The sequence below is a fragment of the Glaciecola sp. HTCC2999 genome, assembly GCF_000155775.1.
In the GTDB taxonomy this organism is placed as follows: Bacteria; Pseudomonadota; Gammaproteobacteria; order Enterobacterales; family Alteromonadaceae; genus Opacimonas.
On sequence record NZ_DS989810.1, the window covers coordinates 16370 to 74040 of the forward strand.

57 protein-coding genes, 4 tRNA genes and 3 pseudogenes (1 of these 64 cut by a window edge) are annotated in these 57671 nt (G+C 38.6%); 33 read left to right on the plus strand and 31 right to left on the minus strand.

Annotated elements, in window-relative coordinates; genetic code table 11:
* Positions 1–227, minus strand: a pseudogene (locus tag G2999_RS11440) (BAX inhibitor (BI)-1/YccA family protein); the annotation flags it as partial.
* 223 nt (positions 228–450) lie between these two features.
* On the opposite strand from G2999_RS11440, the gene G2999_RS00105 reads away from it, so the two are divergent.
* The 16 genes and pseudogenes from G2999_RS00105 (at position 451) to G2999_RS00185 (ending at position 15994) form a co-directional block, all read left to right on the plus strand.
* A tRNA-Ser gene (locus G2999_RS00105) sits at positions 451–542 on the plus strand.
* Positions 543–1028: 486 nt separating this feature from the next.
* Positions 1029–2100, plus strand: a pseudogene (locus G2999_RS12855) (IS3 family transposase).
* Positions 2101–2246: 146 nt separating this feature from the next.
* The gene (locus G2999_RS00125) at positions 2247–2627 is read left to right on the plus strand and encodes a hypothetical protein (RefSeq protein WP_010177506.1); all 381 of its coding nucleotides are present in this window, start codon (positions 2247–2249) and stop codon (positions 2625–2627) included.
* Positions 2628–2734: 107 nt separating this feature from the next.
* Positions 2735–3232, plus strand: coding sequence for a DUF411 domain-containing protein (locus G2999_RS00130; RefSeq protein ID WP_010177508.1), 498 nt, complete (start codon positions 2735–2737; stop codon positions 3230–3232).
* A complete protein-coding gene (locus G2999_RS00135) occupies positions 3232–4659 on the plus strand; it encodes a TolC family protein (RefSeq protein ID WP_010177511.1) in 1428 nt (475 codons plus the stop codon). Before G2999_RS00130 ends, G2999_RS00135 begins: the two co-directional genes overlap by 1 nt.
* Positions 4659–6416 (plus strand): efflux RND transporter periplasmic adaptor subunit, encoded by a 1758-nt coding sequence (locus G2999_RS00140; protein WP_010177512.1) that lies wholly within the window; start codon positions 4659–4661, stop codon positions 6414–6416. Before G2999_RS00135 ends, G2999_RS00140 begins: the two co-directional genes overlap by 1 nt.
* 15 nt (positions 6417–6431) lie before the next feature.
* A complete protein-coding gene (locus G2999_RS00145) occupies positions 6432–9596 on the plus strand; it encodes an efflux RND transporter permease subunit (RefSeq protein WP_010177514.1) in 3165 nt (1054 codons plus the stop codon).
* Complete coding sequence (locus G2999_RS00150; protein WP_010177516.1) at positions 9589–10296, plus strand: hypothetical protein; 708 nt, start codon at positions 9589–9591, stop codon at positions 10294–10296. Before G2999_RS00145 ends, G2999_RS00150 begins: the two co-directional genes overlap by 8 nt.
* A complete protein-coding gene (locus G2999_RS00155; RefSeq protein ID WP_010177518.1) occupies positions 10296–12128 on the plus strand; it encodes a 2Fe-2S iron-sulfur cluster-binding protein in 1833 nt (610 codons plus the stop codon). Before G2999_RS00150 ends, G2999_RS00155 begins: the two co-directional genes overlap by 1 nt.
* 24 nt (positions 12129–12152) lie before the next feature.
* Entirely contained in the window at positions 12153–12500 is a 348-nt protein-coding gene (locus tag G2999_RS00160) for a copper resistance CopC family protein (protein ID WP_010177520.1), read from the plus strand.
* Between the two features lie 18 nt (positions 12501–12518).
* Positions 12519–13406 (plus strand): copper resistance D family protein, encoded by an 888-nt coding sequence (locus G2999_RS00165; protein WP_010177522.1) that lies wholly within the window; start codon positions 12519–12521, stop codon positions 13404–13406.
* Positions 13407–13427: 21 nt separating this feature from the next.
* Positions 13428–13727, plus strand: a complete 300-nt coding sequence (locus G2999_RS13635; protein ID WP_010177524.1) for a hypothetical protein — start codon at positions 13428–13430, stop codon at positions 13725–13727.
* A gap of 66 nt (positions 13728–13793) precedes the next feature.
* Positions 13794–13973, plus strand: a pseudogene (locus G2999_RS13640) (integrase); the annotation flags it as partial.
* A 939-nt stretch (positions 13974–14912) separates the two neighbouring features.
* The gene (locus tag G2999_RS00175; protein ID WP_010177526.1) at positions 14913–15119 is read left to right on the plus strand and encodes a DUF2892 domain-containing protein; all 207 of its coding nucleotides are present in this window, start codon (positions 14913–14915) and stop codon (positions 15117–15119) included.
* Between the two features lie 66 nt (positions 15120–15185).
* Positions 15186–15467 (plus strand): PepSY domain-containing protein, encoded by a 282-nt coding sequence (locus G2999_RS00180; protein ID WP_010177528.1) that lies wholly within the window; start codon positions 15186–15188, stop codon positions 15465–15467.
* 2 nt (positions 15468–15469) lie between these two features.
* Positions 15470–15994: a cytochrome b/b6 domain-containing protein gene (locus G2999_RS00185; protein ID WP_010177531.1), complete on the plus strand. Its 525-nt coding sequence runs from the start codon at positions 15470–15472 to the stop codon at positions 15992–15994.
* Positions 15995–16019: 25 nt separating this feature from the next.
* Here G2999_RS00185 and G2999_RS00190 read toward each other — a convergent pair whose 3' ends face one another.
* A complete protein-coding gene (locus tag G2999_RS00190; protein ID WP_010177532.1) occupies positions 16020–16559 on the minus strand; it encodes a manganese efflux pump MntP family protein in 540 nt (179 codons plus the stop codon).
* Positions 16560–16619: 60 nt separating this feature from the next.
* Here G2999_RS00190 and G2999_RS00195 point away from each other — a divergent pair, with 60 nt between their 5' ends.
* Positions 16620–17009 carry an amidohydrolase family protein gene (locus tag G2999_RS00195; RefSeq protein WP_010177535.1) on the plus strand — a complete coding sequence of 130 codons (390 nt, stop codon included), beginning with the start codon at positions 16620–16622 and terminating at the stop codon, positions 17007–17009.
* Between the two features lie 281 nt (positions 17010–17290).
* Here the strand turns inward: G2999_RS00195 and G2999_RS00200 are convergent, their stop codons facing one another.
* The 6 genes from G2999_RS00200 to G2999_RS00230 all read right to left on the minus strand — a co-directional run bounded on the left by G2999_RS00200 (position 17291) and on the right by G2999_RS00230 (position 23696).
* Entirely contained in the window at positions 17291–20062 is a 2772-nt protein-coding gene (locus G2999_RS00200) for a hypothetical protein (protein WP_029257288.1), read from the minus strand.
* Between the two features lie 26 nt (positions 20063–20088).
* Positions 20089–20343 (minus strand): hypothetical protein, encoded by a 255-nt coding sequence (locus G2999_RS00205; RefSeq protein WP_010177538.1) that lies wholly within the window; start codon positions 20341–20343, stop codon positions 20089–20091.
* Positions 20344–20500: 157 nt separating this feature from the next.
* Positions 20501–20716, minus strand: a complete 216-nt coding sequence (locus G2999_RS00215; protein WP_010177542.1) for an AlpA family transcriptional regulator — start codon at positions 20714–20716, stop codon at positions 20501–20503.
* 184 nt (positions 20717–20900) lie between these two features.
* Positions 20901–21620 carry a hypothetical protein gene (locus tag G2999_RS00220; protein WP_010177544.1) on the minus strand — a complete coding sequence of 240 codons (720 nt, stop codon included), beginning with the start codon at positions 21618–21620 and terminating at the stop codon, positions 20901–20903.
* Positions 21607–22863, minus strand: coding sequence for an integrase arm-type DNA-binding domain-containing protein (locus G2999_RS00225; protein ID WP_010177546.1), 1257 nt, complete (start codon positions 22861–22863; stop codon positions 21607–21609). Before G2999_RS00225 ends, G2999_RS00220 begins: the two co-directional genes overlap by 14 nt.
* Positions 22864–23240: 377 nt before the next feature.
* Positions 23241–23696, minus strand: a complete 456-nt coding sequence (locus G2999_RS00230; RefSeq protein ID WP_010177548.1) for an Lrp/AsnC family transcriptional regulator — start codon at positions 23694–23696, stop codon at positions 23241–23243.
* Positions 23697–23865: 169 nt separating this feature from the next.
* Between G2999_RS00230 and G2999_RS00235 the strand changes: the two genes are divergently transcribed.
* On the plus strand, positions 23866–24411 hold the full coding sequence (locus G2999_RS00235) for a LysE family translocator (protein WP_010177549.1): 546 nt from the start codon (positions 23866–23868) through the stop codon (positions 24409–24411).
* A gap of 85 nt (positions 24412–24496) precedes the next feature.
* Here the strand turns inward: G2999_RS00235 and G2999_RS00240 are convergent, their stop codons facing one another.
* Positions 24497–25738 (minus strand): OmpP1/FadL family transporter, encoded by a 1242-nt coding sequence (locus G2999_RS00240; RefSeq protein WP_010177552.1) that lies wholly within the window; start codon positions 25736–25738, stop codon positions 24497–24499.
* Between the two features lie 435 nt (positions 25739–26173).
* Here G2999_RS00240 and uvrY point away from each other — a divergent pair, with 435 nt between their 5' ends.
* From uvrY to G2999_RS00295, 11 genes are all read left to right on the plus strand, one after another.
* Entirely contained in the window at positions 26174–26818 is a 645-nt protein-coding gene (gene uvrY / locus G2999_RS00245; RefSeq protein WP_010177553.1) for a UvrY/SirA/GacA family response regulator transcription factor, read from the plus strand.
* Between the two features lie 2 nt (positions 26819–26820).
* Entirely contained in the window at positions 26821–28650 is a 1830-nt protein-coding gene (gene uvrC / locus G2999_RS00250) for an excinuclease ABC subunit UvrC (RefSeq protein WP_010177555.1), read from the plus strand.
* A gap of 16 nt (positions 28651–28666) precedes the next feature.
* Positions 28667–29239 carry a CDP-diacylglycerol--glycerol-3-phosphate 3-phosphatidyltransferase gene (pgsA, locus tag G2999_RS00255; RefSeq protein ID WP_010177557.1) on the plus strand — a complete coding sequence of 191 codons (573 nt, stop codon included), beginning with the start codon at positions 28667–28669 and terminating at the stop codon, positions 29237–29239.
* A 160-nt stretch (positions 29240–29399) separates the two neighbouring features.
* Positions 29400–29475: transfer RNA gene (locus G2999_RS00260), tRNA-Gly, on the plus strand.
* Between the two features lie 37 nt (positions 29476–29512).
* A tRNA-Cys gene (locus tag G2999_RS00265) sits at positions 29513–29586 on the plus strand.
* Between the two features lie 32 nt (positions 29587–29618).
* A tRNA-Leu gene (locus tag G2999_RS00270) sits at positions 29619–29705 on the plus strand.
* Between the two features lie 135 nt (positions 29706–29840).
* A complete protein-coding gene (locus tag G2999_RS00275) occupies positions 29841–30695 on the plus strand; it encodes a sulfurtransferase (protein ID WP_010177558.1) in 855 nt (284 codons plus the stop codon).
* Positions 30695–31372: a LysE family translocator gene (locus G2999_RS00280; protein WP_010177559.1), complete on the plus strand. Its 678-nt coding sequence runs from the start codon at positions 30695–30697 to the stop codon at positions 31370–31372. Before G2999_RS00275 ends, G2999_RS00280 begins: the two co-directional genes overlap by 1 nt.
* A gap of 12 nt (positions 31373–31384) precedes the next feature.
* The gene (locus G2999_RS00285; protein WP_010177560.1) at positions 31385–32119 is read left to right on the plus strand and encodes a hypothetical protein; all 735 of its coding nucleotides are present in this window, start codon (positions 31385–31387) and stop codon (positions 32117–32119) included.
* The gene (locus G2999_RS12510; RefSeq protein ID WP_083781630.1) at positions 32097–33002 is read left to right on the plus strand and encodes a glucosaminidase domain-containing protein; all 906 of its coding nucleotides are present in this window, start codon (positions 32097–32099) and stop codon (positions 33000–33002) included. Before G2999_RS00285 ends, G2999_RS12510 begins: the two co-directional genes overlap by 23 nt.
* Positions 33003–33068: 66 nt before the next feature.
* Positions 33069–33767: a DUF2987 domain-containing protein gene (locus G2999_RS00295; RefSeq protein ID WP_010177562.1), complete on the plus strand. Its 699-nt coding sequence runs from the start codon at positions 33069–33071 to the stop codon at positions 33765–33767.
* 4 nt (positions 33768–33771) lie between these two features.
* On the opposite strand, the gene rssA is transcribed toward G2999_RS00295, so the two are convergent.
* The 12 genes from rssA to ccoN all read right to left on the minus strand — a co-directional run bounded on the left by rssA (position 33772) and on the right by ccoN (position 44467).
* Positions 33772–34674, minus strand: a complete 903-nt coding sequence (gene rssA, locus G2999_RS00300; RefSeq protein ID WP_010177563.1) for a patatin-like phospholipase RssA — start codon at positions 34672–34674, stop codon at positions 33772–33774.
* On the minus strand, positions 34674–35540 hold the full coding sequence (gene ttcA, locus G2999_RS00305; RefSeq protein ID WP_010177564.1) for a tRNA 2-thiocytidine(32) synthetase TtcA: 867 nt from the start codon (positions 35538–35540) through the stop codon (positions 34674–34676). The genes rssA and ttcA overlap by 1 nt, the downstream gene beginning before the upstream one ends.
* A 40-nt stretch (positions 35541–35580) precedes the next feature.
* Positions 35581–36504, minus strand: coding sequence for a universal stress protein UspE (gene uspE, locus G2999_RS00310; protein WP_010177565.1), 924 nt, complete (start codon positions 36502–36504; stop codon positions 35581–35583).
* 121 nt (positions 36505–36625) lie between these two features.
* Positions 36626–37357, minus strand: coding sequence for a fumarate/nitrate reduction transcriptional regulator Fnr (gene fnr / locus G2999_RS11460; protein WP_369769852.1), 732 nt, complete (start codon positions 37355–37357; stop codon positions 36626–36628).
* Positions 37358–37421: 64 nt separating this feature from the next.
* Entirely contained in the window at positions 37422–38081 is a 660-nt protein-coding gene (locus tag G2999_RS00320; protein ID WP_010177567.1) for a sulfite exporter TauE/SafE family protein, read from the minus strand.
* Positions 38081–38263, minus strand: a complete 183-nt coding sequence (gene ccoS / locus G2999_RS11465; RefSeq protein WP_010177568.1) for a cbb3-type cytochrome oxidase assembly protein CcoS — start codon at positions 38261–38263, stop codon at positions 38081–38083. The genes G2999_RS00320 and ccoS overlap by 1 nt, the downstream gene beginning before the upstream one ends.
* Positions 38260–40674, minus strand: a complete 2415-nt coding sequence (locus tag G2999_RS00330) for a heavy metal translocating P-type ATPase (protein ID WP_010177570.1) — start codon at positions 40672–40674, stop codon at positions 38260–38262. The genes ccoS and G2999_RS00330 overlap by 4 nt, the downstream gene beginning before the upstream one ends.
* Positions 40675–40692: 18 nt before the next feature.
* Positions 40693–41202, minus strand: a complete 510-nt coding sequence (locus G2999_RS00335) for a FixH family protein (RefSeq protein WP_010177573.1) — start codon at positions 41200–41202, stop codon at positions 40693–40695.
* An 80-nt stretch (positions 41203–41282) separates the two neighbouring features.
* Positions 41283–42245, minus strand: a complete 963-nt coding sequence (ccoP, locus tag G2999_RS00340) for a cytochrome-c oxidase, cbb3-type subunit III (RefSeq protein ID WP_010177575.1) — start codon at positions 42243–42245, stop codon at positions 41283–41285.
* Positions 42246–42247: 2 nt separating this feature from the next.
* Positions 42248–42418, minus strand: coding sequence for a cbb3-type cytochrome c oxidase subunit 3 (locus G2999_RS00345; protein WP_010177577.1), 171 nt, complete (start codon positions 42416–42418; stop codon positions 42248–42250).
* On the minus strand, positions 42418–43023 hold the full coding sequence (ccoO, locus tag G2999_RS00350; protein ID WP_010177579.1) for a cytochrome-c oxidase, cbb3-type subunit II: 606 nt from the start codon (positions 43021–43023) through the stop codon (positions 42418–42420). The genes G2999_RS00345 and ccoO overlap by 1 nt, the downstream gene beginning before the upstream one ends.
* Before the next feature lie 10 nt (positions 43024–43033).
* Positions 43034–44467, minus strand: coding sequence for a cytochrome-c oxidase, cbb3-type subunit I (gene ccoN / locus G2999_RS00355; RefSeq protein WP_010177581.1), 1434 nt, complete (start codon positions 44465–44467; stop codon positions 43034–43036).
* 216 nt (positions 44468–44683) lie between these two features.
* On the opposite strand from ccoN, the gene G2999_RS12515 reads away from it, so the two are divergent.
* The gene (locus tag G2999_RS12515) at positions 44684–45139 is read left to right on the plus strand and encodes a hypothetical protein (RefSeq protein WP_010177582.1); all 456 of its coding nucleotides are present in this window, start codon (positions 44684–44686) and stop codon (positions 45137–45139) included.
* 6 nt (positions 45140–45145) lie between these two features.
* On the opposite strand, the gene bfr (G2999_RS00365) is transcribed toward G2999_RS12515, so the two are convergent.
* The 10 genes from bfr (G2999_RS00365) to G2999_RS00410 form a co-directional block, all read right to left on the minus strand.
* Positions 45146–45613, minus strand: a complete 468-nt coding sequence (gene bfr / locus G2999_RS00365) for a bacterioferritin (protein ID WP_010177584.1) — start codon at positions 45611–45613, stop codon at positions 45146–45148.
* Positions 45614–45625: 12 nt separating this feature from the next.
* A complete protein-coding gene (bfr, locus tag G2999_RS00370) occupies positions 45626–46090 on the minus strand; it encodes a bacterioferritin (protein ID WP_010177585.1) in 465 nt (154 codons plus the stop codon).
* Between the two features lie 96 nt (positions 46091–46186).
* Positions 46187–47770 carry a cation:proton antiporter family protein gene (locus tag G2999_RS00375; RefSeq protein ID WP_010177588.1) on the minus strand — a complete coding sequence of 528 codons (1584 nt, stop codon included), beginning with the start codon at positions 47768–47770 and terminating at the stop codon, positions 46187–46189.
* 17 nt (positions 47771–47787) lie between these two features.
* On the minus strand, positions 47788–48741 hold the full coding sequence (locus G2999_RS11475) for an alpha/beta fold hydrolase (RefSeq protein ID WP_010177590.1): 954 nt from the start codon (positions 48739–48741) through the stop codon (positions 47788–47790).
* Between the two features lie 8 nt (positions 48742–48749).
* A complete protein-coding gene (locus G2999_RS00385; RefSeq protein ID WP_010177591.1) occupies positions 48750–49592 on the minus strand; it encodes an SDR family oxidoreductase in 843 nt (280 codons plus the stop codon).
* A gap of 16 nt (positions 49593–49608) precedes the next feature.
* Positions 49609–51075, minus strand: coding sequence for an NAD(P)/FAD-dependent oxidoreductase (locus G2999_RS00390; RefSeq protein WP_010177594.1), 1467 nt, complete (start codon positions 51073–51075; stop codon positions 49609–49611).
* Between the two features lie 146 nt (positions 51076–51221).
* The gene (locus G2999_RS00395; RefSeq protein WP_010177596.1) at positions 51222–51992 is read right to left on the minus strand and encodes an ABC transporter permease; all 771 of its coding nucleotides are present in this window, start codon (positions 51990–51992) and stop codon (positions 51222–51224) included.
* Complete coding sequence (locus G2999_RS00400) at positions 51992–52720, minus strand: ATP-binding cassette domain-containing protein (RefSeq protein ID WP_010177597.1); 729 nt, start codon at positions 52718–52720, stop codon at positions 51992–51994. Before G2999_RS00400 ends, G2999_RS00395 begins: the two co-directional genes overlap by 1 nt.
* A gap of 9 nt (positions 52721–52729) precedes the next feature.
* Entirely contained in the window at positions 52730–53740 is a 1011-nt protein-coding gene (locus G2999_RS00405; RefSeq protein ID WP_010177599.1) for a PQQ-dependent catabolism-associated beta-propeller protein, read from the minus strand.
* A 46-nt stretch (positions 53741–53786) separates the two neighbouring features.
* Positions 53787–54986: an ABC transporter substrate-binding protein gene (locus G2999_RS00410; RefSeq protein WP_010177601.1), complete on the minus strand. Its 1200-nt coding sequence runs from the start codon at positions 54984–54986 to the stop codon at positions 53787–53789.
* Positions 54987–55168: 182 nt separating this feature from the next.
* Here G2999_RS00410 and pedF point away from each other — a divergent pair, with 182 nt between their 5' ends.
* The 3 genes from pedF to G2999_RS00425 all read left to right on the plus strand — a co-directional run.
* Positions 55169–55597 (plus strand): cytochrome c-550 PedF, encoded by a 429-nt coding sequence (gene pedF, locus G2999_RS00415; RefSeq protein WP_010177603.1) that lies wholly within the window; start codon positions 55169–55171, stop codon positions 55595–55597.
* A gap of 4 nt (positions 55598–55601) precedes the next feature.
* On the plus strand, positions 55602–56486 hold the full coding sequence (locus G2999_RS00420; protein WP_010177605.1) for an ABC transporter substrate-binding protein: 885 nt from the start codon (positions 55602–55604) through the stop codon (positions 56484–56486).
* A 188-nt stretch (positions 56487–56674) separates the two neighbouring features.
* Positions 56675–57671, plus strand: partial view of a PQQ-dependent methanol/ethanol family dehydrogenase gene (locus tag G2999_RS00425; protein ID WP_010177606.1) — the 5' portion only. 791 nt of this gene lie beyond the right edge of the window; the window shows 997 of its 1788 coding nt (coding positions 1–997); it begins with the start codon at positions 56675–56677; its stop codon lies off the right edge, out of view.

A 57671-nucleotide genomic window follows, 5' to 3' on the forward strand; every position in this document is an offset into this window, starting at 1 on the left:
GCCTGAGATGAGTCAGCTTTTTTATGCACGACAAATAACGTAATAAATGCTGCTATTGTCATACCTAATGACATCATTGGGCTAATACCCACTGCCATAGCAACACCAGCACATAATGCACTGAATAAAAGTGTCATTGATAACAACATATAGGTATTACGTAATACCTTGTTGGTTTCAAGTACCGATGCTTGAGACGACTGAGCGTAAACGGTATCTCTGTTCATTGTTCCCTCCACAGGATTTGTCTTACAAAAATTAAAAAACTTTGTTCTATTGTATATGGCTATTGTTATAGGCGAAAGTTCAATTTTCAAGTTTCTGCGCCTATATAGTATATAAATATATCTATAATGTGGAAAAAATAAGCAACCGAACAAAAAAATGTAATTTATTTGCAGATAGGGGTTTACAAAGCGTCTGAAGGTCATTAATATGCGCGTCTCTTAAGGAGAGTTGGCAGAGTCCGGTTGAATGCACCTGACTTGAAATCAGACGAAGGGTCAAACCTTCCGGGGGTTCGAATCCCTCACTCTCCGCCATATTATTTAGATAAGCCTCTGTTATACAGGGGCTTTTTTATGTCTGTTATATATAAAGCCGTCAGTAAAGCCGTCATTTGTCTTCACTTTAAACAGAGTTTTAATACTTTTGGGTTTTCGATTGTGACAGTGTATTGGTATACCTCTTGGTGGCTCAGAGCTACTTCTCATCATGTAAAAAGGCCAAGCCGGTACTGTATAGAATTAACTTCATATATCTATAGGTGAATTGGCCCGTTTCGAATAACTTAACTTTAGATTTAGCTACAACGCCGAGCACATACAATATGAATTGTCTAACTCGTTGGTATTGATAAAGGGGAAGCGTCTGACTATAAAGAGTCGTATTTAGGTTTAGGACTTTATTTAGCAAAATTATATGTAGATTATCATCAACTAATGCAATGATGCTTGACCTTCTCCCCAAAAATAAAACCATGACTTTGATGAGATTTCCAATAAAATATATGCAATGGAGATCGAATCATGAAGAAGCGTTATACCGAAGAACAGATCATAAAAGTAATCAAACAGCATGAAGCTGGTGTGAAGGTTGAGGATATATGTCGTGACATGGGTATATCAACAGGCACTTTTTATAATTGGCGCAGTAAGTTCGCTGGATTAGAAGTTAATGAAGCCAAGCGACTCAAAGAGCTTGAGTCTGAAAATAGTAGGCTCAAAAAGCTACTTGCGGAGAAATTACTCGAAGTTTAAGCGATGAAGGATGTTGTTTCAAAAAAGTGGTAAAGCCTGCAGGTAGAAAGCGTATCGCTGTGTACTTAATACAGCAGCATAAATTGAGTGAACGACGCGCTTGTAGCTAGCACAGGTTAGTAGGACGGCATTTAGGCATCAACCCAAACTCCCATGCAAGACAGCCCTTAAGAAATAAATTGAAAGCATATGCACGCATACTCTTGCTATGGCTATTTGATGCTGCATGAGCTTAAAGAAAGATGGATTAGTCGTCAACAGTAAACGCACTTATCGGATTTATACCGAAGAAGCATTATAGGTACGCACCAAAAAGCGTAAAAAGCTGATAAGACCACGGCTTCCAATGGAAGTCCCAAACGAAGTAAAACAGCGTTGGTCGATGGATTTTGTCGCAGACCAACTTGCCAATGGGCGACGTTTTAGGGTCTTAAATGTCGTTGATGACTTTTCACGAGAGCTAATTGGTCAGCTAGTATCGGTATCCATAAACGGCAACATGGTTTCTCGCTTTTTAGACCAACTAATGGAAACAAGAAAACGTCCTAAATCTATTGTTTGTGACAATGGGACCGAATTTACCAGTAAAGCGATGTTCAATTGGTCAAGAGATAGTAAAGTTAAACTGGCATTTATTCAGCCTGGAAAACCTACTCAAAATGTGTTTGTTGAAAGCCTAAATGGCAAATTTAGAAACGAGTGTTTGAATCAACATTGGTTTAGGACATTAGAACACGCAAAATATGAAATTTAACAATGGCGAGTGCATTACAACCATGTTCGCCCACATAGTTCACTCAATTATTTATCGCCAAAAGAGTTCGTGGAGCAAGCAGCTTAATTAATAATTTCTCATCGAAGAAGTGGTCTTAATTAAGGGAGAAGGTCATACCGTTGAAAAATTTGACGATAATCAAATATTCATAAATATTTACTTAGTCAAAAATTTGCATTAGTATTAATAAAGTATTTTTGTAAGAGAATCTTATGTCTAAAGCATTTTCAAAAGTCTTAGTAATGACGCTTATGCTGGTTGCCTTTGTGGGGCAAGCATTTGCGTATTCTGCTATGTCTTGTGAAATGTTATCAGGTTCTCACGAATCACACATGAACATGGATCATTCCAAAATGAGTCATCATGAAGGAATGAATCATGGGGATATGAATAAAAGCAGTAATGGTCAATCAGAAGATTGTTGTGATGTTGAATGTGTTTGTCCTGCAAATGCTTGTTCATCTACTATAGTCCTAAATTCCAGTGTTAACTCGACAGATATTCAATTTTTGAGCGAATCTGTAGCTGTTCTACAATTTAATCAACCTCACTCAATTTCGACTTCCCTTTATCGTCCACCAATTTTTGCCTAATACAGGATTAGTGCGTCCAAATTTCGCACACATGTAATTAATTTTTCTGTTAGTCAATATAGCGTCATAGCGCTATAGATATTTTCCAGCAATGTCTGGGGGCAAAAATGATCAATAAGTATTTAAAAATAGCAGTTGTAATGTTGCTTTTACCTGCGTTTGCAAACGCAGGTGAACATAAACATGTACACAATAACGATGTAACACCTTTGGAGTTAATCGTTTATAAAACCCCTACTTGTGGGTGTTGTAAAAAATGGATAACTCATATTGAAGACAAAGGGATCGTTGCACATTCCAAAGATTTCCGAAACATCAGCAATATCAAAACTAAGTATGGGATCAAACCTAATTACCGTTCATGTCACACAGCGGTTAGTCGAAATGGCTTTGCCTTTGAAGGACATGTTCCCGCTAAATTTATTCAGCAGTTCTTGACAGAAGAACATCCAAATGCCATTGGGCTTTCAGTTCCAGCAATGCCAGTTGGCTCTCCCGGTATGGAAGTCGGTGACCGCTTTATGCCATACAACGTGTTAATTCTATTTAAAGATGAAACGAGTAAAGTCTATGCAAAAGTTAAGACATACGAGGAGCAATTCTAATGAAATTGAACGCTTCAAACCTTACTTCACTTTCAACTGCACTAATACTCAGCTTGTCTGTATTCTCAGCTCAAGCTGAGAAAGTAGTGTCGCTTGAACAAGCTATCACCTTAGCTCAGCAAAATGATCCTTGGCTTCATGGTAGCCGATTGAAACAAAGTGCAGTTGAAAATAGAAGTATTGCTTCAGGTACTTTACCTGACCCCAAAGTATCACTAGGGATAATGAATTTACCAACAGATACTTGGGACTTAGATCAGGAAGGAATGACTCAGCTAAAGGTTGGCGTCTATCAAATGTTTCCGAGAGGCGACAGTCTAGAGATCAAGCAAGACCAGTTACAAATTGAGTCCACGAAATTTCCACTGCTACGAGAGGATCGTAAAGCTAAGTTGAAAAGCCAAGTGTCACAACTTTGGTTAGATGCTTACTTAGCCCAGAAAACTATTAAATTGATTGAAGATGATTGGTCCCTCTTTGAGCAGATGGCGGAAGTGGCTAAAGCTAGCTATTCAAACGTTGTTGGTAAAACTAGACAGCAAGATGTTATTCGTGCTCAATTGGAAATAGTGCAGTTAGATAACAGATTAACTTCGCAAAAGCAGAAACTAGAAACGACAATCGCTCGCCTTAATGAGTGGCTTCATATTTACGATGCTGACCGATTGAATGAATCATTCAACTTTGACTCGCAACCACTAGAGTTTAGCGTCTCAAAAGAATTGCCTTCGATTCAATTGAATAATCCAACAGTCCTAAAAGCATCTAATTACTCAAGAAATCTATTGGCTCAAGCTCTTGCTAATCATCCAGCCATACTTGCAATTGATGTAAAACGCAAATCTTCAGAAAAAGGTGTTGAATTAGCTAAACAGCAATATGAGCCGCAATGGGTTGTTAATGCGAGCTATGCCTATCGTGACAATATGGCTTCTGGTGATAGCCGAGCTGATTTATTTTCTGTTGGGGTAACGTTTGATTTACCGTTGTTTACCGAGAACAGACAAGATAAGCAAGTTGCAGCTTCTATTGCAGATTCAGAGGCTGTTAAAACCGAGAAACTATTGCTGACAAAGCAAATGATCAGTGCGGTGGAAAAGGAGCTTAGACAGCTTAAGCGTTTATCTGATAGACAATCTATCTATCAAGAACAACTCCTTAAACAAACTCATGACCAAACGGAAGCGTCTTTGACGGCTTACACCAATGATGATGGCGATTTTGCCGAAGTTGTTCGAGCAAGAATTGCCGAATTAAATACCAGAATATCAGCTTTAAGAATTGATGTTGATGCACTTAAAACAGTTACTCGCATCAACTATTTCTTTGCGCATTCTCAATCTAAATCAAATGCTGAACATAAGCCATTGCACACTTCGCACAAAGCTAATCAGCACTTATCCAATAAGCAATTTGGAGAAAAATAATGTCAACGAATACGAAAACAATTATTGCCGTCATTATTGGGGCAGCACTAGGTGCAGGAGCATTGAGCTTATATCAAGGTGCAGGCTCAAACAGTGATACTGTTGAAGCTACATCAGCAGAGAAACAACCGCTGTATTGGGTTGCACCGATGGATTCTAATTACCGCCGGGACAAGCCCGGTAAGTCGCCTATGGGGATGGATTTAATTCCTGTGTATGAGGAAGGATCATCTGGTGATGACTTTGGCCCCGGAGCAGTAAAAATTGCGCCTCATGTAGTGAATAACCTTGGGGTTCGCACTGCACCTGTTGAACTGAAAAATATGCATACTGAAATCTCAACGGTAGGTTACGTTCAATATGATGAAGATAAGCTAATTCATATCCACCCACGGGTTGATGGCTGGATTGAAAAACTTTACATCAAAGCAGCAGGTAACCCTGTAGAGAAAGGGCAGCCTCTTTATAGACTATATTCTCCTCAGTTAGTTAACGCGCAAGAAGAACTGTTAATAGCGTTAAACCGCGATAATAGTTCCTTAATTTCAGCAGCCAAAGATCGCCTTAAAGCTTTACAGCTTTCTTCAGATTTCATTCAAAAGTTAGAAAAGACAAGAAAGGTTCAGCAAACAATTACCTTTTATTCACCACAAGCAGGTTTTGTCGATGGTTTGAAGGTTAGAGAAGGTTTTTATGTAAAGCCGGGAAACACCTTATTAAGCATTGGCCAGCTAGATCAAGTTTGGGTTGAAGCAGAAGTGTTTGAACGTGACGCAGCCTTAATTAAAAAAGGACTTCCTGTATCAATGACACTGGATTATTTACCCGGTGAGGACTGGGCTGGTGTCGTTGATTATGTTTATCCAACATTGAACAGTAAAACACGCACACTCCGAGTGAGATTGAAATTTGATAACACAGACTATCAATTAAAACCAAATATGTTTGCACAAGTCTCTATTCACGCTAATCAAGCTGATAGCACCATCCTCGTGCCTAAAGAAGCCGTTATTAGAACAGGTAAACAGGACAGAGTAGTACTTGCGTTAGGTGATGGGCAATTTAAATCTATTGAAGTGACTATTGGCCGGGTTGATATCGACAACATCGAAATATTAGACGGCTTAAATGAAGATGACGTTGTGGTGACATCTGCCCAATTTTTGATTGATTCTGAATCAAGTAAAAGCTCTGACTTTAAACGAATGACTCATGATGAAGTGCCTAACTCTGTTTGGATGCAAGGGGATGTTAATAGTGTTATGGCAGGGCACCGCATGGTTAATATTTCACATGGCCCTGCTGAAGCTTGGGATTGGCCTGAAATGGTTATGGATTTTACTGTGGCTGAAAAAGTCGATATTGACTCATTAAAGTCAGGTCAATCTCTGCACTTTGAAGTGAGCAAAACCGAAGGCGGTGGATATGAAATTACTGGAATTCATATTATGAGTGAGTCTGGTGATATGAGTGAAGAAGTATCTTTTGCAACAGTATCAGGTCTAATAAATTCTATTAATGTTGATACGCGTGTTCTAAATATTAGCCGAGGTCCAATAGATAAATGGGATAGACCTGCTGCGACGATGGATTTTATCGTCGCGGACAATATAGAAATAGTTGATTTCACTGTTGGTGATAACGTCATTTTCACCTTTGAGGTAAGAGATGACTTAGTTATCACTGACATTTCTCTTGAATCAGATGAACAACACGGCGAGGAAAATAAGCCGGTCGTTGATCACTCGAATCATTAAGTTGGGAGAAAAATAATGATTGAATCAATTATTAGATGGTCAATTGGCAATCGTTTCTTTGTATTGCTGGTTACCTTAATTATTGCGTTTGGTGGTTTGTATTCATTAAAAAAAACGCCAGTGGATGCACTCCCAGACCTTTCTGATGTGCAGGTGATAATTAAGACGAGCTATCCGGGACAGGCACCACAAGTAGTACAAGATCAAGTGACGTTTCCCCTTACTACAGCGATGTTGTCAGTACCGGGAGCGCAAACTGTTCGTGGCTACTCATTTTTTGGTGACTCTTATGTTTATATCATTTTTGATGACGATACTGATTTGTATTGGGCAAGAAGCCGGGTTCTAGAATACTTAAGCCAAGTAGCATCGAGCTTGCCTGATTCAGCTAAGCCGCAATTAGGGCCTGATGCAACAGGTGTGGGTTGGGTATACATCTACGCTTTAACAGATAAATCTGGAAACCATGATCTAAGCCAATTAAGAAGTATTCAAGATTGGTTTTTAAAGTATGAATTGCAAACTGTACCGGGCGTGTCTGAGGTTTCCGCCGTTGGCGGTATGGTTAAGCAATATCAAGTGCAAGTTGATCCCGACAAGCTCAGAGCTTATAACGTGCCGTTAAGTCATATCCAAATGGCACTTAAACGAGGCAATAAAGAAACGGGCGCATCTGTTGTGGAAATGGCGGAAGCTGAGTATATGGTTACTGCTACGGGGTATATTCAATCAGTTGGAGACATTGAGAAAATTCCACTTGGTATTAACGAACAAGGCACGCCATTGCGTATTGGTGATGTTGCTACCGTTAATTTAGGGCCTCAAATGCGCCGTGGTATCGCAGAGCTAAATGGTGAAGGAGAAGTTGTTGGTGGTGTTGTCGTTATGCGCTTTGGTGAAAACGCTCAACAAACCATAAACGGGTTAAAAGAAAAACTTGAATCGCTTAAATCTTCTCTACCAGAGGGGGTGGAGATTGTCCCTGTTTATGACAGATCGAAGTTAATAGTTCGTGCTGTTGATAATCTTTGGAGCAAGTTGCTTGAGGAGCTTGCAGTCGTTGCTATTGTTTGTGTTGCTTTCCTATTTCATCTTCGCTCATCAATTGTGGCAGTTGTTACTCTACCACTAGGCATTTTGGTGTCGTTCATCATCATGTATATGCAAGGCATCAATGCCAATATTATGTCTTTAGGCGGTATTGCGATTGCGATTGGTGCGATGACTGATGGTGCAATAGTGATGATTGAAAATATGCATAAGCATATGGAGAAAACACCACTTACAGATGAAAACCGCTGGCAAATCGTAGCCAAGGCTGCGAGTGAAGTAGGCCCTGCATTATTTTTTAGCTTACTGATTATTACAGTCTCATTCTTACCTGTATTTATCTTGGAAGCGCAAGAAGGAAGAATGTTCTCTCCGCTCGCTTATACAAAAACCTATGCAATGGCGGCATCAGCAGGCTTGGCGATCACATTGGTGCCTGTATTGATGGGCTACTTTATTCGAGGCAAAGTTGTTTCTGAAAAGAAAAACCCGATAAACCGATTATTGATTGCTATCTACTTGCCTGTTTTAAAACAAGTTATGAAGTTTCCAAAATCGACAATAGTAGCAGCAGTATTAGTGACTATCATTGGTTTTTGGCCTGTAGATAAAATTGGTAGTGAATTCATTCCGCCATTGGATGAAGGCGATCTCATGTATATGCCTACTACCTACCCCGGTATTTCAATTGGTAAAGCAAGGGAGTTATTGCAGCAAACAGACAAGCTTATTCGCACTGTGCCAGAAGTTGAAACAGTGTTTGGTAAAGTAGGAAGAGCTGAAACTGCAACCGATCCTGCACCTTTAACCATGATTGAAACATTTATTCAGTTGAAGCCTCAAGAAGAGTGGCGTGAGGGAGTTACAACAGAATCGTTAAAAGCTGAGTTTGATAAGTTGGTTAAGTTTCCGGGCTTAACCAATGCTTGGGTTATGCCAATCAAGACTCGAATCGACATGTTAGCTACAGGTATAAAAACACCTGTAGGCATTAAAGTTGCCGGACCAGAGCTTGATGTAATTCAGGAAATCGGCCAACAAATAGAGCAAGTTTTACCCGAAGTTGCAGGCACAGCGTCAGTTTATTCTGAGCGCGTTGCAGGTGGACGATATATTAAGGTTGATATTTCACGAGATAAGGCAAGTCGCTTTGGGTTAAATATCGAAGATGTCCAACAAGTGGTTTCTACTGCTATTGGCGGCATGAATGTGACGCAAACAGTAGAAGGTCAAGAGCGTTACCCTGTTAACTTACGCTATCCGCAAGACTATCGAGACTCTCCTGAGCAGCTATCACGATTACCTGTCGTAACACCTAATGGACAGCGTATTGCGTTAGGGGATGTCGCAGATATTCGAGTTGAGAACGGTCCGCCGGGGATTAAGAGTGAAAATGCTCGTTTAAATGGCTGGACGTTTATCGATATAGACGGTGTTGACGTAGGTACTTATGTTGAAAGTGCAAAAATACACTTGGCTAATAATCTAAAACTACCAGCAGGTTATTCAATTACTTGGGCTGGGCAATACGAATATATGGAAAGAGCGAAAGAAAAGCTCACCTATGTACTGCCATTGACACTCGCCATTATTGTTATTTTGCTTTACTTAAACTTCAGAGCATTTAGTGAAGTGGCTATCATTATTGTGACTTTGCCAATGGCAATGATTGGTGGCTTATGGTTAATGTATCTGGAAGGATTTAACTTCTCCGTTGCCGTTGGTGTGGGCTTTATTGCGCTGGCTGGTGTAGCGGTTGAGATAGGCGTGATAATGCTGGTCTATCTCAATCAGGCGCTTGCTGAGCTTAAGGAAAAAGCTGAAGAGCGAGCAGAACCTATCTCAGATGATCTATACCAAGATGCACTCTTACACGGTGCTGGTTTGCGTGTTCGTCCAGTAATGATGACGGTAGCCACAATCATTATCGGCTTAATGCCTATTTTATATGGTACAGGTACAGGCTCTGAAGTAATGAGTCGTATTGCTGCACCAATGGTAGGAGGCATGACAAGTGCTGTACTGCTCACTCTAATTGTATTACCTGCGATTTATTCAATCGTTAAAAAGCCTGAAGTAAATGCCTTTAACAAAGGGCTTTCTAACGCGGAGCTAAAAAATAATGCTTAGCAAAGTTAGAAAATATCACAAATGGCTTATGGCATTTGTCGGAATACAATTTCTGTTCTGGTCTATTACTGGCGTGTATATGGTGACTATGGATATTCACTATATACATGGAGAGTCATTAACTAAGAGTGAGGAAGTCAAAATAGATTTAGCAAGTGTGGATTATTCTATTGCAGAACTTGCTGTTGCTTATCCTGAAGCTAGCCAAGTCAGGCTTACCCAAAGCATGGGCAGACCTTTGTACTCTTTTATTAGTGGAGAACAAGGGAAAGTAGCAATTGATGCTGAAACTGGGGCTGTTCGTCCCCTTGTTGATGAAGCCAAAGCTAAAGAAATCGCACAATATCACTATGTAATGAATCATGACATTGACAGCATAAGGCTGATTAAGTCAGTGACAGATATGCCTGCTGAGTTGTCGCCAAGACACTTACCCGTTTGGAGAGTAACGTTTGACCAATTTGCCACACCAACATTTTATATAAGTAAACAAACAGGCGCTCTCGTTGCCAAGCGACATGATTACTGGCGGTTGTTTGATTGGATGTGGCGTTTTCACATTATGGATTACGATGATGGAGAAAACGTATCTAACTGGTTTTTGTTCTTAGTTGCAACTCTAGGTCTAATGAGCGCAATTACTGGCGCTGTATTGACTTATTATCGAGTGTTTTCTCCAAATAAAAAGGAAGTCATTTGATGCGACTATTCAAGTTAAATACATCAGTACACAAATGGCTTTCTTTATTTGTTGGTTTACAACTGCTTATTTGGTTGGGAACTGGCCTTTACTTCAACCTGATGGATCACAGCAAAGCCAGTGGTAATGAGCTTAGAGTTCATTCTCATCATGAAGGTAGCATTACAGGCTTTGACCTATTCCCTATTAAAGACATTATTAGTGAGGCTCCACAGGAAGTAAACCTTATATGGGTTTTACATCAGCCTTACTATCATTTGGTGTTCGATAAGGGCCAGCATAGCTACCAAGTACGCGACTCATTGCTATTTGATGCTGTAACAGGAAAGCTATTTAATCTGTCTGAAGAACAAGTACTAACTTTGGCAAAAAACTCTTACTCAGGACAGGGTAAGTTAACTACTCCAGTGTTATCTCAACCTCCGTTTTCTGATCACGTAAGGCAGCAAAATCCTATGTGGCAAGTTGCCGTTGAGGATGAGAACAATACAACTATTTATTTAGATAGTATTACAGGTCAAGTACTTCGCCATGCCAATGATGATTTCAGATTGAAAGATCTGATGATGAAGCTTCACTTTATGGACTATGGCAATTCTGGAGGATTTAACCATTGGTTGATCATTGCATTTGCTTTTGCAACGCTATTCCTTTCAATTACTGGTGTTACTTGGCTGATACAACAGTATCGAAGTGGTTTACTGAAGCTAGGTTGGGGCACTAACAGGCAAAAAGTGGCAGTGACGTTTTCCAATGAAAATACTATTACTGACATCTCAGCAGTTGGCAGCTCAACTGTATTAGAAGAACTAGCAAGTTCACATGTATACCTATCGTCAAGTTGTGGTGGCGGCGGAACATGTGGTAAATGCATGTTCTTAAGTTCAACTCAATTACCGATAACACTATCTGAACAGGAACATTTATCTCAGGAGCAGCTTAAGGAAGGCTATCGGCTTGGATGTCAGCATAGGTTCTCTGAAATTAGTTCGATTGAAGTTAATACTGATCGCAATATTGAAAATCATGAGCTGGTTGTTGTTGCGACTAATTTCATTACTCCTTTTATCAAGGAAGTGAAATTTAAGGTGAAATCAGGCAAACAATTGGCATTTAAAGCTGGTGCATATATGCAATTTGACGTGCCAGCAGGAATGAATAGTTTACGCCCTGAAAATATGCCTGAGAACTACGAAAAATACTGGGAAAGTTACTCTCATGGAAGGTTTTCTCATGACGGTGTAACTCGTCACTACTCATTAGTTAACTTTGACGAGGAATCAGATGAGTTAACGTTTAATATCCGCTGGCAAACTGCTAAGGATGGTTTTAGAGCAGGAATAGGTTCAAGTTATTTAGGTTCACTCCAAGTAGGTGAAACGATAACTGCAAAAGGCCCTTTTTCTGATTTTTATGCCACTTCAAATAAAAAAGTTAGTCGCGTGTTTATAGGTGCGGGTTCAGGACTTGCACCACTGAGGTCTATTATTTTTGAACAGTTGAAAAAGCATAAAGATAAAAGTGGTTTGACTCTTATCTATGGTGCGCGAACTGAAGATGACTTGCTATACCATAATGAATTGAAGTCACTGAGTGAGAAGCATAAAAACTTCTCTTATATTCCTACTCTTTCTAATCCTTCAGAACAATGGCAAGGGCATTCTGGCTATGTACAGCAAGTACTTCTACCGTATTTGAGTCAAAAAATGGCACTATTTCCGATTGAATTTTACTTGTGCGGCCCAGAAGCAATGATGAGTGAAGTGGAAAAAATAATTACAGATGCTGGGATTCCAAGTAATCAAATTTTCAAAGATAAATTTAGTCGTTAATCCATTAAATAAATAGAGGTATATATGAAAACATTAATTAAACTTTTAACCGTAATCAGCATTGTTTTTAGTAGTGCAGTGTTCGCGCATGTTCATCTTGAAAAAAGTGTGCCTGCTGATAATGCAATGTTAATGAAGAATCCAGAAGAGTTAAAGTTGGCATTTAGCAAAGAGGTTCGTGTAGTCAAAGTTACATTGAAAAATAAGCAAGGTAAAAAGATCAAATTTGGGTTCAAACCCACTAAAGAAACCAATACCGAATTTACGTGGAAACTACCGAAACTTGCACCTGCTAACTATGTGGTTGATGTTACTTTCTTAGGTAAAGATGGGCACAAAATGAAAGATAGCTTTGGCTTTATGGTTCATTAGTAAGGCTGTGTGATTGATATGGAAATGTATATCTGGAATACAGTCATTGTACTGTCAAAAATTGTATTTTACGTCGGCTTTGCCTGTATTGCCGGCTATACATTTTTCAGACAAATTTTTGAGCATAATGAATCTCATAGTAATGCTGTAATAGCGCATTTAACGTGGACAAGAACTTATATAGTTATGGCTTTGATCGTTAATATTACTTGGTTCTTTGCCAGTACTGGTGCAATGGCAGAAGAGGGAATTCAGGGGGCGATAGACGCTGATATATTGGCTATTATGTGGGACTCCTCTGTCGGCACTGGAGCTTTGCTTCGAGCGCTTGGGCTAGTTACCGCAATAATCGCTTTAGCTTTAAGGTTCAAACTCGCTGTGAACTCGTACTTAAAACAAAGCGCTTTAATGTTGAGTTTATTAATCCTTGCATACTCATTCACGTTACTGGGTCATATTTCTGAGTTAGGCACAATTGAAAAAGGCTTGCTTATTTTGCATGTGCTCGTTATGGCATGGTGGTTTGGGGCGTTATTGCCACTAAAACAGGCTTGCCATCAGCTAAGTTATGCAGAACTTCATTTGCTGATGGAAAGCTTTGGCAAACAAGCAAGTTTTGCATTGAGCTTATTGTTGGTAGCATGCCTCTGGCTCGTGATTCAATTGGTCGGAAGTCTTGATGCATTAATAAGCTCAAGTTACGGACAAACACTGTTGTTTAAATTGGCCCTTGTAGTGTCTATTTTGGCACTTGCTGCTAAACATAAACTAATACTCGTTCCACAACTTAAAAATAGTCAAGGCAGAGAGGCTTTATCTAAATCTATCTCGATAGAAATGGTAGTAGCTTTTGCCATTTTATCTGTAACGGCTGGGCTTACTAGTGTTGTTGGCCCTGCAAATTAAAACCTAAAAGAGAGAATGAAAATGAAAACAATAAATATATTACTCGTTTTATTAATGACGTTTAGTTTCGCAGCAAACGCTCATGGTGATAAGAACAAATGCAAAGGTTTGTTTAAAGGTATAGATACCCCTGCCGCAAAAGTTGTTTTGGCATTTCATCAAGCACTTGAAACTGGCAATCAAAAACAGGCTAGAGCGCAGTTAGTGGATGATGGTATTCCAGTGCATGATGCGATTTATAGTAGGGAAGTGATTGATTATAATGTCTTCGAAAAAACGGTTTTAAACACAACTGGCTTTGACGTTAAAATCGAGGGATAGCTCAGTAAGACATTCAAAGTATTCAGACAATCTGATATTCAATATGAAATATATTCGGCTCAATTCTTAATTACAACATGTCGAACACTGTTAGCAAAACTAGGTACCTCAAGCCATGTAGCTGAAAGATGCCTTAATCATAAGCTAAAGGGTGTTGAGGCTATTTATAATCAGCATGATTACTATAATGAGCGTAAAGAAGCACTTGCAAAGTTGGTCACTAAAATACAGCAGATGGATATATAATTTTTAGGATTATTGAATCTATTGGTAATGGGCCATAAACTCCCCTCCAGGTAAAAATTTACCGTTAACAGAATAAGTCATACAGAAAACTAGTCATATTTTGTCAAGGACCATTACTTGCTAATGCGTACATCACTAGTTTGTATACCCCCCGTATTGATCGTATTCGGCCATAAAGTGAACTAGGTGATAAGTACACCAACACGACCTAAAAACGTCTTACAGTGCCATACAGAACGATACAGCTACCGCGCTACGCTTGCTGGGTACCTTTGCTATGCACAATTATAAATTGCACATACAAAGTCACCTTTATAAAAGCATTATTATGCCTGGAATTTACAAGAACTAAATAAGTACATAAAACAAGGTCCGTTACATCGGTTATTTAAATACACCTCCATAATCGGGGGTTATTCTTTTGCTTCATCACTGCCTGCTTTTTTGGGAAAAGAATTACTATATTCTTGCAATAAATGACTCATAAAATGTACAAATTGTGAAAAAATGACAGCCCGCTTTCTGCGCCGTTCTTGTCCGATTAAGAACAGTCGCAAGTCATCCAAAAGCGGTAGTTAAGTGACAGAGTATTTCAGCTAATTCTGCGGCAAAAGTTGGAACTATTCGATGTGCAGCTGTGAACCTTGGGCTGATGTTCGTTTTTTCTAGGTTAAAACACCTAAATGAAAATCCGACAATTGGCTTTTTTAGCTTAAAATTATAAATATAGTGTTAAAAGCTGTTTGCGCCAGATGAATTAAAGAGCTAGATACAGCACATAGTTATGGCCTAGCTTGATGTTTCTGCACCAAAGCAACAATTTGATTTGCGTCAATTTAGAAACTAAAAATTCTGTATCGAAATTTACTCTGGCATATACTGTTATATACACAATAATAGTGAAGTATGTGTAATTCACTCCAACATTAAGGGTATCGTATGAAAACAAATGTAGGTAACATAGATAGGGCACTCCGTGCTCTTGCTGGTATTGCATTAATTGCTTGGGCAGTGCTAGGGGGACCTGTTTGGGCGTGGGTTGGAATTGTACCATTAGCTACTGCGCTATTTAAGTTTTGCCCCGCTTATTCTTTATTAGGAATACGGACTTGTGCAACCCCTACAAAATCAAACAATATTGAATAAATACAGTATGTATTTTATTTTTGTAAATTATCAATTTAAACAATTATCCAATTAAAGAGAGTAGATATGAAATCTAAAATGTATGTCGGAGGCATTTTTGTCGCTGCTTTATTAGGAGGTTGTGGAGTTGCTAACGAAACAACCGTTTGCACTAGCGCACCGCAGAGTGACTGGCTGAATCAAGATCAGTTTCAAGCTGGACTATTAACCGATGGATATCAGATACAAGAGTTTAAAGTAACAGAAGGAAATTGTTATGAAATATATGGGCAAAATGCGCAGGGCGATAAAATTGAAATTTACTTTAACCCCGTAGATGGCTCTATTGTCAAGGAAGAGAAACATTAAAGTTGAGTAAACAAGTTCGTGTTTGGGGGCGTTTTATAAGGATTATACATTGGTACCTTGTTTTAGCCTTTTTTCTAAATTATTTTGTTCTTGATGCTGGAAGCGACCCTCACCAAATATTAGGCTATGTTGCTTTATGTGCCGTGTTGGTGAGAATTATTTGGGGGATGATGAGCAAAAAGCAAGGAAGTTTTGCAACCGCATCTCTTAGCTTAAAAGCTTTTGCTTTGCACTTTACTCATCTTAAGAACAGAGAAGTGCCTATTAATGCTGGTCATAATCCAGTAGGTTGGATTATGATTTTGGCAACATGGACTCTTTTTATCGGGCTAGCAGCTACAGGCTTCATGCTAGAAGAAATCGATTACTTTTTTGGCAATTCTCTTGTCGAAGATATACATTCTATATTTTCAGATGTACTGTACGGGCTTGTTTTATTGCATGTAGCTGCTGTTTTTATTGTTGCATGGTGGGGCAGAGTTTCGTTGATTAGGCCAATGTTAACTGGTTGGCGCAACCGGAAGTGAATATCCTTAAGGATATTCACTACTGCTAGAAGATAAGAATTTTCAGACCTATTAATATCAGTACGATGCCGCCAAGTAATTCTGCTTTGCTCTCGAAATAATCTCCCGTTTTAGCTCCTACTATAACACCCATCCAACTTAAGAAAAATGTAGTGACACCGATGGTTAGGCAAGCAACAAAGGGATTTACATCGAAAAATTCTAATGTAAAACCAGCCGCCATAGCATCAATACTAGTCGCGATTGCTAGGACTAACATGACTTTATGGGTTATGCGAATAATATCCTCTTCGACCCCTTTGCTTAATACGTCATATATCATCTTTGAACCAATTAAGAAAAGTAGGGCAAATGCAATCCAAGGGGCAAATGTATCGACCCACACTAAAACAGTTTGTCCAGCCAAGTATCCGATTAAAGGCATAAAGCCCTGCGATATCCCAAAGTATAATCCAGCTCTAAACCCCAATGTTGATAGCCTACCGCTGTACTTGGTTCCTAAACCGATAGAAACAGCAAATGCGTCCATACTTAAAGCTAAAGCAAGTATAAAAAGCTCAATCATAAGCACGCTCACTAAAAACAAAGTTCAATTAAAAAATATCCAACATAAACGAATGGATAGATGGCAATAATAACAGCTTATTGGATAACAGGACTATTAATTACTAACGGTTTGAACAGATTATTTAAGGAGAAAAGGGATATTGAGGCTTATATCGTCGTATTGATTGGTCTTCGCTCAGATCTAGCATACAAATGGTTTCATCGACTGGATTATCCGCTACAAGATGCATTAGATATGGCGTCTTCCACGCCGTCTCAATTTTTAGGTATGCAACAAAGTAAAGGCCGCTTAAAAGAGGGTTTGGACGCAGATTTTGTGTGTTTAGACAATGAATTAAACGTCACGCATACAGTGTGTATGGGTACCTTTGCTATGCACAATTATAAATTGCACATGCAAACGCACCTTTATAAAAGCATTATTGTGCCTGGAATTTACAAGAACTAAATGAGTACATACAACAAGGTCCGTTACATCGATTATTTAAATACACCTGAGTACAGTTATGGTTTGTATTTTATTGAGAGTAGGGGGCTTGGTGGGCTAACCACTGCTCATCTATCAGTATAGGTAAATAACTTTTTTGATAACTCTAATACTGAAATAGCCCCACAAGCCCCCTAAATATGTTCAAAAAACTCTGTAGTGCTTGATATGACTGACTTTATAATAGTGGGGCTTGTAGATAAAGCCCAACAATAGCCCCACTATTCTGTGGGGCTTACCCTTCACAATCGATATTCCTTAACTTTAATTGGCAGTTTATCAATGTGAACATTGCTTTTGTGGTTATGTTTATCAAGTGTTAGCTGACTATTGTCAGTACATTCAACCCAATACGTATAAGAGCCACTCACCCGTTTCCCTCTTAGAACTAGCCCATCAATATTTCGGTCTAAAAACTGCCTGAGTAAGTTGCCAACATGTTGACTGGATTGCAGCCTATCCCTAGCTATGAAAGCAAAAATCGCGTCAGCAAGCTGTAAATCATCATGCAAATCATATAATAACTTAGTAGCCTTGAAGCTATTATTAGTTCCAAAGTGGTGAGATAGTGATTTTAGTAACGCTAATAACGCATCGTTATCACTATTTTCTTGTTGTTGCCTTATCGTCACATTTAGGATGTCAACTAACCCTGTTTTAGGGTGCTGCTGTCCAATAAAGGCCAGTGGCTGCCTTATCAGGTCATCCCACTCAGTGAATGATGTCATTCTTCCAGAGTTTGATGGTTTACCACAATGCTTCCAGTGATTAATAAGAGTTATCACACTACTTATAATCTCATATCGAGTCTCTAAAGCTAGCTCTCGTGGGTCAAAGTCAAATTGACGTTGCATGAGATTATTACTATTAGAAATCAACCTAGCTTTTATAACGCGACGATTCATATCACCTACAAATTGCATGTTATTACCCGTGAGCAAAAATAGTGTTTTATTCATGGTTTTGACCGTTTTGCTTTTGCCAAGTATCCTATCTTCGTAATACTCACTTGTTAAAGCTGCTGCAAACGAGGGTGAATCAAAAGGCTCAACAATATTATCAAAGTTGCATACTTTCTCGCCTTTTAAGAACAATGACATTAACCGTTTTCTAAATTCTTCATCATTATCACGTCTACCAGGGGCTATAGCTGAAGCACTTTTACCAGTTCCAATAATAGCAATGGTTTCTGCAAGCATCGTTTTGCCTGTCCCTTGCATCGGAGCGTCAATGCCAAAAGCAGGGCAGGTCGGTAAAACTTGGCGAAGAACAGCAGAAAATATAGCTGCCACTATAACTGTTTTGTCATCATTCTCTGCTAGTTCAAATGCACTAAATGGTGCATATAACCTATTAAAGTGGAACATAACTTCTTGCTCAGAAAGTTTATGAGCACTTATGGCAAAGTCATTGGAGTCAAACTCAGCTAAGAGTTTCATTTGACGATTGTAGCCAGGCTCAAGAAGCAACCTTAGTCGTCGGTCTACCACAGGATGATCAACAAACCCTGTAATTGGGTTAATGTTCTTACTTGCTCCGATGCTAGATACTCCATCAATAAGCTCATTAGTTGGATTGCAAGGCTTCCTTAAAGAGTAATAGTGAATAAACCCGCTTAGCAAATGCTTCATATGAGGTTGATCTAGGTATATGAGAGACCCATCTATTGGCGTAACAAGCACACCTCCAAAACTAAATACATCTTTACGGCTTTTTAATATTTGCAAGGTGTCATTTACTGCATTATGTATATTACCTTCGATTTTGATGCTATGTATATATTCTAAAAGTCGATACGTCTTTTGTCCCCTTGCAAAACTAAACAAACAAGGCTGGTCTTGTTTCAGGAATAATTTGCCTACGAGTCTTCGATTGTCATAATCTGGCTCGATTGGATCTAAACAAAGTAATCCATGATAAAGTGTTTTATCTGATAAGATATCATGCACAGTGCGTTCTATCATTTCCTGACCATTCCACAAATGTATTATCCAGTATGAGGGTAATTCACCCGTATTCAATGTTTCAATGATATCTTCGGTATATTCCTCAGTCTGAATAGACTTATCGTTCACTTTCAGCTTTTTAATCATGTCCTGTGCATATTGTGAACGGTGTTCCAAAACTATCGGTTCAGCTACGGCTCTCTTACCTAACTTCATCTCATTGAGTTTTTGTATTTCGCTGGAATTAAGGTCCACCAAATAAAGTTTTGTATCTAAGCAACTTTCAGAGCCTTTCATAACTAAAGGTTTACCTCTATCTTGAATGAGAGGAGGTATACATGATGCACCTGCTGCAAAATCCATTCTAGATGGTTGATAAACACACATATCAAAGGGGACTCGTTCGAGTATTGAGCCAGAGGCAGACACTTTAATACTGCCAAACCCTGCAAGCCATAATCGTTCTTCAATCAACTTAGCAGCCCTTGGTATATCCGAAGCGTCTTTCACCATGAGATATATGCGCTGCCCTGTAACAGCAGATAAATGCTCACCTGTTTTTTCGTTAACAATATTAGAAGACGATGATATCCACCATATATGGTCTACTTTTTTAATTTGAGGGCAGACTGTATAAAGCAACTTAAGAACGACGTCTTTCTCAAGAGCTTCATCGTCTGGATCATAATCAAACATCATAATACCTGCAGAGACAGGCCATTCGAAATGTTGCTTTGAACGGGTAATCAGATTAGGTTCGTTACTTCCTTTATCAAATTCGTTCTTAGTCACAATTTTCGCATCGGTTATACCATTTGTAGGTACACCGTATGTTAAAGCTTGATTGCTGTTAAGTTTAGAGATGATATCTGCAAACTCAAAAATGCTTGTTACTGATTTAACGGTTGCAGTCCCAGTGCATAGATTAGCTGAAGGGATTTTTATCATTGAGCCAGTATTATCCAAACGTATCTCTTTTGATAACACCTTAGGGTACTGGGATGTCAATATGGTAAATTGAGCCGCAGTACTAGTTAAAGGTGGAAGTGTTACTGTTAAATGTTGCATGGAAGCCTCCATAATAAATCCTCCAGTTATAATTTATAACGATAATGAGCGTAGATAATATGGTTATCGATGATTTTAGTTGGTTGATGAACAGTCAATATAGGTACACCCCAACCTCTTAGTATAAATACCAGTCCTGCAGGATCTTTAAATCCTTTTATTTCTAGCTCACAAACTGATGCGCTATCAACGTCTAAAAGGTATAGACACAGCGATCTAGCCTGTTCTTCTTGAGTGTAGGTAGTGATTTTTCCAAACATGGGTTTAGTTTTAGTACTCATTAACAATATCCTTTAGTAGATAAAAATATATTTGGGATATCGAGAATTTGGTCTATAATCAAATTGCTAAAGATGATGAGTCCGTTCTCGATAGTTGGGGCGGGCTTGTTTTTTAGTGTATTTGCACATAAATCCCATAGCCCATTTAGTGAATCGCTTAACATGCAAGCTCCTTAGTTGCGTTGATACAGCCATCAATCCATTGTTCAATATCAGATTCTAGCCATCCAACGGCTGTACCGCCTTTAACTAATCTAATACTTTGGGGAAACTGCCCATTGTGAACTAATGCGTATATATACGACTTAGATAAGCCTGTTTTTTTTGCCACATCATTGATGCGAAGAATGCGTCGTGTTTTGGTTGAACACATAGTAAATAATCCTCATTCTAGTTAATAAACCCACGGCTTTTGCTGCGGGACCAGGGAAACTATGCAGGCGGATTATAGGAATGTCACTTATGTGGATGTGTGGATTTTAGTGTAAATCTCTGTAGTGTAGACTGGGTATGGTGTACGAGGGACATGTGTGAAAGTGAAATCCACACATGTTGAATTATTTTCTGTTTCTTGCCGCCGTTGAAATCTTAAATTCGATTCTTTTATCACGAAAAAAATCTTCGCAACCGGCACGAAATGAACCTTTATCAATCTCAGCAATTACATCGTAAAAATCTTTTCGTGTCATTGGTGGTTGGTAGGAATCGTAAACAGTTTTATGTTTATCATCGGGTAAGTTTTTCTTTTTTGCGACCTTTTTACAAAATGTTTCAAATAGCCTAAACCTTTTATCTTGGATAGGTTCTTTTTTTCGTTTAGATTTAACTTTGGTGATTTGCTTATTTCTATCTTCTGACGGATTGTCTCGCAGGAGGTCATTTCTGTAATATTCTGTAATTTCGTCCCTAGTGGCATACATTTGTTCATTGGTTATGAGTATATTATTAGCTGATACATCGATGATAATATTTTTAGTGTCATCTATAACAGTTAGGACTTTGTAAATGTTATTACGTGTGTGAGTGGTTGTTTTACTAAAAAGAACATTTTTTTCTGTATGTAATTCTAGTGAAGCTATCAGGCGTCCCTGAACAATTTCTTCATCAACACCCATAATTCTTATTGGCATATTATCGTTATTTACACGCTCAACTAGTTTTATTTCATATGAATTTAAGGCTCCTAAACCTAAGTAGTCGAACACTTCACTTAGACTCAGTGTTAACTCAAGAACGCTATTTCTGGATTTTAGTTCCAAATAATCATACGGTTCCACTGACAATTTCCTTCTTAATAGGCACTATATTAGTGCCTGCCTTTATACCATCTAGATAATCAGCCCAATCTTGCATCATTGCAATTCTTTTGTTCATCCACTTGGCTTTATTGTAGGTAGCCCTTATACGGTCTTTGTTCGTATGTGCTAGTTGTAATTCAATTATATCAGCTTCGTATCCTAACTCATTGAGCATGGTGCTAGCTGTATGCCTAAAGCCATGTGAGGTCATATAACCAGTGCCATAAGGTTTATTGGTAGTAGGGTTGATTATTCGTTTCAATGCATTCGTTGTTGTATTTTCACTAAGCGGGGTATCTTTGCCTTGAGCAGTAACGAAAACATAAGTTTTATGACCAGTGACTTGCTGCATTTGTTTTAATATCGTAACAGCCTGAGTTGCTAATGGTACATCAAGGGGTTTGTTATTTTTAAGTTCTGTTGCAGGCAGTTTAATAATGTTTTCGTCAAAATTAATGTATTCCCATTTTAAAAAACGAATGTTGTACGGGCGAAGAAATACCAGAGGCATTAATTTTAATGCCTGTGTTACAGCAAAGTCTTGTCGAGCAGAAGGAGCATCAATTTGGTTAAGCAGTATTTTCAACTCTTCGGTGGAGGTTATATGTCCAAAGTTATTGTCAATGCGTTTATCCGGTTTAGGTAATAACTCGGCTAACCCTTGTGCAGGATTGGTTTCTATTATACCGAGGATCAATACTTCATTAAACACACGTCTTGCGACATTTGCTAATCTAATTGCTGTTTCTTTGGCACCACGATCGCTTATGCTAAGCATTATTTTTAGTAAGTCCGCAGTGGTGTACTCATTAATGTTTTTCTTATCTAAAAAAGGGATAAGGTTTTTATCTATACGTTGTTTGAGATCCTTAAACGTTGATTCGGCAAGTACTTGTTTGTTCAGCCACTGATTCATGTAATAGCTAAAGCGTTTAGTTTGGAGTTCATCATTCACTTTACGCTGAGTCTTTATTTGTTTGGGGTTTATACCTTGTGCAACCAATTCACGGGCTTGTAAGTGTTCTTGTCTAGCTTGTTTCAAACTGATATCAGGATATTTACCAATGGTGTAGCTGCCACGCGTACTGTTAATTCTGAAGTCGTATTTCCAGCTTTTATAGCCTGATGGTTTGATAAGTAAAAATAGACCACCGCTATCAGACATTTTATAAGCTTTAGTTTTAGGTTTAGCATTTTTAATAGCGGTATCGGTAAGTGCCATGTATACACCAATTATAGAAGTTGAGAAACCGTAAAAGACCGTCATAAAGACCGTCAAATTTAGTGGTTAGTATAATACGCATTAGAGTGATATGGAAATATAATACTGTATTTCAGTAGTTTGCGATTGATTTTTGTATTGAATAATAGGTATTAGACTTATGTATGGCGTTCTCACTCTCCGCCAAATTCATGAAAAAGCCCGCTTTTACAGTGGGCTTTTTTGTTTCTAGATACTGTGTTTACTGGCTTGTAGAGATTTTCGTTTTACGTCTCTAAAAACCGGTTCTTGTAAATTTTACTGTTTCGTATGAGTAGAATTTGAGTAGATAATCTGTCACTTACAGAGATAAACACATGCTAACATTTAGACCGGTGCTAATATCCTCTTTCATCCTTGGGTGAATCCAGCACTAAATATGTGGTAATTGAGTTAACTTGCGGCAATGAACCAAGTACGCCCGCATGAAATTTTTTATAATCACTTGTATTTTTGACTTCAACGCGCAATAAATACTCAAATGCACCTGCTAAATTATGGCATTCAGTCACTTCTGAAACGTTTAAAATTGCTCTCTCAAATTCTTTGTGGGACTCTATGCCATGATTTGATAAACCTACAGTGACATAAGCTAAGAAGCTTCGTTCTAGTGCTTCTCGGTTGAGAATCGCTCGATAACCTTTGATTATTTTAGAATTCTCTAACTCTTTAACTCTTCTCAGGCAAGCTGATGGCGAAAGACCTACTTTTTCTGCTAACTTAGTGTTACTTATCCGCCCTTCGTTAGATAGTGAGTGCAATATTATGTTGTCAAACTTGTCTAGTGTAATCATAAGTTGTTATATATTTAGTTAATTATGCAATATAAGCAACAAAATTGCTCAAATAAAAGAATATAATACCATTCATAATTTTTTAGTGCATGCCCTTAATCGAAACATCGCTAATAAAATAGATTGAGTAAGGGCTACATATATCGATAGATTTAACAGGAAGTGCTATATGATAAGTTTCTTTATATTTGCTTTTATAACATCCATTACGCCAGGTCCTAATAATTCGATGCTTATGGCTTCTGGTATTCGATTTGGTGTTAAACGATCATTACCGCATCTTTTAGGTATTAATATTGGATTTGGTGTGATGTATTTGGGTGTTGGATCAATTATTCCTCTTATTTCAGAAGAATTTTTAGTCTTTCTTGAATATTTTGCAATGGCTCTTTTATGTTACATCGCTTTTAAGATAGCCACAGCACCAACACAAATATTGGATGGCAATGCAGGAGGGCAGCCATGGGGCTTCTTTAGAGCTGCTATATTTCAGTGGGTCAACCCGAAGGCTTTAATGATGGCATTTGCAGGAGCAACATCATATGGATTAGATACTGTAACAGCTGCTGTAATTTTTACATGTACCAATGTAATTTGTGGAGTTTGGATATTTGCAGGTGCTTGGATGCGTCAATTTTTATCTTCAAACCCTATAAGAACAAGAATGATTTATGTTGTTTTGGCATTTACAATGATTATTACGATGATTTATTAGGCTAATGGGGTAGGTCTACATTGTCAGTTATTCTACTTCTCATATAGAAAAAGCCCGCTTTTAGAGCGGGCTTTTTTGTTAGTACTTAAAAACGGTAACCAAATGAGAGTTGTACTTGAGACATGTACAAGTTGATATTTTGTGCACATTGACCATTCACAGGATCACAAGTTAACGGATTAGGACCTGCTACTTTACTCTTCGGTGAATACATTAATGATATACTCAAATCATCCACAACAATCCCTGCAGTATAGTGAATCTCTTGCACTCCCGGGGCCAATATATTGAATAACATTTCGCTCTCAGGAATAGGTTGTTCTCCATGGCTAAGACCTAATCTATAGGTAATATCAGCTAACTGGAACTGATAACCTACTTTGATAACATCGATATCTTGCCAACCGAATCCTGCACCGCCACTTTGCCCCAATTGAGACTGCATAATATTTGGCATAAGAGGATTGGCTATCGATTTAACTTCTGAATAGTTGATTCTTTGTAAATCTAGCGCGAATAGCGAACCATTTGACCACTCATAAACCGAGCTCAATGAGAAATTTGATGGAATATCAAAACTGCCACCTTCGGCAAATAATCCACTATAGTCAGAAAATTTGTCCATTTTAATCGTACTTTGATACGTTGAGCCGATTGTCAATGAATCCGTTAATTGATATGTCATGCCGAGCTTTAGACCAAAGCCAGTGGTAATTTCATGGCCTTTGTTAGTCAGTGAGCTAGCGTCAGACGAAAACTGACCGAACGCTTCTAAGCCCGTCGCAGCAAACCGTTGGATCGCAAAGATTGGAGCGACACCTAATGCAAGATCTGTATTGATTTGTTTTGCATAGCCAAAATTAACAAACAACTGTGATAAATCAACGCCAGCATTACTGCCATAAAACACACTGCTTTCATATTCTGTATTCATGCCGCCGTTGCCGTAAACAGCTAAGTTAAAACTAGAATCTTCAGACAGCTGAGTTTTCCAGCCAAACCCTGGAATAATAAAATACTCATTACCTGATTCTACTTCACCCAATGCAAGCGAAAATGCAGGTGGGGGGGCCATTTGTCCAGTCACATTAAAGCCACGCTTAGGCGAAAAAATGGCTAATTCAAATTGAAATTGATCATCAATTTGTAAGGCTGACGCAGGATTATTTAATGAAGATATTGCGTCAAAACCATATGCAGTACCTGCACCAGCGAGGGCACGATTAGCTTCACCATAACCGTGAGCAAAATACCCATTGGTTGCCGATACGGAAAAAGTGCATAATGTTATTACTGTTGCACTTGCTGCTTTTAATAAATATTTCATAGTTGTCCACATGTTTTTGATATGTGCTAATTATGCAATAAATGCTAAGAAAAATAATGCCGATATATCATCTTAATTGTCATATCATATATCGTTACTGAATATTCAATCTCAATGGTTTTAGTATTTGTTATGCAACTAATCATGATGTTAATTTACATTATCTAAATGAGTGAATGGCTGAATAATAATTAAGCAATGTTTACTTAATAAAGTAGATTAACCGACAGTAACCATTATTTTTGTATGGTTTTCATACAAATTTTAACTGGTGTTAATAAAATATAGATTTAAGTGATTACATCATTTACATTTATACGATATGGTTAATCTATCTTCTTGTTTAAACTTATATTTTGGGTTTAGTTACGTCGCCACATAATGAGCTGTGGAAGTGATAGATGGATACAAATGTTATTTTCAGGGATATGTTAAATGGTTAAGATCCTCTTAGTTGATGATCATGAGTTAGTTAGGTCTGGAATACGATTGATTTTAGAAGGTATATCCACTTTCTCTGTCGTTGCCGAAGTAAAAAGTGGCGAAGAAGCAATTCGTTATTGTCGCCATGATGCCCCAGATATCGTGTTAATGGATGTTAACATGCCTGGTATCGGTGGCTTGGAAGCGACTAAGCAGATTGCACGTATGTCTGAAAATATACGAGTCATCTGTATTTCTATGCATACAGAAAATCCAATTCCAGCAAAAGTGATGCAAATGGGCGCATTTGGTTTTATTACAAAAAATGCAGAACCTGATGAAATGGTTCGTGCTGTACATAAAGTCGTTGCAGGACAAAAATATATAGCGCCAGAGATAGCTCAGCAGATAGCCATTGGCAAACTCGATCTTGGCGATTCTAATCCATTTGACCAGCTATCAGATAGAGAGTTAGAAATAACGTTAATGTTAGTGACAGGTCGTCGTGTTCCTGACATTGCTGATAGTTTGAATATTAGTCCTAAAACCATCAATACTTATCGATATAGAATGTTCGAAAAGTTAGAAATAAATAGTGATGTTGAATTAACACACCTAGCATTACGATATAAGCTGATTTCTCCTGATTTCTTATAATAATGTCATTAAATATTGAGTTTGATTATAAGTCTTTTATTGATAAATTAACGCATCAACCTGGCGTATACCGCATGTATAACGCAAATGATGATGTAATTTATGTTGGTAAAGCTAAAAATCTCAATAAACGTGTTTCGAGTTATTTTAAAGCAAAGCACGACAATTCAAAGACGCAATCATTGGTTGGGCACATTGCCAAAATGGACGTGACTGTTGTTAGTAGTGAAACAGAAGCGTTTATTCTTGAAAACAATTTCATAAAAAAATACCGTCCGCGCTACAACATTTTACTGAAAGACGATAAATCTTACCCTTTTATTTTTATATCTGATCATCAGCATCCTAAAATCAGCATGCATCGTGGTCCACAAAAGCAAAAAGGGGAGTACTTTGGTCCATACCCGAGCGCATGGGCCGTAAAAGAAAGTCTTCGTTCATTTCAAAAAATCTTTCCCATCAGACAATGTGAAGATGCTTATTATCGTGCGCGCACACGTCCCTGTTTACAATATCAAATGCAGCGCTGTAGTGCGCCATGTGTTGCCGGTCATATCAGTGATGTTGAATATAATGAACAAGTTTTGATGGCTAAGCTTTTTTTAAAAGGTAAAGATCAACAGGTCATCGATACGATGGTCAAGCAGATGGAAAAGGCTAGCATGGAACTGCGTTTTGAGCATGCTGCTAGGTTACGCGATCAGATTGGTGCGTTACGCAAAGTGCAAGAGCAACAATGGGTCAGTGGTGCACAAGAAGAAATGGATGTATTTGGTTTTGCGTATAAGCATGGTGGTGCGTGTATTCAAGTCATGTTTGTTCGCGATGGCAAGTTACTCGGTTCAAAATCTTTCTTTCCAAAGATCCCCAGTGTATTAGGCATCGATGATGCACTTCAATCGTTTATTCTGCAGTTTTATTTAGCGGGAAATAAAACGATCCCTAAACAAATTATTTTGCCACAGAAACTACCTGAACAAGAAGAAGTCGCTGAAGCGTTATCTCAACATGCTAAATATAAAGTCAAATTTTATTCAGGTGCAAGAGACAGTAAACGACGCTATCTAGAATTAGCTAATAAAAATGCAGAAAATGGGTTGGTTAGTCAACAAACTCAGCAAAAATCAATGTTTGCTAGATATAAAGATTTAGAATCAGTGATTGACCGCGATGAACCTATTCAGCGTATGGAATGTTTTGATATATCTCATACATCAGGACAGCAAACCGTTGCTTCATGCGTCGTATTTAATCGTGACGGGCCATTAAAATCTGATTATCGTCGTTATAATATTGACGGGATCACTGGTGGTGACGATTATGCCGCGATGGCACAAGTGTTGGCTCGTCGATATAAATATACCCAACAAGACGAAGATAAAATACCTGATATTGTGTTTATTGACGGGGGAAAAGGACAGTTAGGACAAGCAGAAGCACATTTTGAAAAATGGCCATTTGAGAAAAAACCATTATTAATCGGTGTAGCGAAGGGTACCAGCCGCAAAGCAGGTTTAGAAACTCTGATTATGGCTGGTTCACACGAAACGATCCCAATGAATGCTGATCAACCGGGTCTTCATTTAATACAACATATACGTGATGAGTCACACCGGTTTGCAATAGCTGGACATCGGAATCGACGTCAGAAAATAAAGACGACATCAACCATTGAATCCATCCCTGGCGTCGGTGCAAAACGTCGTCAAGCTTTACTAAAATATATGGGGGGATTACAAGGTTTGAAAAAAGCGAGCCAAGAGGAAATCCAAAAAGTCCCAGGAATTAGTGTGCAAATGGCAGAAATAATATATGATCACTTACACAGCTAATTGCCAAAAGTAACCTATGTATACTTTACCTAATCTCATCACAATATTTCGAGTATTACTCATACCAGTGTTTGTTACCGTGTATTTTTTGGACTGGCGATGGGCACATGAAGCTGGTGCATTTATTTTTTGGCTCGCGGCAATCACTGATTGGTTTGATGGTTATCTTGCTAGAAGATTAAAACAGAGTAGTGCATTTGGTGCATTTCTGGATCCAGTTGCCGATAAATTGATTGTTGCGGCGGCGCTGTTAATGATTACTCATACTTATCAAACATTATGGATAACGATCCCGGCTATTATTTTATTATCACGTGAAGTATATGTATCTTCGTTACGTGAGTGGATGGGGCAGATGGGACTCAGTAATAATGTGAAAGTGAGCTTTGTTGGTAAATTAAAAACAACGGCACAAATGTTAGCATTAATTGGATTACTCTCCGGCATGGAGTATTTTCTCGGTTTCCGAATTTTTTGGGTCTCTTTAGGCTATATTTTATTATATGTCGCCACCGTTTTATCATTATGGTCAATGTGGATTTATACTGTAGCGGCCATACCAGCGCTGACTGGAAAGAAAACAGCATAGAAAATTGACGGTTAAATATCCGTTTTGTGTAAAAATAATGCACTTAGACATAAAATTGCATGAAACTTAAAAAAATGTGCTTTTTAGTGTTGACAGTTTTTATCTGGACGGTACAATGCACGCACTTCTTCGGAGAGACGCCATTCTCTTTGTAAGCAGCGCGGGAATAGCTCAGCTGGTAGAGCACAACCTTGCCAAGGTTGGGGTCGCGAGTTCGAATCTCGTTTCCCGCTCCAATTTCTTTTACCAAGAAATTGGAAATATGTACATTCTGGCGGAATGGCAGAATGGCTATGCAGCGGATTGCAAATCCGTGGATCTCGGTTCGACTCCGGGTTCCGCCTCCACTATACTTACACAGTTTGTGTAAGCACTCGTTGCCCGGGTGGTGAAATTGGTAGACACAAGGGATTTAAAATCCCTCGCTGGTAACAGCGTGCCGGTTCAAGTCCGGCCCTGGGCACCATTTACTTCTTCATGTAGTAAATTGTTTTCTCGTTTTAAAACTTATCTTAATTATTTAATTAATAAAAAACTAAGTTACTTGCATATAAACACTAACCTGTTAATAATAAATCAACATTATTAAATGGAGTGAGTGATGTCTAATTCTACTTTTACAAGTTTACTTGTGACCCCTGAACAGCTTCATGCTGCACTGTTAGATGAACAATGTAATGTCGTACCTTTGTTTACATCGATGTCACCACCAGGAACGAGTGATAGCGTAATCTTCCCTGAACAACTCATCCCCAACTCGTTATTTTTTGATTTTGAGTATTTGTTTGCTGATCCTACTGCTCTGGGCATGCACATGATGCCTAGTGCAGAACAATTTACTCAGGCTGCCAAGCAGTTAGGAATTAATCATAATACAACATACGTTGTATACGATGATAAGGGTATATTTAGTGCCCCACGAGTTTATAAAATGTTAGTGGCTTCTGGTCATCAACGAGTCCATATCTTAGATGGGGGATTACCAGCTTGGTTAGCAAAAGAGCTTCCGACCCAAGCAGAAATAAGCCAAACATCTGTACTGGGAGATTTTATTGCTCGTGATCAGTCTGTGTTTATTAGTAAAGCGCAAATGCTCACCATTGTTGCTCACCAATCGCATCATATTATCGATGCCCGAGGTGCTGATAGATTCTATGCTCGAACACCGGAACCTCGATTAGGGATGAGGGCAGGGCATATGCCAGGCGCAAAAAATTTGCCTTACAGTGAGTGTTTAGAAAACGGTTACTTTAAGAGTCTTTCTCAGCTAGATCGGTTGTTTTCAAAATTAGATATCAAATCTCATGACCCGATTGTCTTTACCTGCGGTTCAGGTGTGACAGCATGTTTATTAAGTGTTGCTGCTGAGATATGTGGATTTAAAAACATCAGTATTTATGATGGTTCTTGGTCTGAATGGGCTAATGATCCTAATACCCCCATAGTGACGGACTAATGCTAGCAGATTATTGGGTCGAATTTTTAACTATCGCGGGTGTGCATCTTATTGCCGTAGCCAGTCCTGGCCCTGATTTTGCGATTATTGTTAAACAAGTCATTGCTTATGGGCGTAAGACGGCTACTTATACTAGTGTAGGTATTGGTCTTGGGATTATGTTGCACGTTATTTATTCTATCCTGGGGTTAGGTTTATTAATTAAAACAACACCTTTGCTTTACCAAGGGTTGTTATATTTATCTGCAGGATATCTTACTTATATTGGTATTAAGTCTTTATTGTCAAAACCAGATACAACCTATCAACTTTCTCCAGCTTCGCCTAGATCAGATTTAGACAATCATGTCGAACAAACTATATCAACGTCGTCCCTAGTTCCACCTTCGTCCTTTAAAGCGTTTCGTTTAGGTTTTATAACGAATGGATTAAATCCCAAAGCAACCTTGTTTTTCTTGTCATTATTCAGTGCGATTATAGCACCGAGCACGCCCGAATTCGTACGTTGGAGTTATGGTGTGTATTTATCGATAGCGACGGGGTTATGGTTTATTTTACTCAGTGTGTTGTTATCTCATTCTCGTATCGATCAATATTTACAACAATATCGTCACGTAATAGATAGATTGATGGGCGTGGTGTTGATATTATTAGCATTAAGTATTGTGATGTATTAACAACAGAGAATTATGTCTACCCCTAAAAATCGATTAGAAGCTGCATTAAACGGCCAGTATATTTTTGACATCAAAGCATTATTAAAAGAAACTCATGCGCACACAAAAACTCAAATATTGCCATTTATAGGTGCGATGTTGTTAGCATTTGCAGGTGTGATGGTATTTGGAATGATCCTACTGTCGGTATTTGAGGTTACCAATCCACTTGAAATAGCACCTAGCACAGCATTACAAATTGAAGTGCTATTAATGTTCTTTTTAGCGCCAATAATGACGGGTTTTCTGATCATGGGGATTAGAAATGCGACTCAAAAAAATATTAAACCCTTAGATATCATGGCGTATTTCCCACGCATTTTTATATTGGGACTTATTTCGGTGTTTATCTCGTTTTGGATCAGCGTTGGTTTTCAATTATTTATTTTACCAGGTCTTTATATTTGGGTGGTGACTTCGTTAGTCCTGCCATTATTAGTCGATAAAGGATACAAACCATTCGACGCAATCAAACTATCATTTATGCTGACCAACAAATACCTTAGCTCGTTTCTTTTTATCCATGGCATTATTATTTTATTAGTGATCGCTTCAGTACTGACTTATGGTATTTTATTCTTTTATACAGTGCCTTTTATGCTAACACTTAAAGGTAAAATTTATGCTGATTTAGTTGGTTATGATGAAGATAATGACATTATTAATATTTCAGAATTGAGAAAAGATGATACCACATTCGATGCTTAAACGAGTCTCTCTAGCCATTTTCGCTGTTGTCATGACCGTAGCCTTCGTGTTGCCTTTTATTTTACCTCCAGCATCTACATCACCAATATTTGATTCACATTTGAATGAAGATCCTTTTACCTTAGATTTCAAAAACAATTTCAGTTCCATTGACGTTCCCGAATTTACTGACATACAAGATCTAAAGACTAAAAAGCATACCTATTTCCGGTTTATTGGAAAATTAGCCTATCAAAATAATCAGCTCATTTTGCGTAAGCGGAGTTTTATTCAGAACTTAGTCACTGATTATGCTTCTTTGCTAGATTCAGATCCTGAGTTATCTATAACTGAGTTTCAAGCTGGGCTCTTATCTTCAAGTGAACAAGATAAATTACAATTTTTGCTTGAAGAATATCGTATTAAGTCACACAAAGTATCTGATGTACTTTTAGAATTACTACTGCGTGTCAACATTATTCCTATTGAATTAATACAAGTGCAGACAGCTAACGAGTCAGGGTGGGGTACATCTCGATTCGCCGTACAAGGCTATAACTATTTCGGTTTATGGTGTTATCAAACGGGTTGTGGTTTCGTTCCTAAACATCGTACCGAAGGGATGACACATGAAGTCGCTAAATTTTCTACACCTGCTCAAGGTATGTATCGTTATGTACTTAACCTCAATAGAAATAAAGCATACCGTCAGTTACAGATAAAACGCCAAGCGTTATTGCATAGTAGGAAATTGACTTCGTTTGAGCTAGCTATGCAATTAACCACTACTTTAGAAGCTTACTCTGAACGTGGACAAGCTTATATTGATGAATTACAGTCTATGTTACGTGTTAATCGCTCGTTATTAGGTATAGATGAAGACATTTTAAAAGAACAATTATAATCATGAATGATTGAATGATTGAATGATTGAATGATTGAATGGTTCCGTTATTTGAAGAGAATTATAGTGAAATTAAATATACAAAATATCATGTTATTAACCTTAAATGTTTGGTTAATAAGTCTCACAACCTTAGCGAACGCCCAAGTTCAGAATATCTCTCAAAATGTTGAGCAGTCTAACAAGCTAGAAGTCGCTTATAAAACTTTTTATTCTCACACTCGCAAGATTTCAAGTGACGATATTACGGCGTTGAGATTTGCTTTTGGTTTTACAAATATCCATGTGCCAGGTCAATTATGTGAGATCAACCAAGCACAGATTGAGACACAAAAAGTCACCATAGATTTACCCGTAAGTGCTGAACAACGTTTTTCTATACCTACCGAACGAGCTTTAAAATTAGCCGAAGCAATGGTCGTTTTAGATATTAAACAACCGGCTAACCATTGTGATATCAATGTTCAAATTGAAACATTACCTGAGTATCTAAAAACTGATTACACAGTAGCTGAATTGCGCTTTATTCAATCACAATACATGGCTTTTTTTGATGAGATGGGCGGGTTTATGTCGTTTTTGATGCCTCAAGTGAGTGGATTACAAATGCGCTTTGCTGATGAGACATTAAATCATTCGGTAAATCAGTATGTATCTATCGTTCAAGGCGTATTGAGAATATCATCACAACAACTTAATGAGCTTAACACCATTAATTTACCGCAAGCACCATTGCGGATAACTGCTCTGACATCATCAAAGTAATAAGTTAACCACCCAGGTAGTTCAGTTGATATAAAATTTGTTTTTCTAAACGATTAACAGCTTCTTGGCCTGCAGCATAAAGTTCTTGGGCTTTTTCAAATTCTAAAATACCTATGTCACGCAGATGTGGTTCAATTAAGATATCGGGTGGATCACCTGCTAGCCGAGAACGAGTGACCCGAGCTTGCATGATGTCTAAGCTATTACTCATGACACTCATGATCCCTGGGGGAGATTGTTCACTTTCTTTTGGATCTGGCGTAAACCAACTTCTAAATAAACTTTGGTGTTTGTGTAATTTCTCATCTGTTTTTTGCTGCGCGGCTTTATGCGCTGTAATATTTTTATCTTGCATTTCAGGTCGAAAATCAGCGCTTAAATTGACTGCAATGACAAAGTCTGCACCCAAACGTCTGCATAAATTAACAGGGACTGGGTTAACTACTGCACCATCTACCAGCCAACGATTTTCATATTGAACGGGTGCAAATAATGCAGGTATTGAGCATGACGCACGAACTGCATTAACCACCGGGCCTGATTGAAATACAATCTCTCGACCTGAATATAAATCAGTGGCAGTAATAGCAAAGGGTTTATCCATATCTTCAAAATTTTCAGCAGAAAACTCATCGGCTAACAGTTTAAATACTTGTTCACCACTGGCTAAACCGCCACGACTGATCCCGATACCTAGTAAGCGTAAAACTTGCCATTCGCTTAAATCAAATGCCCAATCTTTTAATCTATCAAGATTGCCTGAAGCATACGCAGCTCCAACATAAGCACCAATCGAGCAACCAGAAACAATATCAATTTTAATGCCTAATGCTTCAAGCGCATCAATTATCCCTAAATGCGTCCATCCTCTAGCCGCACCAGCTCCAAGAGCTAATCCGATTTTCATTAATTAACCTCAACAACGTGAATACTATCTAAGCTGGATGACGTTGACTGTATTGACGGTGGATCAAAGGCAATGTCACCTTCAGCATTCACTTCACCTGTTGCTTTTATCTCAGAGAACGCAAATAAATCACTATCACATAAATGGGATGGGACGACTTGTTGCAATGACTTCGCCATTGAAGCAATACGAGTAGGGAAGCGTTCATGCCAATCTTGTAACATCATTTTTATTTGTTTACGTTGCAGGTTTTCTTGGGAACCACATAAATTACAAGGAATAATAGGGTACTGCTGTATTTGGCTATACTGAGCAATGTCACTCTCCGCACAAAACGCTAAAGGTCTGATGACGACATGCTCACCATTATCTGAGACGAGTTTTGGGGGCATCGATTTTAATTGCCCGCCATGAAACATGTTCAATAATAAGGTTTCCAGCATATCGTCACGGTGGTGACCAAGTGCAATTTTGGTAGCGCCATACTCTTTTGCAGTACGGTATAAAATGGCGCGACGTAATCTAGAACATAACGCACAGGTAGTTTTACCTTCAGGGGTCTTCTCTTTGACGATACTATATGTGTCTTCTGTGACTATATAATGTTCGATGTCTCGCTGAGTTAAATATTCAGGCAGTATATGTGCAGGGAACCCTGGTTGCTTTTGATCTAAGTTTACTGCAAAGATGGCAAAGTTAATGGGGGCAACTTGTTGAAGGTACAATAAGTTGTCTAACATGGTATATGAATCTTTGCCGCCAGATAGGCAGACCATGACACGATCACCTTCCTCAATCATATTGTATTGTGTAATCGCTTGCGCTGTTTGTTTACGGAGTTTTTGTTGGAGTTTTTCTTGATTCATATTTTTGCCCAAATAGTGCTTAGGTAAAATTATAAACTGATTAATGTTTTGGTGATACAAAACCGTCGGGTTTGATGGTTAAAACATCACATTTGATATTATTCATTATATGTTCTGCGGTATTTCCTAATGTAAACCCGTTTAGACTTCCTGTGCTGCCACTTCCAATAATCAATAAATCCGCATTAATATTAGAGGCAACATTGGGTATTACTTGTTCAGGTAGCCCTTCTTTTACATATAAATTAGCATGTTGAATTCGATGACGTAAGCCAAAATTATTCATTGCTTGTTTGTGATGATTACGAATAGCAACGTTCAGTGAGTTAAATGTAAAAGCAGGACTAGATTTAGCTAACGGTAAGGGAATATGAGGGTAAGCATTGACTAGATAAAGATTACTGGAAAATAATTTTGCAAAATCTTCAGCAGTGGTAGTGAGTTTTTCATTAAGATCTGTATGGCTTTTATCTTCGTCACCCGTATTAACCGCAGTCAAAATATCATCATAAGACGGCCATTCATTATGCTTAACTAGTAACACTGGTATTGGGGATTTTCGCATTAAATGCCAATCAAGCGGGGTAAATACTAAACTAGTGACGACATCATGATGTTTGGTCGATTTAATAATGATATCTGCTTGTTCATCTTTAGCCGTTTCTACAATGCTGTCGTATACCCGCTTGTGCCAATTAATTGCGGTAACCGTTTGCGATGGTAAGTCGTATGTTTCAATAAGCTCAGATAACGCTTGATATTGATCAGATATATATTCAGCGCGAAATTCCTCACGCTCACTGGATGACATCATCGTAGTCATATCATAACTAGGATGATAAACAGATAATAACACCATGAGTTTTGCGCCGGTCTTATTAACCAAATCAATACCGCGACTTAAAGCGGGTTGTTGTAATTGATTAGGCTCAATAACGACGAGTACAGAGTTAATGTCTATCATGGTGTATCCAAAAGTAATCAAATATTACTGTATTCTTAATATAGTAAACATACTATTACTGTGTAAAGTAAAGATAACACAAATGTGGATTGATATGATGTGGATCAAAGAACATCTGCGATTAACAAGTTAATTGCTGCATGAGTTCATGATGTAGCCCTTTAGACTTAGCCAACATTAAATCATACTCCAGTATTTCTATAAGTTTACCGTCGACAGTAATTAATTTTTCTTTTTGAAAACGTGTCAGTAAACGAGAAATTGTTTCAATCGTTAACCCTAGGTAATTACCAATTTCATTTCGAGTGATGGTTAAATTAAATTGCTTTTCCGAAAAGCCTCTTTCGGCATAACGCTGGGATAAATGAGTTAGAAAATACAATAAACGTTCTTCGGCTTTGCGTTTATTTAAGAGCATCATTAACTCATGTTTTTGTTGTATGTCGCTACTCATGAAGCTCATAATTTGTTTGCGTAATTTTGGGAAACGTTCCGCCATCTCATCTAGCATATGATATGGTAATTCACACACCATTGATGTTTCCAAAGCAATAGCACTAGATTGATGAGTTTGCGCATCTAATGAATCAAATCCGATTAAGTCTCCTGGTAAATGAAAACCGACGACCTGTTCTTGTCCATCTTCAGTTCGGATGACGGATTTAAAAGAACCACTTCTGACAGCGAACAATGATTTAAATGGGGTATCTTCACTAAATAAGACATCGTGTTTCTGTAAGGGTTTTTTGCGCTCTATAATGTCATCCAATGATTCAAGTTCATTATCATTTAAACTGACAGGTAAGCACAAATGAGAGAAGCTGCATGATTGGCAGTGTATTGAGAAATCCATTTTGGTCATAATTTTTCACGCGCTGTCTAAAATATTAAAAGTATTTATTAATTTTTTTTCCAGTTTAGTCCAATAATCCCCAAATTAACATCGTTATTGCACTGATGATCATGAGTAAAGATATTAACTTTCTCAGCCAATGTTGTGAAAATAAGTCATGAATAAATTGTCCACTCATGCTCGTTGCAAACATCGCGGGAAGAGTGCCAACACCAAAGTAAAACATGACCATCGCTCCTTTGAAAGCATCCCCGGAAGTCATTGACCAAGTTAAAGTTGAGTATACTAATCCGCATGGCAACCATCCCCAGATCATACCGTAAGGCATTGCTTTTAAAGCATTATTTAATGGTAAAAAACGCTTTGATAATGGCTTTATGCGATTGAAAAAATGCCCACCAAAACGTTCTAACCATGTCAGGCTTTGCGTATAACCACCAATGTAAATACCCAATAATAGAAGTAGAACACTCGAAATGAAAAGTAAGATATCGGCTGAAATGAAAGTATGTTGGGATAGCATTGAGCCGGAATAACCTACGATTGCCCCCATGAGTGAATAGCTGAAAATCCGACCAAAGTTGTACGCCATAAGCAGACGCATACGTCCGACTTTTGGCGTGGCACTGAATAATAAGCTGCTTGCGATGCCGCCGCACATTCCCACACAATGCACACCTCCGGCAAGACCAATTAACAATGCTGTAATGTAGATAGGGTCCATTAGGCGTCTTTGTCAGATGATGGCGGATTTTTACTAGGCGTAATATCATCATCAAAGAGGATAGAGGAGCCTTGTCGTTCTAAATCTTCAAACTGATTGGCTTTAACCGCCCAAAAAAATATAACGATGGCCAATGCAACGATGATGATTGCTATGGGAATGAGTACATAAATGACGTTCATGAAAGGGGCCTTGTAGATTCAAATTTGAGTAACCTTGATGAATTATACACTACGATGATTGAGCTTAACGACATACCAAGTGCTGCCATCCACGGTGTGAGAAAACCAGCGATACCAAAAGGTAAGATCAATAGATTATAACCCAGTGCCCACATGAAATTCTGTTTAATCACGATTTTACAACGTTGCGCTAATGCTAATAATAAAGGTAATGATGCAATGGATGGTTGTAAAAATAATATATCAGAAGCATTTTTGGCTAAATCAGAAGCGTTACCGACACTGACAGAGACATTTGCTTGAGCTAATACAGGTGAATCATTGATTCCATCGCCTAACATCAATATCCGATCGCCTTGTGCTTGATATGAACGCACCGCATCTAATTTGTCTTCGGGTGAGCATTGGGCAAAGCCAGAAGGGATATTCAACATATTAGAAACCGCTTCGACATTAGCTTGCGAGTCTCCACTGAGTATCGATTGTTTGAGAAAACGAAGTTGCTCAATAGTGTCTAAAGTATCGGCTTTTAACGCGTCATCTAACCAAATAGCGCCTAACAAAGAAGTATCATCTTCAACATAAATCGTCGCGTCATGGATCTGAGGATGCTCAGATATTTGATTTTGGTGGCGCATGAATTTAGCTTGGCCACATCGGTAAGTCTGCGAGTTAATACAACCTTCAACGCCTAAATTTAGATGTTGTTTAGGGTCAATGACTGGATAAACGTCATATTCAGAAAAAGCGCGAGCAATCGGATGCTCTGAGTATTGCTCCAGACTCGATACTAAAGTTAACAGTTCTGATTCAGTCATATTGCTAATTGAAGTAGTGTGCTTAATGCTAAATTTACCTTGCGTCAGGGTCCCCGTTTTATCAAATACGACATGATTAATATCGGTGAGTGCTTCAAGTACATTAGCTTGTTTAAGTAATATCCCGGATTGTTGTAAACGTGCCATCGCAGAGGTTAATGCTGATGGTGTCGCTAAACCTAATGCACATGGGCAAGTGGCTATCAAAATAGAGACTGTGATCCAAAACGCATCAGGATTGCCTAATGTATCCCACGTAATGTAAGTGGCAGTAGCAATTACTAATACCGCGCTAACAAAATATTGTGATAAGCGATCTGCCATTAGGGCTATCGCTGGTTTTTGTGCCATAGCGTTGGTTTGCAGGCGAAGTATTTGGTTGACTAATGCGTATTTGAGTTCACTGGTCACAGTGACTTCTATACTTTGATGCTGGTTTAATGTTCCACCATATACAGGTTGACCTGTTGATTTGGTTACTGGTGCAAACTCACCTGTTAACATCGATTCATCAATATGCGTACACCCATGTCTGATGATGCCATCAATGGGGATAATTTCACCAGGTTTAACGAGTACAATTTGCCCTGGCTGTAATGATTTAGCCGTAACAATTGACACTTCTGCGGTGTCAGGATGTAATACCGAAGCACTCACGGGTACGTATTTCATGGTATTAGAGGCAATTTCCGTCGCCTTGTATCTTGCACGGTGCTCTAAAAAGCGGCTAGTTAATAAGAAAAAGATAAACATACAAATGGATTCAAAAAATACTTCACCTGTATGGAGGGTGGTGGCTTTAATTCCCGCAAAATAGGTTCCGAGAATAGCAATAGTCACCGGTACATCCATATTTAAGCGACGTTGACTGATCGCTTTGAACGCGCCTAGATAAAAAGTTGAGCCCGAATAAAACACCACGGGTGTCGTTAACACTAAGCTGATCCATTGAAAATATTCACGCATGACGGCATCAATATTACCTAACCAATCAAAATAAAACCCCATGGATAACATCATGACTTGCATGGTCATGATCCCAGCTAAGCCAAGTTGTTTAATGAAACGCTTATGCTCTTTTTGGTAGGTTAATTCATGTTGTTCTGGCGAAAAGGGTTGGACTTCATAACCTAATGTAGATAATCCACTTAGAATCGCGGATAGTGAAATTTTCTTAGGATCCCATTTAATTGAAGCTCGCGCTGCACTTACATTGACTGCGTTTTGGACAATGCCATCTTGTTTCACTAAATGCCGTTCAATCAGCCAGCCACATGCAGCACACGTGATTCCTTCAATGGTGAGCTGAACTTCTTTTAACTCACCCATATCAAGCACAAAATCAGTTTGTAATTCTGGCGCATCATAGATACTAAGTTTAGCAAGTAAAGCAGCCTGTTCTTCTGCTGAAGGTGCTTGAATGGCTTTTTCGGTGCGAAATTGATAATAATCAGTTAATTGATTATCGACAATAGATTGAGCAACAGCTTGACAACCAGGACAACACATAACACGTGGTTCATCAAAAACACGCACAACGAACTCATGATCGTTAGGAGCATCTAAGCCACAATGAAAACACGTGATTTGCATTGGTTGTCTCAATCAATATTAAAAATCTGGCGCAAATGTAATTGGGCCAGAATAGGGGAGTTGTAGAGTTTGTTGAATTTTCCATTCATCGTCTTGCGGTAGCAATGATACACGCCATTTACCTTCAATAGATTCATCATGCGAACCACGATAAAATCCATTGGCATCGCGAGCCAACAACAGCGTAAAATCTCTTGCCGCTATAGTGACATGATAGAAGTTTAATTTCAGTGCAGTACCTTGAGTAGGTGCACCATCTATGAACTCAACAGACACTAAATTGTCTTTTATGCGGACGCGGGCATCAATACCTAATTGTAATGCGCGTTCAAATTTATCTAAACGCGTATTAATACCACGACCTTCTTTATAATATTCATCCACAACCAAATCATTTTGAGTCGTTACTGCTAACTTGGCATAGTTGAGTGAAAATATCATTGATGACAGTGGTACGATAATTAAAAACCATGGCCAGAATTGTTTGTACCAGGGATTATTATCAGAAGACGGGTCAGTATTACTCATCTACGCTCCAAAATTGCTAAGTATATAATATCATTAAAAAAGCCCCGTAAAAACGAGGCTTTAATCATACCATATATTTACTATTTGTTAGACAAACTGTAAATATAAGCGGAAACAACATGTATCTTATCGTCTCCAAGTGTTTTATTAAATGCAGGCATTACACCATTACGACCGTAAGTTAAGGTTTCGGTAACAGCACGTTTACTACCGCCGTATAACCAAATATTATCAGTCAAGTTTGGTGCACCGATCATTTGGTTACCTTTTCCGTCCATACCATGACAAGCGGCACAAGCCATAAAGCGTGTTTTTCCTTTATCGGCAAGCGCTTGATTTACTTGGCGACCAGATAAACTTAACGTGTACTCGACAACTTCTTTAATACCTTCTTCGCCAAATGCATCTAACCAAGCTGGCATCATTGCATTACGACCACGCTGTAAAGTCTCAACGATCTTGTTAGCAGTGCCACCATATAACCAATCATCATCAGTCAGGTTAGGGAAGCCGCCATTTTGACCACGTGCATCGGAACCATGACATTGAGCACAATTTTGTAAAAAGAGACGTTGGCCCACTTTTAACACATCTGCATGCTCTTCATTGCTCGCTAAAGTCTCAATATCAACTTTTGCGTATTCAGCAAAGATAGGATCATATTTTTCATTTGCGAATTTTATTTCACGGTCATATTGCACCAGCGCACCTGATTCAATCGAAGCTTGTAACGCTTGTTCAGATTCTTCTAAAGAAAGAATTGTTTGATTAGAACTTTGCCAACCTAATAATCCTTTGTATGCACCTAAACCAGGGTAGAGGGCTAAATACACTAGAGCCCAAACAATAGTAATGTAGAATAATATTGTCCACCAACGTGGTAGCTGATTATTTAATTCAACGATGCCATCAAACTCATGACCCATTGATTCGCCTTCTTTGACACCAGTTTTATTCGATAAACACCAACGCAATAGCATGTAGCTACCGGCGATAGAGCCTAATGTAATTATTGATATCCATATTGTCCAAAACGTCGTCATGTTTAAGACTCCTGTTTGTTTTTTGTATTCGGTTTTGCTTCATCATCAAACACTAGGTTTGCCGCTTCTTCGAAACGATCTTTATTACGGCTGCTAAATGCCCAATAAAGTACACCTATAAATGCGATGAAGACGATAACAGTAAAGATACTGCCGATGATAGCCTGATCCATTATTTTAAATGTGTCCCAAGAGATTGTAAGTAAGCAATCAATGCTTCCATTTCAGTTTTACCTTCAACGGCGGCTTTAGCTCCAGCAATATCTTCATCGGTATACGGAACACCAAAATCTCTGAATAACGATAATTTATCTGCTATCAATTCACCGTCTAATACATTTTCCGCTAACCATGGGTAACCGGGCATGTTAGATTCTGGTACAACGTTTCGTGGATTCAGTAAATGAACACGATGCCACTCGTCAGAATAACGACCGCCAACACGTGCTAAATCTGGACCTGTACGCTTTGAGCCCCATAAAAATGGACGCTCCCAAACAGACTCGCCTGCAACTGAATAGTGACCATAACGCTCCGTCTCAGCGCGGAAAGGACGGATCATCTGTGAATGACAGCCAACACAACCTTCCCGTATATAGATGTCACGACCTTCCATTTGCAATGCTGTGTATGGTTTAAGACCTTTCACCGGTTCCATCGTTTGTTGTTGAAACATTAATGGAGTAATTTGTGCCATAGCGCCTAAAGCGATCGCAAATAAAACCAATACCGTTAATAGACCTACATTCTTTTCAATCAACTCATGTGGATTTTTCATGCTTAACTCCTTATGCCGTCGCTACAGCTACATCATTGACTGTGTCAGTCTTTGGTGCACGTATAGTTTTGTAACAGTTATAAGCCATGATCAACATACCAGCCACGACGAATGCACCGCCAATAGCACGTAAAATGTAGAAAGGTTTAGAGGCTTCTAAAGATTCAACAAAGCTGTATGTTAATGTGCCATCAGCGTTTACGGCACGCCACATTAGCCCTTGAAGTACTCCTGACATCCACATGGCAACGATATATAACACAACGCCAATTGTCGCTAACCAGAAATGCACATTAACTAGAGACGTACTGTACATTTTTGGCTGACCAAACAAGATTGGAATAAGGTGATAAACAGAACCAATTGATACCATAGCTACCCAGCCCAATGCACCAGAATGAACGTGACCAATGGTCCAATCCGTATAATGTGATAAAGCATTGACTGTTTTAATTGCCATCATAGGACCTTCAAAGGTCGACATACCGTAGAACGATAATGAAACAATTAAGAAACGTAATACAGGATCTGTTCGTAATTTATGCCAAGCACCTGATAATGTCATGATACCGTTAATCATTCCGCCCCAAGAAGGGACAAATAGAATAATCGACATCGCCATACCGAGTGATTGAGTCCAATCAGGTAAAGCGGTGTAGTGTAAGTGGTGTGGTCCGGCCCATATGTACAAAGAGATTAATGCCCAAAAATGCACAATAGATAAACGGTACGAATACACTGGGCGACCGGCTTGTTTAGGAACAAAGTAATACATCATGCCTAAGAAACCAGCGGTTAAGAAGAAACCAACAGCATTATGTCCATACCACCACTGCATCATTGCATCAACTGCACCTGCATAAATGGAATAAGATTTTGTGAATGATACGGGAATCGCCATTGAATTACCGATATGTAATACCGCAACGGTTAGCATAAATGCACCGAAGAACCAGTTTGCTACATAAATATGAGAAGTTTTTCGAATCACTAATGTGCCGAAAAAATTAATAATATAGGCTAACCAAACGATGGTGATAAGAATATCAATGGGCCATTCAAGTTCTGCATATTCTTTTGATGAAGTTAACCCAAGTGGTAATGTCACCACGGCAGAAACGATAACAGCTTGCCAACCCCAAAAAGTAAACGCAGCCAGTTTGTCCGAGAATAAACGTACCTGAGAAGTTCGTTGAACTACATAAAATGACGTTGCAAATAATGCACAGCCACCAAAAGCAAATATTACTGCATTTGTATGAAGTGGGCGTAAACGTGAATAGGTTAACCAAGGGATATCAAAATTAAGTGCTGGTGCAAATAACTGTATGGCTAGTAATAAGCCAATTGACATGCCTATGATCCCCCATATTACGGTCATCACCGTAAATTGCCTAACAACTTTATAGTTATAGTTAGGTTGAACTTGAGTAGTCTCGTTCATCGGGTCGTTCTTCCATTGTTAAATTAAAATTCTTTATGATAATTAAGCCTGTTTTGTGTAAATAAACAGTTTTAGCCATTACAATTATTGGCTCTTAACGCACATGGGTGTGAATGATATAGTGTTTAAAAACAAATTGGTAGGCTAAGTAAGCGATGGTTGATCAAGGTCAATACATTTAACATTTTGTTAACTTTAAAGTGGTAAAAACCTAACATGAAGCAGTTAAATAATTCACAAAAAACACTATTTTTGCTGACATTTGCGAGTACATTGATAATTATCTATATGCTAAATAGCACTTTATTAAAGAAAAACTCTTATACTTGTACACTTTATCTTCAAAAATGTGACATACAGTTAAATGAGGGCCCTTTACAGGTTGTTATTCTTGAGCAATTAGTCGTAGAAGAGTTAATTCCCGTCAAAATTAGTTTACCCACACCATTAAAAGTTGAACAAATACACATTGAAGGGATCAATATGTATATGGGGAAAAGCCCAGTACATCAAATTTCAGATATATATACAGATTTAAGCTCAGTTCAAAATGAATGGGTGGGGGAGTTCTTCTTAGGAAGTTGTGCTCTAGCACAAATGGAATGGCGAATGGTCGTTCAACTAGAAGGTTATGATAAGGCGGTAAATATATTATTTACCACCCATCAATGACTATATTTATAATTGACTTTGGAGATAGTTTTCCAAGCCAAGTGATTTAATCAAACCCAGTTGCTGCTCAAGCCAATGAGCATGATCCATTTCAGTGTCATCTAAGAGAACCAATAACATATCACGAGTGACATAATCGCGTTCTTTTTCGCATAACGAAATGGTTATGCGTAACTGCTCAGCAACCTCATACTCGACCCTTAAATCACTGGCTAACATGTCTGGAACGGTTGTCCCAAGCTGATATCCTGTCCGAGTAACCATATCAGGCTGTCCCTCAAGAAATAACATGCGTTGGATCAATTTAGTAGCATGACCTTTCTCATCGTCAAACTCATGATTAATGCGTTCAAACAGCTTTGTGTAACCCCAATCTTCATACATTTGTGCATGGATGAAATATTGGTCCATCGCAGCTAATTCATAACTGAGAAGGTTATTGAGAGCGTCAATAATAGCGGGTTTACCTTGCATGAGATTGTCTCCTTAAAGTTGTGATTGAAGATATCGGGCTAGTCCCATATCTACGATTTGTTGTTGCTGTGTAAGTAGATAATCTAAGTATTCTTCTTCATCAACTAACTGTTTGGTTAATATGTCACGAGAAACAAAATCTTGGACGGTTTCACACACTTCAATACTATCAATCAATAAAGTAATGTGTGCTTGTTGAAATTTCACATCGCAGGCCAACATTTCTTCTGGATCTTCACCAATGTAAAGTTTACCTAATGCTTGTAAATTAGGTAGCCCCTCTAAAAACAAGATACGCTCAATTAGCTCATCTGCTTGCTTCATATCTTTAATAGATTTTTTATATTCACTGGAGTTTAACGCGGCATAACCCCAATTTTTAAACATCCGTGCATGAAGGAAATATTGGTTAATTGAAGTCAGTTCAGAAGTCAGCACTGTATTGAGTTGGCTTAACAATTGTGGAGTACTCTGCATCGTCATTTTCCTGTTATTAATTAACCTTAGTATAGGTGGTTTTTTCTAAATTTGAAAATTTTTATAATAAAATCAGTATCTTGCTAATGATAATTGTTATTGTTTTGATTTCGAACACACTTTAGCCCATTGTAATGACTCTTCAGCAAAACCTAGTCCAGCTTCAGTAAAGAAATTAAATACCCGATCAACCCCTTTGTTAATTAAAGGCTCCACTTCATCTTCATAGCGAGCAATTGCGGCAATACGACCAGTGTAATTAGCTTGTTTGAGTTGTTGAGTAATGTTGGTTGCGTCTTGAATGGAAGGGAGTGCAATGAGCACTAATTCTATATTGGTAATATCTAAGTTTTCCCACAAATCAATATCTTCACCGTCTCCGATGACAGCATTTTTACCTAAACTAGCCAATTGTTTAATTTTTTCACTATCTGAATCAATACCACAAACACCTTCGCCTAATTGTGTATGGATAGCGTTAAAAGCCCCTTTTCCGACGCGTCCCATACCAATGACAAGTACTTTTGCTGGGCCAAGAGATGGGTAGATATCTTGTTTAAGCGGTATTGCTTTTTCATAGCATTTTATACGATCTTTATTATGACTATAAAATTGGTGTGATTTTTTATACAAAATACTGGTAAAAATAAATGAAAAGGCAGTCGCTATCGCTAAAATAACTAGCCACTGTGCATCTAAGATACCACCTGTTACCGCTACCGCTCCAACAATCAACCCAAATTCACTGTAATTAGACATCATTAGCGACGTTAAATATGCGGTCCTCGCTCGTAACCTTAAACTAATAAATAATCCGAAAAATAACAGGAGTTTGATTGGTAAAAGTAAGCATAATACTAACGCAAAGCTAACTAACTCTAGTGAAGGTAATGCGGTTAATCCAATGGTTAAAAAGAATCCAATTAAGAATAAATCTTTAAAGGCCATTAATGATTTGGACAATTCAGAGGCTTTGGCCTGGCTTGCTAATAAAACACCCGCGATTAATGCGCCTAAATCACCTTTAACACCGAAGTAATCAAATAAGTGATAAGCGCCTAATGCAAAAATGAATCCGGTTAATGGGAGCATTTCACCGTGTCCAGCTCTTGCAACAACGCGGTGTAGTAAAGGACGAAGTGGTATTAATAGTAATAATAACGCCGCCCAAGCTGAAGGTAATTTCCCAGTTGCGAAGACTAAAAAGAGTACCGCAAAGATATCTTGGATAACGAGTATACCTATCGCTAGCTTACCGTGACGAGTTTTAGTTTCTCCCGCTTCGTCTAAGATTTTAACAACACATACCGTGGATGAAAAACTAAATGCAAAACCAATCATCAATGCTGTATGCCATGTAAGGTCGAAGATTGTCGTTGTAAATATAAGACCTAACACAAATACACACACACTACACAAAGCAATCCACAATGTAGTGTGCGCCACAGCACCAACCAGGATCTCTCGTTTCAGTAAATCTTTAATATTCAGCTTTAGCCCTATGGTAAAGAGCATAATAGTAATACCGAGATCAGCAATTGCCTGTAGCGTATCGTTATTTGAATAGCCTACTGCATTAAGTACAAAACCAGCTAATAAAAATCCAATCAGAGGAGGGAGTCGACAAAACTTAGCAATTAAGCCAAACCCAAACGCAACTAACAAAAACATGATATCCATATCGTGGTTATTACCTCTTAATGTTGACCGATAAATCGAATTATTTCATCTGCTGTTTGCTTAGGCGCTTCGAGCATTGGCATATGTCCTAAATCATCCCAAATAATACTGACAGCTTTCGTATTATCTTGCCATACCTTTGCACATGAGATGTGAATAATGTCATCTAAACCACCCCATAACATCAATATCGGGCACTCAATATTGGTCAATTTATTGTCCAGAACGTGTTCCATATTAAAGAAGTCTCGATAAATATGTACCAGTTCAGATTTTCTTTTTACATATTCATTGGCTTTGAATAATTTGACCGATTTAGGAAAGTAGGGTGGCTTTGCCATCGTTAGTTTGAAAAATTCATCAAATTGATCTGGGGAGTCCATAAAAAATGGATTACGACCATTCATTGCTAATGTTTGTAATGTACTGGGTTGGGGGGGAGTTACACCGGCTGGGTCAACACAAATAATGGATGCCGTATTTTCTGGAAAATCTAGTGCAAATTGCGCAGCCAGAAAGCCACCCATTGAATTGCCCGCTAAATGAACCTGCTGTAACTCTAAAGCAGTGATAAATTGATGTAGTCGTTGTGATTGGGCGGGGATCGAGTAATCAGCATCAGCTTGATAGGTTGTTTGTCCATGTCCGGGTAAATCTAATAAAACGACATGGTAGTGTTTACCCAGGATATTCCCACAACGAAGCCAAACGTTATGATCAGCACTAAAGCCATGCAGTAATATCAGGGTAGGCTTTGTTACCTTATCTTTACCTCGACCATTTTTTTTATAGCGTGAATTGGTTAAATAAAAATAATTAAACTGTCCGATTCGACGTTGCTGGGGCGTAAACCCATACAAACTTGATTCAATGGTGCTCGATAACCGCAATACATATCCACCAAATTCCGCGGGATAATAAAACGCACCGAATAAGATCATCGCCAGAATAATAATGATAAAAATTTCCATGGTCACTCCTATTTAAACCCTTGATGTTCTCGGGAATATTCGTTTTTGTCTACGAGAGCTAATCCTTTCGCTATTATTTTTTTTAGTTGTTTTAAAGGTAATAGTTTCGATAACCAATATGTTTTTTTGGCATGGTTGCCATAAATAATACGCGGATTATTTATAATCACATTATCTAACACGACTTGGCACATTTCGTCGCTTGGTGTGGTTAAAAATTTATGTTTAAACTTGGCGGTTCTCTCAGAACGTGCGATATCTGTATCCACCCCTCCAGGATGAACTAAATGCACCTGAACTTGAGGATAAACATGCGCCAGCTCCACCATTAATGCTTCGGTATAACCTCGAACTGCAAATTTGCTCGCACAATAGTCAGATGCATTGGGCGTTCCGATAAAGCCAAAAATACTGGATATATTGACAATACTGGCCCAATCTTGCTTCACCAATAAAGGTATAAAACTACGACAACCATAAACCACGCCATAAAAATTGATATCCATGGTTTGCTTAATTTGCGCTTCTGAACTCGCCCAAACCGGTTTTGCAGCCCCCTCAATACCGGCATTATTGATGAGCATGTGGCAGCCACCAAAACGAGACAATGCCAACTCCTTAAATGCTTGCCAATGTTCGGTACTGCTTACATCCATTTTCATCGTAACAATATTTTCAGGGCTGGTTAAAACAGAGGCGAGGGCAACTGTTTCATTCAGACCTTCTTCATCAACATCGCTCAATAACAGTTTCGCTCCTTGCTGGGCTAATAATGTCGCATAACTGCGCCCCATGCCCGATGCTGCACCAGTAATTGCGATAATTTTATCTTGGTAGAATGACGCTGTCATAGTTGTACCCTTATTATTATTGTATGTTGTGGTCACTTAACTTAAAGCGTTTACACATTCGTTTAAACACAAATGAAAAGCCTGGGAACATAGCAATGACCTTTCCCGACGCACTCTTATACCAGCTGTTACAGCCACCAGTATGCCAAACAGTGCGCTCCATTTCTTTGTGGACCATGTCTGTATACCTAGTTTCAGCTGTTTTTGTTGGTTGTATGCTAGATTGATTATGCTCAATGACATAGTTGATAGCTTGCATGATGTAATGCATTTGTGCTTCTATCACAAATATAGCACTGGTGTGCCCAATACCAGTATTAGGTCCTGTCACAATAAAGTAATTTGGAAAATCAGGGACACAAGTTCCCAGATATGCACGGGGATAATCAGACCAAACATGACGTAATTGCTGCCCATTTTGTCCCGTTACTGGATAAGATATTAACCCATCTGTTGCATCATAACCCGTGGAATAAATGATGACATCGAGAGCTAATGATGTGCCATCAGCTGTCTCAATACCAGTAGGCGTGATCTGTTTAATACCATTATCTTGAGTAAATAAACTGACATGGTTACGGCTCATAGCGGGATAATAGGTATTGGATAAAATAATACGTTTACAACCAATGGTAAAATCAGGTGTGAGTTGTTGACGTAATTCAGGGTCAGTAATCTGTTTGTTAAGCTGCCTACGGGCTGGAGCACCTGCAAATAAATTCAGTACCCGTTTGGAATATTTAAACCCAATGACGCGCGTTTCTAATCCCCAATATATAGCATGACGTAACAAACCATAAACCCATTTAATCCCTAATAACTGCTGAGCCCATTTGGGAAATTTAATATCGGGACGCGGGATTATCCAATGAGCTGAACGTTGAAAGACGGCTAATGAGGCGACATCATCGACAATTGCAGGAATAACTTGTGCCGCGGATGCACCACTACCAATGATGGCAACTTTCTTATCTTTTAATGAAATATTATCCGGCCAGTTATTAGTATGAAAACTGGTGCCGGTGAAATTATCTTTACCAGGAAAGTTAGGGATCACCGGCATAGATAGAGGACCTGTGGCATTAATAATGAATCGAGCTGTGATAGATGGACACCCCTTAATGGTTATATGCCATCGTTGACTTTGCTCGTGCCATTGTGCATCAACCACCTCTTGATTTAATTTCACATGAGGATGCAAATTAAACGTATTAAACACAGCTTGAGTATACTCTGCTAGCTCAGGCTGAGTCACAAACATCTGTGTCCATTGATATGGCATGCTAGAGAGTGAATATAAAGGAGATTGGACATCTACTGCAGCACCAGGATAACGGTTTTGTAACCAAGTCCCACCTGCAAAGTCTCTTCTCTCCAAGATAACGAAATCTTGAATACCTTGTTTTTTTAGGTTTATTGCTGCAGCTTGTCCACCAAAACCACTGCCGATGACAACCACTTGGTAATCCAGAAAGTCAGTCACAACGAGTCCTTAATCTTTATTATTATAAACGAACTGTTTTAAACAACTTTTTAACATTTATTGTGTGAATAGAAAAGAGATGAAAATAAATAACCTGTAAAATGTCATCAATAATGTTTGCAGCAGTGAATTATTTATAACGATATTCATTTTTTTGGTGTAAATGTTACGACAGCGATTATCCCAGTTATCAATACACAGCCAATTACCACGAGACTGGCATTAAGATTGAACTGTCCATAAAGTGAGAACCTGATCATTTCGACACAGTATGAAAAAGGGTTATATTGGCATATCCAATACAATAACAGACTAGATTCTTGAATTTTCCAAAGTGGATATAAAGCACTAGACATAAAAAACATTGGGAAAATAACAAAATTCATTACACCAGCAAAGTTTTCTAGTTGCTTAATAAAATTGGACAAAATTAGACCTAAAGCGCCTAAGAAAAATGCACTCAAAAACACACTTGGGATAGCATATAGAAAACCCCACCATGGAATTTCGACGTCGACTATATTGGCGAGAATTAAAAAAATAACCACTTGAAGTAATGATAAGCATGCTGCCGCTACGAGTTTACTAAATAAGAGAAAACTTTTAGGTATCGGGCTCATCAGTAGTATTTTCATACTGCCCATTTCTCGGTCATATACCATGGATAGGGACGTTTGCATCGAATTAAACAACACTATCATCGCACACAAACCAGGCACTATATATTCTTGGTACAAGATATAACTTTCATAAGGGGGCATAATAGATACCCCTAGTGCACTTCTAAACCCTGCTGCAAATACCACTAACCATAATAAAGGTCTAACTAGTGCACTTAATAAGCGTGAACGTTGGTGAAAAAAACGTAAAATTTCACGACTAAGAATAGCCCAAAAACAAGTCCAATATGCAGTCATTATATAAGTCCTTCAGGATGTGTTAGATAACGATATAAATCAAACACGTTCTCTTGTTTATAATGATTAAGAAGCTGCCCACATTGGCCGCGTGTCACGATTTCCCCTTGATTCATAATGAATAAAGCGTCGTCTTCTTGTACTTCATCCATCAAGTGCGTTGTCCATAAAATGGTTAATGATGACGTTTTTGCTAATGCTCTTATATGTTCAATAATTAGTTTTCGGCTATCAACATCGAGCCCAACAGTCGCCTCGTCTAACAGTAAATATTGCGGCTGATGGATCATGCATCGTGCAATTTCAACACGGCGTCGATGGCCCTCATTGAGTGCTCTGATTTTATCATCTAACCTATCTAATAACGCTAAACTCTCTAATACCGGTGAAAGATTATCGAGAACACGTTTGGCTGTTAGTCCATGCAATGCCCCAAAATAAGTCAGGTTTTGTTTAACGCTGAGATCCAAATCTAACGTTGTTTGTTGAAAGACAACACCAATTTGAGCCATGATCGCGCGCTGATGTTGATTAATATCATGAGTGCCATAAGTCAAGGTACCACTTTGTAGCGGACGCTGAGCAGTTAATAAGCTTAATAATGTACTTTTACCCGCACCATTTGGTCCTAGTAATACATTAAAACCAGGTGATAAACTAAGTGATACATTGTTAAGTGCTAGTTTTCCGCGGAATTTAAAACTGACATCACTAATTTTAATAGACATATTGTTCGCTTAATCTGTTTGTTTCACAGCGATACCCCACGGATAACGACCGACTTTGACTGATTTGATCGTTTTAAGTTGATTGGTATCAATTACACTGATATCACCACTGATACCATTAGTGGTTAACAGCATTGACTCATCTTCATTAAAGGCTAGTTGCCAGACACGACGACCGACTAAAAGATACTTTTCAATTTCCATTGTGTCAGTATTAACCACCGCAACATGATTACTCGGTCCAAGAGCAATGAATGCCAATGGTTTTGATTTCATCAACACAATTCCCACCGGTTGGACTCTGTCGCTGTGGATCCCACGTATTTTAAAGGTTATTTCATGTTTAACACTTTGATCTTCCACATTAAATACCGTGAGTTGCCCACCAATTTCAGACGTGACCCAGAGTTCTTTATTATCTCGGGTAAACATCGCTGCACGAGGGCGAGCTCCCACCAGACTATTAGCATAGTTTTGATTGGTCTTAGTATCAATCCAATGCACCATATTCGTCGTCTCTGAGGTGACGATCATTTTGGTACCGTCTGGAGACACGGCTAAGCCTTCAGGTTCAACACCAACATCGATTTGAGTGATAACTTGTTGACTAGGAATGTCGATAACGGTGAGCAAAGCATCATCTTCATTCGCGGTATATATAGTTGTACCATTAGGGTGTAATGCAATAGTTTCGGGATCTTCACCAGAAGGTAACTCACCTATAATTTGATCGCTTGTCATATCTAGAATTTGGATCCTATCAATATCACTGGCACAAATATAAGCAAGGCTCTGGTCATGGTTAAATATAAAGCCACGAGGTCGATCACCGACAGGGATTTCCTTAATCACACTAAAATCATCTAAATCAACTACTGATATAGAGTTATCTTTTTCATTGGTAACGTACGCAAGTTCTTTTGCTAACACATTACCTGCTAATAGACTCAACAAGCTGAATAGTAAAAATGGTTTGACTAGTTTCGTCAAATAGGACAGGGAGCAAGAGTGCTGAGACATAACGAATCCTTACAATAAATCTAACAAAAAATATTCAAAAGTGGCGTTATTGGCACACTTCACGACGGTCAAAACCGAGAGTATCGAGTTCAGACACTGGGTGCATAAAACCTGTTTGTGGCGCTCGTGCCACTAATCCTAATGGGTGTGTCAACTCAATTGGCATACGCAACTGACCATTAAAATCACGGAAAGTGAGTTTTCTTCCTTTATAGGCAGCCAATTGAAATTGTTCACTGCGCATGAATGTGGCGAGTGCTTCGATATTTACACCTTTAATTTGCTGAACGGCATACGCAATAGCACGGACAGCTACATAAGCATCAAAATCAGCATGCTCCATATACCGCTGATGTAATGTTTTGAAGCGGTTTTGTAATTGCTTAGCACCCCATTGTTCAATACTTGGATGCCATGTATCAGCGACAAGACCAGCTGTTCCTATTACTGGGCGAGGATAATACGTGTTATACGGTACATACTGACCAAACTGTTGATACATGTCCGCAACGACAACTACATCATAGGGACGTGCTGTTTGTGTAAATAAGGGAATATCTTGACTGACGGTGCGACGTAAATCAGTATCAAAAGTCCATTTTTTTTCGGCACTGATATTAATCTTATAGCGTTTCGCTGTGCGCTTAAACGAGTTTATCCAAGCTAAATCACCTGGCGTGTCCCCATTGATTAATAAAATATTATTTAGTCGTTTACTTAATAACCATTGACCTAATGCATCCGTAATTTGCGCATGGCTCGGTGTAGTATGAAATAGATTCGCAGAACAAATACGTTGTCGCAAAGTATTATCTCGGTTAGCAATATTAATTATCAACGCAGGTTGTTCTAACGAATTGTTATGAGCGATTAATGCTTGTAATGTTTCACTATCTAAATCAACTAATAATAACTGATTCTCGATTTTATATTCAGACCACCTTATTGGTGAACTGCTATGGGCAGCTGGAATGGTTTGAGTTAAAAATGAAAATTGTTGACCTAAAAATTTACCTGTCGTGTTGCTATCTTCAATGCCTAACTCGATGCCGGCAACGCCAGAGTCTGCCGGTGCAACTAATAACGGATTAGTATAATAATCATGTTCATGCACTTGGTTTATATATGTGATATTCACCTTTAAAGGTTCGATTTTAGCGAAGACTGGAAACACTACAGAGATGAATAAGGTAATAGCTAAAATAGGACAAAGATAAGGCTTACATAAAAGATAAGTCACGTTCATAAAGAAGATTTCTTAATAATAAAACAGCGTTATTTTTAACAAAAAATCAAACATTTAGCATCACAATTTTCATAATTCATACTAAAGGAGGGGAACATGTGCCGCTAAAGTCGAATTATTTGTTAATAGAAGGTTATGTATATTAAGGCTATAAATTTTTAAATCACTATTAGGATATCAACATGAAATTAGCGACTAAATTAGGCGCATTAACATTAGCATTTACTGCTAATGTATTTGCACATGGGCCAGTTACACCACAAGCTATTGATTCGTCTACATTACCGCAATTAGGTGAAGAGTGGTCGGATACGAATCCTTACCGTGATGTAGAAGGTGACATGAAAAAAGAAATCTTACGTGTCGGGGCTTCTGCCTATAATCAAAATTGCGCTCGTTGTCATGGGCTAGAAGCTATCAGTGGTGGTATTGCACCGGATTTACGTTATTTAGCCGCAGATTATGATGGTGATGAATGGTATATTTACCGTGTGCAAAACGGTGCAGTGCGCAATGGGGCTGTATATATGCCTAAAATGACTGAGCATTTATCACAAGAGGCATTGTGGGCAGTGCGTTCTTTTGTAGAATCTGTCGCGCCAGAGCAATAGTCGCTTGCGCGTCTTTTTCTTAATCATCAGTGTATTGTGTTTGACATTCTTCGCTCAAGCACGATCACTTGATGATATTGTTGAGTCCAAATACATTGTGATTGCGGTGTATAATGACTATCTTCCTTTTTCTGCTAATGTTGATGGTGAAGCCATCGGTATTGATGTTGAAATAGCTAAAGAGATTGCTGCTTCGTTAGATGTAGAGTTACGGCTCAAATGGATGACGGCGGATGAAAGTTCAGAAGATGACTTGCGCAATAATCTATGGAAAGGTCATTTTCTTGATAGGACTAAAGCTGACTTAATGTTGCGTGTACCTTATGATAAAGACTACAAACTCAAGCGTGATGATGTTGGATTATTAGTGCATGAACAAGTGCACATGTTTGCACCATATCATACCGAAACTTGGAAAATTGTCTTTGATACGGCGCGCTTAGAAGCTGTGCCTACTATGGCATTATTTCAATACCATCCGATCGGTGTTGAGATTGATTCTATTCCTCAATTCTACTTAATGTCTGCTTTTAGAGGCAGTATGCGTAAGAATACCCGTCAATTTGACTCGTTACTTTTAGCGGTACAAGGTATGGTGAACGCAGACGTTGATGCGGTTATGGGGCTGCGTTCTCAAATCACCGCATTGCATCACCAAATACAAACCACTTATTCAAATGAACCTCAACGATTTCAGTTAGCTACTAATGCTTTTCCTTTGCTAGGCAAACAAAAGTGGGATATTGGGATGGCCGTACATGCCGATTTTCGAGCATTAGGTTACAGCGTCGGCGATATTGTCTTTGGAATGATTGATGACGGACGGATGGCAAATATTTTCGCACAACATCATGCTTACTTTGAAATACCTGAATATTACAAAGAGTAACCCTCAATATAATGATCCACAAATTTTCTCATCCTAATGGATGAAAAAATTCAGACGAGGGTCTGATAGGTTTATGACTATTAGCCCTTTACTATACAAATTAACTTGGCATTAACATATTTTATACGTTGTTAATGGCATGTAAGCAGAACACGTGTACATACAATAACTTTCATGAGGAAATGAGAATGTTAAATAAAGGTAAAGCAAAAGCACTTTCTTTATCAGTATTAGTGTCTTTCGCATTCGCTGGTTCAGTAAATGCGCAAGTCACTGACAATGATATTGTAAATGATCATCTAACAACGAACGAAGTCGTTACCAATGGCTTGGGTTTACACGGTCAACGTTATAGTACGTTAGACACAATCAATACTCAAACAGTCGAAGATATCCGTCCTGTTTGGGCATTCTCATTAGGCGGTGAAAAGCAACGTGGTCAAGAATCACAACCTATGATCAAAGATGGCGTGATGTATATCACCGGTTCATACTCTCGTGTATTTGCAATTGATGCGCGTACGGGTGATGAGTTATGGCAATACGAAGCACGATTACCCGATGGCATCATGCCTTGCTGTGACGTGATTAACCGTGGTGTTGCGTTATACGGTGATTTGGTCATTTTTGGCACGTTAGACGCAAAATTAGTTGCGTTGAATAAAGATACGGGCAAGGTTGTTTGGAAAAAGAAAGTTGAAGATTATAAAGCTGGATATTCAATTTCAGCAGCTCCCATCGTAGTAAAAGGTAAGGTCATTACGGGTATCGCTGGTGGTGAATTTGGTATCGTAGGTAAAGTACGTGCTTATGACGCATCAAATGGTAAATTAGTTTGGGAGCGTCCGACTGTTGAAGGCCATATGGGGTACATTGTCAAAGACGGTAAGAAAATTGAAAATGGTATTTCTGGTGGTGCGCCTGGTAAAACTTGGCCAGCGGACTTATGGAAATCAGGAGGTGCTGCACCATGGTTAGGTGGTACTTATGATGCCGATACTGATTCTTTATTCTTTGGTACCGGTAACCCTGCGCCATGGAATTCACACTTACGTCCAGGTGATAACTACTTCTCATCTTCACGTTTAGCTATTGACCCTGATACAGGTAAAATTAAATGGCATTTCCAAACCACACCACATGACGGTTGGGACTACGATGGTGTTAACGAAGTTGTTTCATTTG

Excerpts from the sequence above, each read along its gene's own strand:
- G2999_RS00140 (WP_010177512.1), top strand. The coding sequence starts at position 4,659 with ATGTCAACGAATACGAAAACAATTATTGCCGTCATTATTGGGGCAGCA.
- G2999_RS11475 (WP_010177590.1), bottom strand. The coding sequence starts at position 48,741 with ATGGAAATTTTTATCATTATTATTCTGGCGATGATCTTATTCGGTGCG.
- G2999_RS12515 (WP_010177582.1), top strand. The coding sequence starts at position 44,684 with ATGAAGCAGTTAAATAATTCACAAAAAACACTATTTTTGCTGACATTT.
- G2999_RS00405 (WP_010177599.1), bottom strand. The coding sequence starts at position 53,740 with ATGTCTCAGCACTCTTGCTCCCTGTCCTATTTGACGAAACTAGTCAAA.
- ccoN (WP_010177581.1), bottom strand. The coding sequence starts at position 44,467 with ATGAACGAGACTACTCAAGTTCAACCTAACTATAACTATAAAGTTGTT.
- G2999_RS00125 (WP_010177506.1), top strand. The coding sequence starts at position 2,247 with ATGTCTAAAGCATTTTCAAAAGTCTTAGTAATGACGCTTATGCTGGTT.
- G2999_RS00385 (WP_010177591.1), bottom strand. The coding sequence starts at position 49,592 with ATGACAGCGTCATTCTACCAAGATAAAATTATCGCAATTACTGGTGCA.
- fnr (WP_369769852.1), bottom strand. The coding sequence starts at position 37,357 with ATGGATTTCTCAATACACTGCCAATCATGCAGCTTCTCTCATTTGTGC.
- ccoS (WP_010177568.1), bottom strand. The coding sequence starts at position 38,263 with ATGAACGTCATTTATGTACTCATTCCCATAGCAATCATCATCGTTGCA.
- G2999_RS00130 (WP_010177508.1), top strand. The coding sequence starts at position 2,735 with ATGATCAATAAGTATTTAAAAATAGCAGTTGTAATGTTGCTTTTACCT.
- G2999_RS00275 (WP_010177558.1), top strand. The coding sequence starts at position 29,841 with ATGTCTAATTCTACTTTTACAAGTTTACTTGTGACCCCTGAACAGCTT.
- G2999_RS00175 (WP_010177526.1), top strand. The coding sequence starts at position 14,913 with ATGAAAACAAATGTAGGTAACATAGATAGGGCACTCCGTGCTCTTGCT.
- ccoO (WP_010177579.1), bottom strand. The coding sequence starts at position 43,023 with ATGAAAAATCCACATGAGTTGATTGAAAAGAATGTAGGTCTATTAACG.
- G2999_RS00165 (WP_010177522.1), top strand. The coding sequence starts at position 12,519 with ATGGAAATGTATATCTGGAATACAGTCATTGTACTGTCAAAAATTGTA.
- bfr (WP_010177585.1), bottom strand. The coding sequence starts at position 46,090 with ATGCAGAGTACTCCACAATTGTTAAGCCAACTCAATACAGTGCTGACT.
- G2999_RS00335 (WP_010177573.1), bottom strand. The coding sequence starts at position 41,202 with ATGAGTAATACTGACCCGTCTTCTGATAATAATCCCTGGTACAAACAA.
- G2999_RS00200 (WP_029257288.1), bottom strand. The coding sequence starts at position 20,062 with ATGCAACATTTAACAGTAACACTTCCACCTTTAACTAGTACTGCGGCT.
- pedF (WP_010177603.1), top strand. The coding sequence starts at position 55,169 with ATGAAATTAGCGACTAAATTAGGCGCATTAACATTAGCATTTACTGCT.
- G2999_RS00280 (WP_010177559.1), top strand. The coding sequence starts at position 30,695 with ATGCTAGCAGATTATTGGGTCGAATTTTTAACTATCGCGGGTGTGCAT.
- G2999_RS00240 (WP_010177552.1), bottom strand. The coding sequence starts at position 25,738 with ATGAAATATTTATTAAAAGCAGCAAGTGCAACAGTAATAACATTATGC.
- G2999_RS00155 (WP_010177518.1), top strand. The coding sequence starts at position 10,296 with ATGCGACTATTCAAGTTAAATACATCAGTACACAAATGGCTTTCTTTA.
- G2999_RS00135 (WP_010177511.1), top strand. The coding sequence starts at position 3,232 with ATGAAATTGAACGCTTCAAACCTTACTTCACTTTCAACTGCACTAATA.
- G2999_RS00190 (WP_010177532.1), bottom strand. The coding sequence starts at position 16,559 with ATGATTGAGCTTTTTATACTTGCTTTAGCTTTAAGTATGGACGCATTT.
- ccoP (WP_010177575.1), bottom strand. The coding sequence starts at position 42,245 with ATGACGACGTTTTGGACAATATGGATATCAATAATTACATTAGGCTCT.
- ttcA (WP_010177564.1), bottom strand. The coding sequence starts at position 35,540 with ATGAATCAAGAAAAACTCCAACAAAAACTCCGTAAACAAACAGCGCAA.
- uspE (WP_010177565.1), bottom strand. The coding sequence starts at position 36,504 with ATGATAGACATTAACTCTGTACTCGTCGTTATTGAGCCTAATCAATTA.
- pgsA (WP_010177557.1), top strand. The coding sequence starts at position 28,667 with ATGTATACTTTACCTAATCTCATCACAATATTTCGAGTATTACTCATA.
- bfr (WP_010177584.1), bottom strand. The coding sequence starts at position 45,613 with ATGCAAGGTAAACCCGCTATTATTGACGCTCTCAATAACCTTCTCAGT.
- G2999_RS00160 (WP_010177520.1), top strand. The coding sequence starts at position 12,153 with ATGAAAACATTAATTAAACTTTTAACCGTAATCAGCATTGTTTTTAGT.
- G2999_RS00320 (WP_010177567.1), bottom strand. The coding sequence starts at position 38,081 with ATGGACCCTATCTACATTACAGCATTGTTAATTGGTCTTGCCGGAGGT.
- uvrC (WP_010177555.1), top strand. The coding sequence starts at position 26,821 with ATGTCATTAAATATTGAGTTTGATTATAAGTCTTTTATTGATAAATTA.
- G2999_RS00375 (WP_010177588.1), bottom strand. The coding sequence starts at position 47,770 with ATGGATATCATGTTTTTGTTAGTTGCGTTTGGGTTTGGCTTAATTGCT.
- G2999_RS00285 (WP_010177560.1), top strand. The coding sequence starts at position 31,385 with ATGTCTACCCCTAAAAATCGATTAGAAGCTGCATTAAACGGCCAGTAT.
- G2999_RS00145 (WP_010177514.1), top strand. The coding sequence starts at position 6,432 with ATGATTGAATCAATTATTAGATGGTCAATTGGCAATCGTTTCTTTGTA.
- G2999_RS00400 (WP_010177597.1), bottom strand. The coding sequence starts at position 52,720 with ATGTCTATTAAAATTAGTGATGTCAGTTTTAAATTCCGCGGAAAACTA.
- G2999_RS00345 (WP_010177577.1), bottom strand. The coding sequence starts at position 42,418 with ATGGATCAGGCTATCATCGGCAGTATCTTTACTGTTATCGTCTTCATC.
- G2999_RS00180 (WP_010177528.1), top strand. The coding sequence starts at position 15,186 with ATGAAATCTAAAATGTATGTCGGAGGCATTTTTGTCGCTGCTTTATTA.
- G2999_RS12510 (WP_083781630.1), top strand. The coding sequence starts at position 32,097 with ATGATACCACATTCGATGCTTAAACGAGTCTCTCTAGCCATTTTCGCT.
- G2999_RS00230 (WP_010177548.1), bottom strand. The coding sequence starts at position 23,696 with ATGATTACACTAGACAAGTTTGACAACATAATATTGCACTCACTATCT.
- G2999_RS13635 (WP_010177524.1), top strand. The coding sequence starts at position 13,428 with ATGAAAACAATAAATATATTACTCGTTTTATTAATGACGTTTAGTTTC.
- G2999_RS00215 (WP_010177542.1), bottom strand. The coding sequence starts at position 20,716 with ATGTGTTCAACCAAAACACGACGCATTCTTCGCATCAATGATGTGGCA.
- G2999_RS00235 (WP_010177549.1), top strand. The coding sequence starts at position 23,866 with ATGATAAGTTTCTTTATATTTGCTTTTATAACATCCATTACGCCAGGT.
- rssA (WP_010177563.1), bottom strand. The coding sequence starts at position 34,674 with ATGAAAATCGGATTAGCTCTTGGAGCTGGTGCGGCTAGAGGATGGACG.
- G2999_RS00225 (WP_010177546.1), bottom strand. The coding sequence starts at position 22,863 with ATGGCACTTACCGATACCGCTATTAAAAATGCTAAACCTAAAACTAAA.
- G2999_RS00205 (WP_010177538.1), bottom strand. The coding sequence starts at position 20,343 with ATGAGTACTAAAACTAAACCCATGTTTGGAAAAATCACTACCTACACT.
- uvrY (WP_010177553.1), top strand. The coding sequence starts at position 26,174 with ATGGTTAAGATCCTCTTAGTTGATGATCATGAGTTAGTTAGGTCTGGA.
- G2999_RS00410 (WP_010177601.1), bottom strand. The coding sequence starts at position 54,986 with ATGAACGTGACTTATCTTTTATGTAAGCCTTATCTTTGTCCTATTTTA.
- G2999_RS00330 (WP_010177570.1), bottom strand. The coding sequence starts at position 40,674 with ATGCAAATCACGTGTTTTCATTGTGGCTTAGATGCTCCTAACGATCAT.
- G2999_RS00395 (WP_010177596.1), bottom strand. The coding sequence starts at position 51,992 with ATGACTGCATATTGGACTTGTTTTTGGGCTATTCTTAGTCGTGAAATT.
- G2999_RS00150 (WP_010177516.1), top strand. The coding sequence starts at position 9,589 with ATGCTTAGCAAAGTTAGAAAATATCACAAATGGCTTATGGCATTTGTC.
- G2999_RS00195 (WP_010177535.1), top strand. The coding sequence starts at position 16,620 with ATGGCAATAATAACAGCTTATTGGATAACAGGACTATTAATTACTAAC.